This is a genomic window from Streptomyces sp. NPDC033221, assembly GCF_055577005.1.
This window is the reverse complement of record NZ_JBVIQN010000006.1, coordinates 57,369-101,190: the sequence shown is the minus strand read 5'-3', so window position 1 is coordinate 101,190 and position 43,822 is coordinate 57,369. Positions and strand designations below refer to the sequence as shown.

45 protein-coding genes, 1 pseudogene and 1 riboswitch (1 of these 47 running past the window's edge) are annotated in these 43,822 nt (G+C 72.5%); of the genes and pseudogenes, 14 read left to right on the top strand and 32 right to left on the bottom strand.

The window, feature by feature from the left end; all coding sequences use genetic code 11:
• Window positions 1-107: 107 nt before the first annotated feature.
• A complete protein-coding gene (locus tag ACZ53K_RS09990) occupies window positions 108-641 on the bottom strand; it encodes a GNAT family N-acetyltransferase (RefSeq protein WP_468833576.1) in 534 nt (177 codons plus the stop codon).
• Window positions 642-767: 126 nt separating this feature from the next.
• On the opposite strand from ACZ53K_RS09990, the gene ACZ53K_RS09985 reads away from it, so the two are divergent.
• The 5 genes from ACZ53K_RS09985 (at window position 768) to ACZ53K_RS09965 (ending at window position 4,498) form a co-directional block, all read left to right on the top strand.
• Window positions 768-1,160 carry a VOC family protein gene (locus ACZ53K_RS09985; RefSeq protein WP_468833575.1) on the top strand — a complete coding sequence of 131 codons (393 nt, stop codon included), beginning with the start codon at window positions 768-770 and terminating at the stop codon, window positions 1,158-1,160.
• A gap of 217 nt (window positions 1,161-1,377) precedes the next feature.
• Complete coding sequence (locus tag ACZ53K_RS09980) at window positions 1,378-1,968, top strand: DUF5134 domain-containing protein (protein ID WP_468833573.1); 591 nt, start codon at window positions 1,378-1,380, stop codon at window positions 1,966-1,968.
• A gap of 118 nt (window positions 1,969-2,086) precedes the next feature.
• Complete coding sequence (locus ACZ53K_RS09975) at window positions 2,087-3,025, top strand: M56 family metallopeptidase (protein ID WP_468833570.1); 939 nt, start codon at window positions 2,087-2,089, stop codon at window positions 3,023-3,025.
• A gap of 85 nt (window positions 3,026-3,110) precedes the next feature.
• On the top strand, window positions 3,111-3,770 hold the full coding sequence (locus ACZ53K_RS09970; RefSeq protein ID WP_468833568.1) for a phosphatase PAP2 family protein: 660 nt from the start codon (window positions 3,111-3,113) through the stop codon (window positions 3,768-3,770).
• A 32-nt stretch (window positions 3,771-3,802) separates the two neighbouring features.
• The gene (locus tag ACZ53K_RS09965; protein WP_468833567.1) at window positions 3,803-4,498 is read left to right on the top strand and encodes an HAD family hydrolase; all 696 of its coding nucleotides are present in this window, start codon (window positions 3,803-3,805) and stop codon (window positions 4,496-4,498) included.
• 12 nt (window positions 4,499-4,510) lie between these two features.
• On the opposite strand, the gene ACZ53K_RS09960 is transcribed toward ACZ53K_RS09965, so the two are convergent.
• Window positions 4,511-5,029: a hypothetical protein gene (locus ACZ53K_RS09960; RefSeq protein ID WP_468833564.1), complete on the bottom strand. Its 519-nt coding sequence runs from the start codon at window positions 5,027-5,029 to the stop codon at window positions 4,511-4,513.
• A gap of 143 nt (window positions 5,030-5,172) precedes the next feature.
• Complete coding sequence (locus tag ACZ53K_RS09955) at window positions 5,173-6,531, bottom strand: peptidase C39 family protein (protein ID WP_468833562.1); 1,359 nt, start codon at window positions 6,529-6,531, stop codon at window positions 5,173-5,175.
• Window positions 6,532-6,813: 282 nt separating this feature from the next.
• Between ACZ53K_RS09955 and ACZ53K_RS09950 the strand changes: the two genes are divergently transcribed.
• Together ACZ53K_RS09950 and ACZ53K_RS09945 are read left to right on the top strand one after the other, a co-directional pair.
• Window positions 6,814-7,422, top strand: coding sequence for a uridine kinase family protein (locus ACZ53K_RS09950; RefSeq protein ID WP_468833561.1), 609 nt, complete (start codon window positions 6,814-6,816; stop codon window positions 7,420-7,422).
• Window positions 7,423-7,881: 459 nt separating this feature from the next.
• Window positions 7,882-9,783, top strand: a complete 1,902-nt coding sequence (locus ACZ53K_RS09945) for an AAA family ATPase (protein ID WP_468833559.1) — start codon at window positions 7,882-7,884, stop codon at window positions 9,781-9,783.
• A 47-nt stretch (window positions 9,784-9,830) separates the two neighbouring features.
• Here the strand turns inward: ACZ53K_RS09945 and ACZ53K_RS09940 are convergent, their stop codons facing one another.
• On the bottom strand, window positions 9,831-10,124 hold the full coding sequence (locus tag ACZ53K_RS09940; RefSeq protein WP_468833557.1) for a TetR/AcrR family transcriptional regulator C-terminal domain-containing protein: 294 nt from the start codon (window positions 10,122-10,124) through the stop codon (window positions 9,831-9,833).
• Between the two features lie 11 nt (window positions 10,125-10,135).
• Between ACZ53K_RS09940 and ACZ53K_RS09935 the strand changes: the two genes are divergently transcribed.
• Complete coding sequence (locus ACZ53K_RS09935) at window positions 10,136-10,603, top strand: ester cyclase (protein WP_468833555.1); 468 nt, start codon at window positions 10,136-10,138, stop codon at window positions 10,601-10,603.
• Window positions 10,604-10,714: 111 nt separating this feature from the next.
• Here ACZ53K_RS09935 and ACZ53K_RS09930 read toward each other — a convergent pair whose 3' ends face one another.
• The 10 genes from ACZ53K_RS09930 to ribD form a co-directional block, all read right to left on the bottom strand.
• Window positions 10,715-11,872 (bottom strand): hemolysin family protein, encoded by a 1,158-nt coding sequence (locus ACZ53K_RS09930; RefSeq protein WP_468833553.1) that lies wholly within the window; start codon window positions 11,870-11,872, stop codon window positions 10,715-10,717.
• Window positions 11,869-13,215 carry a hemolysin family protein gene (locus tag ACZ53K_RS09925; protein ID WP_468833551.1) on the bottom strand — a complete coding sequence of 449 codons (1,347 nt, stop codon included), beginning with the start codon at window positions 13,213-13,215 and terminating at the stop codon, window positions 11,869-11,871. The genes ACZ53K_RS09930 and ACZ53K_RS09925 overlap by 4 nt, the downstream gene beginning before the upstream one ends.
• A gap of 192 nt (window positions 13,216-13,407) precedes the next feature.
• Complete coding sequence (locus ACZ53K_RS09920; RefSeq protein ID WP_468833550.1) at window positions 13,408-13,872, bottom strand: PH domain-containing protein; 465 nt, start codon at window positions 13,870-13,872, stop codon at window positions 13,408-13,410.
• An 85-nt stretch (window positions 13,873-13,957) separates the two neighbouring features.
• Window positions 13,958-14,806 (bottom strand): ATP phosphoribosyltransferase, encoded by an 849-nt coding sequence (gene hisG / locus ACZ53K_RS09915; protein WP_468833548.1) that lies wholly within the window; start codon window positions 14,804-14,806, stop codon window positions 13,958-13,960.
• 80 nt (window positions 14,807-14,886) lie between these two features.
• The gene (locus ACZ53K_RS09910) at window positions 14,887-15,159 is read right to left on the bottom strand and encodes a phosphoribosyl-ATP diphosphatase (protein ID WP_398347178.1); all 273 of its coding nucleotides are present in this window, start codon (window positions 15,157-15,159) and stop codon (window positions 14,887-14,889) included.
• Between the two features lie 35 nt (window positions 15,160-15,194).
• Window positions 15,195-15,680: a 6,7-dimethyl-8-ribityllumazine synthase gene (gene ribH, locus ACZ53K_RS09905; protein ID WP_003986918.1), complete on the bottom strand. Its 486-nt coding sequence runs from the start codon at window positions 15,678-15,680 to the stop codon at window positions 15,195-15,197.
• A 72-nt stretch (window positions 15,681-15,752) separates the two neighbouring features.
• A complete protein-coding gene (locus tag ACZ53K_RS09900) occupies window positions 15,753-17,054 on the bottom strand; it encodes a bifunctional 3,4-dihydroxy-2-butanone-4-phosphate synthase/GTP cyclohydrolase II (protein WP_468833545.1) in 1,302 nt (433 codons plus the stop codon).
• Window positions 17,051-17,704 (bottom strand): nicotinamide mononucleotide transporter family protein, encoded by a 654-nt coding sequence (locus ACZ53K_RS09895; RefSeq protein WP_468833543.1) that lies wholly within the window; start codon window positions 17,702-17,704, stop codon window positions 17,051-17,053. Before ACZ53K_RS09895 ends, ACZ53K_RS09900 begins: the two co-directional genes overlap by 4 nt.
• On the bottom strand, window positions 17,701-18,336 hold the full coding sequence (locus ACZ53K_RS09890) for a riboflavin synthase (protein WP_468833540.1): 636 nt from the start codon (window positions 18,334-18,336) through the stop codon (window positions 17,701-17,703). Before ACZ53K_RS09890 ends, ACZ53K_RS09895 begins: the two co-directional genes overlap by 4 nt.
• Window position 18,337: 1 nt before the next feature.
• Entirely contained in the window at window positions 18,338-19,474 is a 1,137-nt protein-coding gene (gene ribD / locus ACZ53K_RS09885) for a bifunctional diaminohydroxyphosphoribosylaminopyrimidine deaminase/5-amino-6-(5-phosphoribosylamino)uracil reductase RibD (RefSeq protein WP_468833538.1), read from the bottom strand.
• 154 nt (window positions 19,475-19,628) lie between these two features.
• Window positions 19,629-19,759, bottom strand: a riboswitch (FMN riboswitch).
• 144 nt (window positions 19,760-19,903) lie between these two features.
• On the opposite strand from ribD, the gene ACZ53K_RS09880 reads away from it, so the two are divergent.
• Complete coding sequence (locus ACZ53K_RS09880) at window positions 19,904-20,698, top strand: SDR family oxidoreductase (protein WP_468833535.1); 795 nt, start codon at window positions 19,904-19,906, stop codon at window positions 20,696-20,698.
• A 39-nt stretch (window positions 20,699-20,737) separates the two neighbouring features.
• Here ACZ53K_RS09880 and ACZ53K_RS09875 read toward each other — a convergent pair whose 3' ends face one another.
• Complete coding sequence (locus ACZ53K_RS09875; protein ID WP_468833533.1) at window positions 20,738-22,012, bottom strand: ROK family transcriptional regulator; 1,275 nt, start codon at window positions 22,010-22,012, stop codon at window positions 20,738-20,740.
• Window positions 22,013-22,111: 99 nt separating this feature from the next.
• Here ACZ53K_RS09875 and ACZ53K_RS09870 point away from each other — a divergent pair, with 99 nt between their 5' ends.
• Window positions 22,112-23,374, top strand: coding sequence for an MFS transporter (locus tag ACZ53K_RS09870; protein WP_468833531.1), 1,263 nt, complete (start codon window positions 22,112-22,114; stop codon window positions 23,372-23,374).
• A 10-nt stretch (window positions 23,375-23,384) separates the two neighbouring features.
• Here ACZ53K_RS09870 and ACZ53K_RS09865 read toward each other — a convergent pair whose 3' ends face one another.
• Complete coding sequence (locus ACZ53K_RS09865) at window positions 23,385-23,855, bottom strand: acyl-CoA thioesterase (protein ID WP_468833528.1); 471 nt, start codon at window positions 23,853-23,855, stop codon at window positions 23,385-23,387.
• Between the two features lie 236 nt (window positions 23,856-24,091).
• Between ACZ53K_RS09865 and ACZ53K_RS09860 the strand changes: the two genes are divergently transcribed.
• Window positions 24,092-25,531, top strand: a complete 1,440-nt coding sequence (locus tag ACZ53K_RS09860; protein ID WP_468833527.1) for a uracil-xanthine permease family protein — start codon at window positions 24,092-24,094, stop codon at window positions 25,529-25,531.
• A 9-nt stretch (window positions 25,532-25,540) separates the two neighbouring features.
• On the opposite strand, the gene ACZ53K_RS09855 is transcribed toward ACZ53K_RS09860, so the two are convergent.
• Window positions 25,541-25,993, bottom strand: a complete 453-nt coding sequence (locus ACZ53K_RS09855; protein ID WP_468833525.1) for a phospholipase — start codon at window positions 25,991-25,993, stop codon at window positions 25,541-25,543.
• Between the two features lie 214 nt (window positions 25,994-26,207).
• Here ACZ53K_RS09855 and ACZ53K_RS09850 point away from each other — a divergent pair, with 214 nt between their 5' ends.
• Window positions 26,208-26,966 carry a DUF5995 family protein gene (locus ACZ53K_RS09850; RefSeq protein ID WP_468833522.1) on the top strand — a complete coding sequence of 253 codons (759 nt, stop codon included), beginning with the start codon at window positions 26,208-26,210 and terminating at the stop codon, window positions 26,964-26,966.
• Window positions 26,967-27,042: 76 nt separating this feature from the next.
• Here the strand turns inward: ACZ53K_RS09850 and ACZ53K_RS09845 are convergent, their stop codons facing one another.
• From ACZ53K_RS09845 to ACZ53K_RS09825, 5 genes are all read right to left on the bottom strand, one after another.
• Window positions 27,043-28,728: a flavin monoamine oxidase family protein gene (locus tag ACZ53K_RS09845; protein WP_468833520.1), complete on the bottom strand. Its 1,686-nt coding sequence runs from the start codon at window positions 28,726-28,728 to the stop codon at window positions 27,043-27,045.
• A gap of 109 nt (window positions 28,729-28,837) precedes the next feature.
• On the bottom strand, window positions 28,838-29,635 hold the full coding sequence (locus ACZ53K_RS09840; RefSeq protein ID WP_468833517.1) for a carbon-nitrogen hydrolase family protein: 798 nt from the start codon (window positions 29,633-29,635) through the stop codon (window positions 28,838-28,840).
• A gap of 457 nt (window positions 29,636-30,092) precedes the next feature.
• Window positions 30,093-31,328 carry a serine hydrolase domain-containing protein gene (locus ACZ53K_RS09835; RefSeq protein WP_468833994.1) on the bottom strand — a complete coding sequence of 412 codons (1,236 nt, stop codon included), beginning with the start codon at window positions 31,326-31,328 and terminating at the stop codon, window positions 30,093-30,095.
• A 152-nt stretch (window positions 31,329-31,480) separates the two neighbouring features.
• Window positions 31,481-31,870 carry a DUF1048 domain-containing protein gene (locus tag ACZ53K_RS09830; protein WP_468833515.1) on the bottom strand — a complete coding sequence of 130 codons (390 nt, stop codon included), beginning with the start codon at window positions 31,868-31,870 and terminating at the stop codon, window positions 31,481-31,483.
• 2 nt (window positions 31,871-31,872) lie between these two features.
• Complete coding sequence (locus tag ACZ53K_RS09825) at window positions 31,873-32,202, bottom strand: PadR family transcriptional regulator (RefSeq protein ID WP_468833513.1); 330 nt, start codon at window positions 32,200-32,202, stop codon at window positions 31,873-31,875.
• 291 nt (window positions 32,203-32,493) lie between these two features.
• Between ACZ53K_RS09825 and ACZ53K_RS09820 the strand changes: the two genes are divergently transcribed.
• The gene (locus tag ACZ53K_RS09820; RefSeq protein WP_468833511.1) at window positions 32,494-33,498 is read left to right on the top strand and encodes a YdcF family protein; all 1,005 of its coding nucleotides are present in this window, start codon (window positions 32,494-32,496) and stop codon (window positions 33,496-33,498) included.
• Between the two features lie 241 nt (window positions 33,499-33,739).
• On the opposite strand, the pseudogene ACZ53K_RS09815 reads toward ACZ53K_RS09820, so the two are convergent.
• The 4 genes and pseudogenes from ACZ53K_RS09815 to ACZ53K_RS09800 form a co-directional block, all read right to left on the bottom strand.
• A pseudogene (locus ACZ53K_RS09815) lies at window positions 33,740-34,429 on the bottom strand (NF041680 family putative transposase); the annotation flags it as partial.
• A gap of 103 nt (window positions 34,430-34,532) precedes the next feature.
• Window positions 34,533-34,982 (bottom strand): Lrp/AsnC family transcriptional regulator, encoded by a 450-nt coding sequence (locus tag ACZ53K_RS09810; RefSeq protein ID WP_030017398.1) that lies wholly within the window; start codon window positions 34,980-34,982, stop codon window positions 34,533-34,535.
• Between the two features lie 19 nt (window positions 34,983-35,001).
• Window positions 35,002-36,477, bottom strand: coding sequence for an amino acid permease (locus tag ACZ53K_RS09805; RefSeq protein ID WP_468833508.1), 1,476 nt, complete (start codon window positions 36,475-36,477; stop codon window positions 35,002-35,004).
• Window positions 36,478-36,834: 357 nt separating this feature from the next.
• The gene (locus ACZ53K_RS09800; RefSeq protein WP_468833506.1) at window positions 36,835-38,274 is read right to left on the bottom strand and encodes a GuaB1 family IMP dehydrogenase-related protein; all 1,440 of its coding nucleotides are present in this window, start codon (window positions 38,272-38,274) and stop codon (window positions 36,835-36,837) included.
• A 473-nt stretch (window positions 38,275-38,747) separates the two neighbouring features.
• Here ACZ53K_RS09800 and ACZ53K_RS09795 point away from each other — a divergent pair, with 473 nt between their 5' ends.
• On the top strand, window positions 38,748-39,890 hold the full coding sequence (locus ACZ53K_RS09795; protein ID WP_468833504.1) for a PP2C family protein-serine/threonine phosphatase: 1,143 nt from the start codon (window positions 38,748-38,750) through the stop codon (window positions 39,888-39,890).
• Window positions 39,891-39,910: 20 nt separating this feature from the next.
• Here the strand turns inward: ACZ53K_RS09795 and ACZ53K_RS09790 are convergent, their stop codons facing one another.
• From ACZ53K_RS09790 to ACZ53K_RS09765, 6 genes are all read right to left on the bottom strand, one after another.
• Entirely contained in the window at window positions 39,911-40,957 is a 1,047-nt protein-coding gene (locus ACZ53K_RS09790; RefSeq protein ID WP_468833501.1) for a hemolysin family protein, read from the bottom strand.
• On the bottom strand, window positions 40,954-42,297 hold the full coding sequence (locus tag ACZ53K_RS09785; protein WP_468833499.1) for a hemolysin family protein: 1,344 nt from the start codon (window positions 42,295-42,297) through the stop codon (window positions 40,954-40,956). The genes ACZ53K_RS09790 and ACZ53K_RS09785 overlap by 4 nt, the downstream gene beginning before the upstream one ends.
• A 94-nt stretch (window positions 42,298-42,391) precedes the next feature.
• A complete protein-coding gene (locus ACZ53K_RS09780; protein WP_468833497.1) occupies window positions 42,392-42,775 on the bottom strand; it encodes a ribosomal maturation YjgA family protein in 384 nt (127 codons plus the stop codon).
• A gap of 59 nt (window positions 42,776-42,834) precedes the next feature.
• Window positions 42,835-43,284 (bottom strand): barstar family protein, encoded by a 450-nt coding sequence (locus ACZ53K_RS09775; protein WP_468833494.1) that lies wholly within the window; start codon window positions 43,282-43,284, stop codon window positions 42,835-42,837.
• Complete coding sequence (locus ACZ53K_RS09770) at window positions 43,281-43,733, bottom strand: guanyl-specific ribonuclease (RefSeq protein WP_468833493.1); 453 nt, start codon at window positions 43,731-43,733, stop codon at window positions 43,281-43,283. The genes ACZ53K_RS09775 and ACZ53K_RS09770 overlap by 4 nt, the downstream gene beginning before the upstream one ends.
• Window positions 43,734-43,810: 77 nt before the next feature.
• Window positions 43,811-43,822, bottom strand: the final stretch of a protein-coding gene (locus ACZ53K_RS09765) for a sugar-binding transcriptional regulator (RefSeq protein WP_468833991.1). It continues 978 nt past the right edge of the window; the window shows 12 of its 990 coding nt (coding positions 979-990); the start codon falls outside the window, past its right edge — the gene reads right to left on this strand; it ends in the stop codon at window positions 43,811-43,813.

Below are 43,822 nucleotides of genomic sequence, written 5' to 3'. Positions count from 1 at the left end.
TCGCTCTCCGCCCCCTTCCCCCCCCCCCCCCCCCCCCGCCCCCCCCCCCCCCCCCCCCCACCTCCCCCCCCCCCCCCCCCCCCCCCCCCCCCCCGCCGCCGGACGTCCTAGTCGAGCGCCTTGACCAGCAGCTCGAATTCCAGATCAGCGCGCTGCGGGATGCCGAACCGCTCGTCGCCGTACGGGAACGGGAGCATCTGGCCGGTACGCCGGTAGCCGCGCCGCTCGTACCAGGCGATCAGGTCGTCGCGCTGCCGGATGACGGTCATCCGCATCTCGGCCGCGTCCCACTCGGCGCGTGCGGTGCGCTCCGCCTCGGCCATGATGACCTTGCCGAAACCGCCGCCCTGGAGCTTCGGGCGGACCGCGAACATCCCGAAGTACACGTGGTCGCCGCGGTGTTCGAGCTGGCAGCAGGCGACGGTCTCCCCCGCCTGCTCGGCGAGCAGCAGCCGGCTGTTCGCGTCGCGTACGACGGCCACGACGCCCTCCGGGTCGGTGCGCTGCCCCTCCAGCAGGTCCGCCTCGGTGGTCCAGCCCACCCGGCTCGCGTCGCCGCGGTAGGCGGACTCGATCAGCTCGACGATCGCCGGGACGTCGGCTTCGGTGGCGGCTCTGTAGGTCAGCTCGACGGTCGTCATGAGCGGGGCGTCCTCTCGGTGGCGTGCGGCGCGGCGGTACGGGCGCGGGCGCCGGGGCGCGGTGCAGTACGGCCGTACCGGAGGCTAACAAGAGCGGCCGGACGGCGGAGGCGTAAGGTCCGCGGCATGGTGCATGTACTGAGCAGCAGAGTGCTGGTGCGGCCGTCCGACCCCGAGCGGTCGCGAGAGTTCTACGGCAGCGCGCTGGGCCTGGAGGTCTACCGTGAATTCGGTACGGGTCCGGAGCGCGGGACGGTCTTCTTCCTCGGCGGCGGCTTCCTGGAAGTTTCCGGCCGCTCTCCGGAGCCCCCTACGGCCACGCTCCAACTGTGGCTTCAGGTGGCCGACGCGGCCGCCGCGCACGAGGAACTGGCGGGCCGCGGCGTGGAGATCCTGCGGCCCCCTGTGCAGGAGCCGTGGGGCCTGATCGAGATGTGGATCGCCGACCCCGACGGCCACCGGATCGTGCTGACCGAGGTTCCGGCGGACCATCCGCTGCGGTACCGGCCCGGCATCTGAGCGTTCCCTCCCCGGGCTGTCCCGCGCCCGGTCGCCCCGTGCGGCCGGGTGCGGCGCCCATGCTCCCCGTTTGCGCCCGTGCGCTCCCGATTCCGGGTTTCCGTCGGGCGTCCGCGGCCGTTCCGCGGGGCACGATGCCGCTGTACCGGGCTGCACGACGCCGCGCCGCGCGCGTCGCCCGCGTGCGACCGCCGTACGGGCTCTCGGGGAGGACGCCGTGCACGGACCGCCATGGGTCGGATGGCTGCTGGTGCTGCTGTGTGCCGGAGCAGGCGCGTACTGCCTGTCGAGCGTGTGGCGCGGTACGGCCGAGCAGCGGCGCGAGGCGCGCGGCGAGGCGCTGATGGGGCTGGGCATGGCGGCGATGGCGCTGCCCGCCTCCGCCGTGGCCCAGCCCGCCTGGACGCCCTGGGTGTTCGCGGCCGTGTTCGGCGCCGCGGGCCTGTGGGCGCTGCTGCGGCGGCATCCGCACCACGCGGTGGGCGCGGCGGCGATGGTCTACATGGCGCTCGCGATGGTGTCCGTACCCGGAGGCGGGCCCGGCGGTGGTGGACACGGGGCACACGGAGGGGCCGTGGAGCGGATGGGGGCGATGGGGCCGGGCGGTCTGCCGGTGTTCACGGTGCTGCTGATGGCGTACTACGCCGTGTACGTCGTCGCCGCCGGTGTGCGGCTGGCACCGCCGGCCGTTCCCCGTACGGCGGACGGCGATACGCCCGGGCCGGTGCGGGCCGCCTGGCCGGAGGTGGTGGGCGCGTGCCGGGTCGCGATGGGCATCGGTATGTTCGCGATGCTGCTGGCCCTGTGAGCGGACGCCGCGGAGGAGGACGCCCCCTGCGCACCACCCGCCTCGGATGTCGGTGGTATACGTCACTTCCGACGCGGGAACGTACCTCTCGGTAGCCGCGCGCTCATAGGCTGACGCCATGATGGTCCCTCTCGCGCTGATGATGCTCGGCGCGCTGGCTGCGGCGATGGCGCCGCGCCTGATGGCCCGCGCCGACTGGCCCGACCGCGAACCGGTGCTCGCCCTGTGGGTGTGGCAGTGCGTGGTCGCCGCCGTCCTGCTGTGCTGTGTCCTCGCGATGTCGCTCTGCGGCGCCGCCGCGTGGGAGGCCGTGCGCAGCCACCTCTTCGGCCATGCGCCGCGCGTCGTCGTCGAGGCGTACGCGCTCAAGGCGTACGGCCCGTGGTCCGGCGTGCTGGCCGGGCTCCTGGCGGGCGGCGGCGCGTGGACGGCCGTCATGCTCACCCGCGAGGTGCGCGACGTCCGTGCCCGGCGCCGGCGACGTCGCTCCGACCTGCTGCGGCGCTCCCCGCTGCTGCCGGGCGAGGAACCGTCGGGCGACCGGCTCGTGGTCCTCGAAGGCGACCGCCCGGAGGCGTGGTGGCTGCACGCCGCGACGCCCCAACTGGTGATCACCACCTCCGCCTTGCGCCGCCTGAAGGGCCGTCAGCTCGACGCGCTGATCGCCCATGAGCAGGGGCACGCGCGGGCCCGGCACGACGTCCTGCTGTACTGCGCCTCGGCGCTGGCGTCCGGCTTTCCGCAGGTCCCGGTCTTCGCCGCGTTCCGCGACCAGGTGCACCGGCTGGTCGAACTGGCCGCCGACGACGTGGCCTCGCGCCGCTTCGGGCGGCTGACCATCGCCCTGGCCCTGGTCGAACTGAACGAGGACCGCGGGGTGTTCGGGCCGTGCCCGGCCCAGTGCTCCCAGGTCCCGCACCGGGTGCACCGGCTGCTGGCCCCGGCCCCGCGCTTCACGCCCGGCCGCCGGCTGCGGATGACGGCGGTCGCCGCGCTGGTCCCCGCGGTTCCTCTGCTGGTGACGTTCATGCCGGGCCTCAGCGCGCTGACGTACTGAGGGACGCGGGCCGGCACGGCCGTACACGTACGGACGTACGGACACTCCCTGGCCCTGCCACGCCCTCCTCCGCGAGGATTCCCCCATGTCCCCCGGTCCGGTCCCCTCGCCCCGCCGCTCCGCGCGCCTCGCTCTCCTCCTGTTCGTCCCCTTCGCCGTCCTCCTCACCCTCGTGGCCGCACGCTGGAGCCCACTGCTCGCCCTCGACCGGGACATCGCCACGGCCCTGCACCGCACGGCCGTCTCGGCGCCCCGCCTGACGCAGCTCAACAGGGTCTTCTCGGACTGGGTGTGGGACCCGTGGACCCTGCGCGCCCTGCTGGCCGTCGCGTTCGTCGCACTACTGAGCCGCGGACAGTGGGTGCTCGGCTGCTGGGTGGCGGTCACGGCAGCCGTGGGCACGGCGCTCCAGCAGGCGCTGAAGGCCCTGGTCGGGCGCCACCGCCCGGAGTGGCCGGATCCCGTCGACTCCGCGCACTACGCTGCCTTCCCGTCCGGCCACGCGATGACGGCGGCCGTCGCGGGCGGCCTGGCGCTGTGGCTGCTGCGGCTGTACGGAGCGCGCCGGCGGTGGCTGCGGGCCGCCGCGGTGCTGGTCGCCGGGTCTGTGACGGGCGTCGGCCTCACCCGCCTCCACCTGGGGGTCCACTGGGCGACGGATGTGCTCGGCGGCTGGCTGCTGGGGGCGGCACTGGTGGCCGCCGCGGCCTCCGCGTACGGCCGCCGGCACGGCACGCGGCGATGACGGCGGAGCACCCCGCACGACAGGATGGCCCCATGACGATCAAGGGTGTGCTTTTCGACTTCTCCGGGACGCTGCTGCGCATCGAATCGCCGGAGAACTGGCTGCGGGCGGTACTGGCCGGGACGGGGACGGGCATCGCGGAGGAGGAGATCGTCCGCCTCGCGGCGGAGCTGGGCCGCGCCGGCGCCCTGCCCGGCGGCCCCTCGCCGGTACACATGCCGCCTGACCTGGCCGCTCTCTGGGAGGTCAGGGACCGCAGCGCCGACCGGCACCGCGAGCTGTACACCGGGCTGGCCCGGCAGGTGCCACTGCCCGGCGAAGCGTTGTACGACGCGCTGTACGACCGCCACATGACGCCCGCCGCGTGGGCACCGTACCCGGACGCCGCCGAGGTCCTGGGCGAACTGCGGCGGCGTGGTCTGCGCACCGGCGTGGTCAGCAACATCGGCTGGGACCTGCGGCCGGTGCTCCGCGCACATGGCCTCGACCGCTTTGTCGACAGTTATGTCCTGTCGTACGAGCACGGCATCCAGAAGCCGGACCCGAGGCTGTTCGAGATCGCGTGCGAGGAGCTGGGGCTGGCGCCCACGGACGTCCTGATGGTGGGCGACGACCGGACGGCGGACGGCGGCGCGACGGCACTGGGCTGCGGCTACCTGCCCGTGGACCACCTGCCGGTGACCGAGCGCCCGGACGGCCTCCGCGCCGCCCTGGCGCTGGTCGGCTGACCCGCCCCCTCGCTACGGCCGCAGCACGTCCGTGTGGATCGCCAGCTTGAACTGGGCGTGCGTGATCGCGGTCGGCACCTTGGCGTCACCGGCACCACGGGCGGAGATCTTCAGCCCGACCGGCGTCCCGGGGTGGACGAAGAACTGCCACATGTACGTCTTGTACTGGCCGCCGCCGGTCTTCCACGTGTCCGTGGTGGCCGTCGAGTCGTAACCGGACCCGAGCGGATCGCGTACGAACCGCGCCCGGTACTCGTTCGGCTGATCGTCGGCGGCCCAGAACACCATCGCGGAGAGCACGCCCCAGCCCTCGTGGCTGGGCCAGATCAGCCCGGACCGCGCGTCGGGGAACGTCGACGGGGTGCCGCCGCCGTTGGCCGGGTCATGCATCTTCCACGGGTCGTACGACTCGTCACCGGTCCCGTAGGGGAAGCGCACCAGGTGGTACCCGTCACTGTCGTACGAGATCTTCTGCGACCCGGCCCCGTGCTTCGCCGCGTCCCAGAGCAACGAACACACCGCAACGGACATAGGTGCCCTCCCCCAACTCCCGACAGCGGGAGCCCCGTCGGCCCCGCCCGGTCCATTGCGCCACAGGTGCCGCCCGGCCGGTAGACGGCGGACGGACTCCGGATCGGCGCCCGGTATCCGGACGGGGGGGCGGAGGGGCGGGTTCAGCAGATGCCGACCGTGGCCAGGGCGTGCCGCTGGACGGCGGTGACCTCGGTGGGGAAGTAGACGTAGCAGATGCCGCCGGTGCCGCTGACGACCTTGCCCTCGGCGTTCTTGCGCTTCGTCCGGAACAAGATATTTTCGAACTGCCGGCGCTTATAGACGCGGCGGACGGCGGCGTTGGTCGGCGAGTTGGGGTCGTTGGCGACGACGTCGCCGGCGCGGGTGAAGCCGATGACCGTCATCAGGTGGCCGGCCGTGCCGTAGCCCGCGCCGGTCAGTTCGGAGGCCAGGAAGGACTGCGAGGTGATCACCGGGATGCCCGCCGCGACGAGGGTCTCGGCGTCGGAGAGGGTGCGCAGCCGGGTGACGGCGGCCTCCATGTCCCGGTAGGTGGCCGCGTAGGCGGTGTTGAAGGGCCAGTTGCCGCAGCCTTCGTACTGGTAGTCGAAGGTGAAGCGGGCGGCGTGGCAGACCTGGGGGTCGGCGTAGGCGGGGTTGACCCAGGCCAGGTCGGCGGCGGTGGGTTTGCGGCCCCAGTACTCGATGATCATCTGGGAGGAGGTGGGGCTGCACCACGCCTCGCCCCCGTTGTCGTACTCCGGGTACTGGCCCTTGTGGATCTCCTGCGAATACCGCGGCACGACCAGTTCACGGCCGGTCGCGACGCCCGGCTTGGAGGCCGGCACGTCGAAGCGGTCGGGGATGTCGGAGCCCATCAGGCCCAGGCGCCGCACCGTGGGCGTCACGGTGGTGCCGGGCTTCCGGTAGAGCGTGACGCGCAGTTCGTACGAGACCAGCCGTACCCCGCCGGCCGGGTTGTCGATGGCGAAGGTGTCGGTGGAAATGCTGCTCCGGCCGTCCTTCTGGCCGTCGACGGAGGTACGGCGGATGTCGCCGTCCCCGGCGGCCCAGCGGCCCATCACGTACCACGGGGTCCGCACCCCGTCGCCGTAGGTGCCGCGCAGCTCGACGGCGATCCAGGTACCGGCCGGGGTCTCGGCGTTCCAGGAGGCCACGGCTTCCGTGGACGGCACCTTGAGCGTGCGGGACGGGGACGTCCAGACCGCGTACTCCCAGGTGGCGGTGGTACCGGTGTGCGGATCGCGGTACTCGGCGGTGCCGGCCGGGCGGTCGATCAGCACGCCCGGGCGGCGCCCGTTGACGACGCGGGTGCCGTTCGCGACGCCCTGGTTCCAGTCGGCTGCGGTGTGCCAGGCTCGGTAGTCCACGAGACGCTTCGCCTTCGGTGCGGCGGACGGTGCGGAAGGGGAGGCGGCGTGCGCCAGGGGGGTGGCGGCGCCCGCCGCGACGGCGAGGGCGGCGGCCAGGACGGTACGCCGGGGCGTGGGTCTGCTCATGGTGGAGTCCCCCATCTGATGCGAAGGATTGAGCCAGGAGAACAGTGGAGCTCAACTATTGCCCCCGCGCACGCGCTTCGGCCAGCCGTTCGTCGCGCGTCGCGACAGGGATCAGCTATTTGCGGCAGCCGGGGCACGCGCGCGGGCGCGGGCGCCCCGGGGACCGGCGGTCCGCGAGCTCTGGGGACCGGCGGCCCGCGGGCCCCGGGGACCCACCGGGCGCATATGCCCCGTACCGGTAATCTTGCCGCGTCCCACCGGTCACGTCAGACAGGCAGCAGCGTGCGTCAAGAGCCGATTCCGCCGTTCCCGCCCGGGCTCGCCAGCCGGCTGCGCGCACTCCCCCCGTCCTGCGGCCCGGTCCGGCTGATCGCGGTGGACGGCCACGCCGGGTCCGGCAAGAGCACCTTCGCGCGGCACCTGGCGGCGGCGCTCGGCGGCGCCCCCGTCGTCCGTCTGGACGACATCGCGACACACGATGAACTGTTCGACTGGACGGAGCGTTTCCGTACCGAAGTCCTGGAGCCGCTGTCCCGCGGGGAGCGCGCGCGGTACGGGGTGTACGACTGGGAGCGCAGGGAGTTCGCCGTGCGCCAGGAGCTGGCACCGGCGCACGCCGTCATCGTGGAGGGCGTGGGCGCGGGCCGCCGCGCCCTGCGCCCGTTCCTGGCGTGCCTGCTGTGGATGGACCTGACGGCGGGTCACTCCTGGGAACGGGGACGGCTGCGGGACGGACCGGCCCTCGCGGCGTTCTGGGATGACTGGATTCCGGCGGAGCGCGCCCATTTCGCGGCGGACCCCTCACGTCCGCACGCCGGTCTGCTGGTACGGGCGCGCACCGAGGGGTACGAGGTGCTGCGGGGGCCTGGTGAGGCGAGCGGTACCCCCTGAACCATCACCGTACGTGACGGACCACAGGCGGTACGCAGATCGTCGCCCTACGCGTACCGCCGACTGCCTCAACTCGGCTTGACCTGGGGGGCGTACAGGACTTACGTTCTCAATGTGCGGTTCTGACGGACCGCCCGCAGACGCGAAGCCCCCGGTTGTTCCCCCGTGATCGGGGGCTTCGTTCTGTGCCGGACGCTCTTCGCGCGCCGTGCACCGTCCGCCCCCTCACCCTATGTCACCGCTCCCTTCGCGCCGCGGAGCCTCGCCTTCCCCCGTACCGCCCCCTTCGGCCTGCACCGATACCGCAGGTACGATGCGAGTCCGTGCCACCGAAGGACGCAGTGGAAGAGCCGGGGGCGACCTGCAACTGCCGCTCCGAGCACGCCGGTTCGTTCGAACACGCTGTGGCCTGGCACTCGCCCGGCGGCACACCACGGGGGACGCTTTATGGGGGACGTGATGGAATTCGGCACCCAGGGCACACACGCCCCGGCCGAACTCGCCTGGCTGCGCGCGGTGGACGCCTACACGGTAGGCGCGTACCCGCAGGCCGAGGAGGAGTTCCGGGCCGCGGTGCACATGGATCCGACGATGGCCGACGGCTGGCTCGGCCTGCACGCACTGCGTGCGGACACCTCGACCGCGCTGCTGCACATGCACCGGCACCGCGACCGCTTCGGGGAACAGCGCGCCCGGCACCGGCGCACACTCAATTCCTGGTACTGGCTGGGCTGGTGGGTGCAGCCGGTGCTTGAGACCGGCCGCGACCTGCTGCTGGCGCACGCCTCGCACTGGCTCGACGGCCGTCATGTCGCCGAGCTGGACCAGGCCTTGGCCGGCTGCCCGCCGGTGGACACCGACCCGCAGGTGCGCTTCCTGCACGCCTGCCGCGCCTACCTGGTCAAGGACTGGGACCAGCTCGTACGGCACACCGAACCGCTGCTCGACGATCCGCTGCTGGGCATCGAGGCCGGTCTCTTCGGCGGCATGGCGCGGGTGCGCCAGGAAATGTACGGGCAGGCCGAGCCGCTGCTGTCGGCCGCCCTGATGCGCTGCCGCAGCGAGCAGCCGCAGCGCAAGGAGCTGCGGTACTGGCTCGCCCGCGCCCATGAGGGCACCGGCCGCAGCGCCGCCGCGCTGCCGCTGTACCGCTCGGTGCACCGGGTCGACCCGGCGTTCATGGACACCTCGGCCCGGCTCGCGGCCATCGCCGAGGGGGACGGCCTGGAAGAGGGCACGGACCTCGCGGCCGTCACCGCCGCCTTCGGCCAGGAGGCGGGCGGCGACCTCGACCCGCTCTCCCCGCTCGACCCGGTGGACGGGCGGGAACTGCTGGCCACGACCGAGCCGGAGGGCCCGGACGGTGAGCTGGCGGGCGGTTCGCCGGGGGACGCCGGCCCGGCCGTACGGGAGAAGGCCGCGACCGGCGGTCCACGCGGCTCCGACCAGCTCCCCGCCGGCCCGTCCGACCCGGTGCTGCTGGACAAGGCGCTCGCCGAGCTGGAGCGGATGGTCGGACTGGAGCCGGTGAAGCGTCAGGTCATGGCGCTGTCGGCGCAGTTGCGCATGGCGCGGCTGCGGGCGGGCCAGGGCCTTCCGGTGCAGCCGCCGAAACGACACTTCGTCTTCTCCGGCCCCTCCGGCACCGGCAAGACCACCGTGGCCCGGATACTCGGCCGGGTGTTCTACGCCCTCGGCCTGCTCGGCGGCGACCATCTCGTCGAGGCGCAACGGGCCGACCTGGTCGGCGAGTTCCTGGGCCAGACCGCCGTCAAGGCGAACGAGCTGATCGACTCGGCGCTGGGCGGGGTGCTGTTCGTGGACGAGGCGTACAGCCTGTCGAACTCGGCGTACAGCAAGGGCGACGCGTACGGCGACGAGGCCCTGCAGGTCCTCCTCAAACGGGCCGAGGACAACCGCGACCGCCTCGTCGTCATCCTGGCCGGCTACCCGGAGGGCATGGACCGCCTGCTGGCCGCCAACCCCGGCCTGTCCTCCCGCTTCACCTCACGCGTCGACTTCCCGAGCTACCGGCCACCGGAGCTGACCGCCATCGGCGAGGTACTGGCCGCCGAGAACGGCGACCACTGGGACGAGGAGTCCCTGGAGGAACTGCGCAGCATCAGCGCCCACGTCGTCGACCAGGGCTGGATCGACGAACTCGGCAACGGCCGCTTCCTGCGCACCCTGTACGAGAAGAGCTGCGCCTACCGCGACCTGCGGCTGTCCACCTGGCCCGGCATACCGTCCCGCGACGACCTGGCCACGCTGCGGCTGCCCGACCTGATGCAGGCATACGGCGAAGTCCTCTCCGGCCGCGGCCCGGCCACCGGCCCGGGGCCGGAGGCACCGCCGCTCTGATGTACGGGAGGGGCGCCCGGCTGGGCGGGCGCCCCGTCGCGGCGTGGTCAGCGCGGCACGGCGTCGAACCCCGCCAGCATGGCCTGGACGGCGTAGTGGAAGCGCGCCGCGTCATCGGCCCCGTGGCCGTCCCGCCCGGCCTCCGCCAGCAGGGGGAGGCGGTCGGCGTCCAACTGCGCAAGGTACGCCGTTGAACCGGGCGCGCCCGCTTCGTTCACGCGGGCGGTGGCCGCCTCCACGGCGGTGTGCCCGACGACGAAGACGGTGAGCGCGTTCAGTACGTCCAGCGCCCGGCCGAGGGGGAAGCCCGCGTCCCGCAGCAGACGCAGGCCGTGTTCCACTTCGGGACGTAGTGATAGAGCGTCATGGCCTCGACGCCGAGTTCGGCGCCCAGGCGGCGCATCGAGAGGGCGGCGTCGTCACCGGCCTCTTCGCGGCGGTCAACGCCCGGCGGACGGGCGACTTCCCCGCATTCCCGGCCCCGGACGTCATCGACCACAACAAGATCATCCACGGCGAACCGGACGAGCCGGGCGCGGCCTTCGACGGCTTCCGGCAGCAGCTCGACGCCTTCTCCGAGGCGCGCATGGAACCCCGTGAACTGATCGCCGAAGGCAACCGCGTGGTGGCCCGACTGCTCGTCAGCGGGGTGCACACCGGCGCGCACCCACGGATGCCCCGGCCCACGCACCGGCGCTTCGCGGTGGAACAGATATGGATCTTCACCGTCCGGGACGGAAGAATCACGGAGATCCGGGCAGTCAGCGACCGGCTCGGCATGTTCGCGCAACTCGGCTGGGACTGGCCCGAAACGGCCTGAGAGCCTGTCTTTGAACCCCCGCCTGCGCCCTTCGGGCGGACGACGGGGGTTCAAAGACAGGCTCTGAGCCCGCGGACACCACCGCGGGCTCACACCTCCATCAGGTCAGGATCACCTCGCCAGCGCCCGGTCCTCCCGGGACGGTCCCGGTTCGGCGCGTGGGCCGGAGAGGCGGTCGGCCGGTACCTCGGGGACGCGGGTGCCCGGTGCGCCGCCGAGCTGCGGAACGGCGGGCAGGTCCTGCCGGTGTGCCGGGTCGCGCACCTCCCCCACCAGCTTCTCCAGTACGTCCTCCAGGGCGACCAGTCCCAGCACCCGCCCGGTCGCGTCGGCGACGGCGGCCAGGTGGGAGGCGGAGCGGCGCATGGCGGTCAGGGCGTCGTCCAGGGGGAGTTCGGCGCGCAGTGTCGTCATCGGGTGCCAGATGTGCTGCGGCACCGCGCGGTCGCCCTCCTCCAGGTCCAGTACGTCCTTGACGTGCAGGTAGCCCATGTAGGCGCCGCCGGGCGCGGACACCGGGAAGCGGGAGTAACCGGTCTTGACGGTCAGTTCCTGGACCCGGCGCGGGGTGACGGCAGGATCGACCGTCACCAGCCCGGCCGGGTCGAGGAGGACGTCGGTGACGGGCCGGCTGCCCAGTTCCAGCGCGTCGGAGAGGCGTTCCTGCTCGGCGGGGGCCAGCAGGCCGGCCTGCTTGGAGTCCTCGACGAGGTCGGTGAGCTGCTGGCTGGTGAAGACCGCCTCGACCTCGTCCTTCGGCTCGACGCGGAACAGCCGCAGCACACCGCGCGCGCACGCGCCGAGCAGAGCGGTGACCGGGCGGCACAGCCGGGCGAAGGCGACCAGGCCGGGGCTGAACCACAGCGCGGTCTTCTCCGGGGCGGCCATCGCCAGGTTCTTCGGGACCATCTCGCCGATGACGAGGTGCAGGAAGACCACCACGGCCAGGGCTATGACGTAACCGAGGGGGTGGATCAGCGGCTCGGGCAGCCGGGCCGCGTGGAAGAGGGGCTCCAGGAGGCGGGCGACGGTCGGTTCGGCGACCGCGCCGAGCGTCAGGGAGCAGACGGTGATGCCGAACTGGGCCGCCGCCATCATCTGCGGCAGGTTCTCCAGGCCGTGCAGCACCTTGCGGGCCCGTTTGGAGCCCGCGGTGGCCAGCGGTTCGATCTGGCTGCGGCGTACCGAGACGAGGGCGAACTCGGCGCCCACGAAGAAGCCGTTGACCAGGACCAGGAAGACGGCGAAGAGGAGTTGCAGAAAGCTCACCGGGCCACCTCCGCCGGCAGCGGGGCGGGCGTCGCGGCGCCCGCGGTCCGTATGATCCGGACGCGCTCGGCGCGGTGGTGGGACACCAGCCGCACCCGCAGCCGCCAGCCGTCCAGCTCGGCGGTGTCGCCGGGGGCGGGCACCCGCCCGAGTATGTGGGCCACCAGGCCCGCCACGGTCTCGTACGGGCCGTCGGGGGTGTCCAGGCCGATCCGCCGCAGCGTGTCGGTCCGGCAGCCGCCGTCCGCGTCCCAGGCGGGGCGGCCCTCCTCGGGCGGCGCCTGGGCCAGTTCGGGCAGGTCGATCCGGTCGTGCTCGTCGCGGACCTCGCCGACCAGTTCCTCGACGATGTCCTCCAGGGTGACGACGCCCGCCGTGCCGCCGTACTCGTCGACCACGACGGCTATCGGCTGCTCGCTGCGCAGCCGCTCCAGCAGCGGCTGCACCGGCAGTGTGGCCGGGACCAGGAGCGGCGGTACGGCGATCCGGGCGGCCGGGGTGCGCAGCCGGTCGTGTTCGGGCACCGCGAGGGCGTCCTTGAGGTGCACCATGCCCACCACCTCGTCGAGCCGGGTGTGGTAGACGGGGAAGCGGGACAGGCCGGTGGCGCGGGTGAGGTTGAGGACGTCCTCGGCGGTCGCGGACGCCTGCAGGGCACTGACCCGTACCCGCGGGGTCATCACGTTCTCGGCGGTCAGCCCGCCGAGGGAGAGGGTGCGCACGAACAGGTCGGCGGTGTCCTGCTCGATCACCCCGGCGCGGGCCGAGTGGTGGGCGAGCGAGACCAGTTCGCCGGGGGTGCGGGCGGAGGCCAGCTCGTCGGTCGGCTCCACGCCCAGGGCCCGTACGAGCCGGTTGGCGACGGTGTTGAGCAGGGAGATCACCGGGCGGAAGAACCGCGAGAAGGCGCCCTGCGGGCCCGCGACGAAGCGGGCGACCTGGAGCGGCTTGGAGACCGCCCAGTTCTTGGGCACCAGCTCGCCGAGGACCATCTGCACGGCGGAGGCCAGCAGCATCCCGATGACGACGGCGATACCGGGTACGGCGCCGGCCGGCAGCCCGGTGGCGGTCAGCGGCGCGGACAGCAGGCGGGCCAGGGCGGGCTCGGCGAGCATGCCGACCACCAGGGAGGTGATGGTGATGCCGAGCTGGGTGCCGGAGAGCTGGAAGGAGAGTTCGCGCAGTGCGCCGACGACGGTGCGGGCCCGCCGGTCCCCTTCGGCGGCGGCCCGTTCGGCCTCCGCCTTCTCCACGGTGACCAGGCCGAACTCGGCGGCGACGAAGAAGCCGTTGGCGAGGATCAGGACGAGTGCCGCCGCGAGCAGCAGCAGTGTGGCGGTCATGCCGCCGCCTCCGTGCGGGGGAATTCCCGCGGCCGCGGGGGTTCCGGTGGAGGGGCGGCGCAGGTACTACCGGACGATCCGTCCATTGCTGGAGGGAGTCACTCCTCATGTTGCAGGGGCCCGCTGGCGGGGCGGGGCGCGGGGCGCGCCCTGGGCACCAGGGTAATCAGCAGGGCCGGGATGCGGGCAGGGTCACCGGGCCGGCTGGTTTCCGGTGCCGTGGTTCTCGGCGAGCGCCCGCAGGGTGCGGGCGTCCCGGATGGCCTGGTCGCGGGCGATGCCGGGCTGGATGCCCATCGCGGGCAGGCTGGTGCCGTCGGCCAGGTCGAGGTGCACCCAGGCGTCGCCCTGGCGCAGGTTGACCCGCAGCACCTGGGCCCAGGCCAGCTCGCGCTTGGTGGTCAGGTTGACGACGGTGATGCCTTCCGCGTGGGCGACCACCTTGGGGCGGGCGAGCAGCAGGAGCACGCCGAGCACGAGCAGGCCGGTGAACACGAAGCTGATCCGCTCGCCGCCGCCCAGCTTCGGCAGCAGGAAGGCGATCACCGTCAGCACGGCGAGCTGGGCGATGCCCACGCCGTACAGGACGGCACGGGTGCGGCCCGGCCGGAAGGTCACCGGGAGGGCGGGCAGGGGCGCGGATGCGGGCGCGGACACGTCGCTGGGCTCTTTCGTACGGGCCGCCGGCGCGAACCGGCGGCGGCTGTGGCCGCCGCCCGTCGGCGGCGGCCGGATCGCCGGGTCAGAGGCGGCAGGCGTGGATGCCGGTGGTCAGGATGGCGCGGGCGCCCAGTTCGTACAGCTCGTCCATGATGCGCTGGGCGTCCTTGGAGGGGACCATCGAGCGGACCGCGACCCAGCCTTCGTGGTGCAGCGGGGAGACGGTCGGCGACTCCAGGCCGGGGGTGAGGGCGACGGCCTTCTCGACGTGCTCGACGCGGATGTCGTAGTCCATCATCACGTAGCGCCGGGCGACCAGGACGCCCTGCATGCGGCGGAGGAACTGGCGGACCTTCGGGTCGTCCTCGGGGGCGCCCTTGCCGCGGATGACGACCGCCTCGGACTTCAGGATCGGCTCGCCGATGATCTCCAGCCCGGCGTTGCGCAGGGTGGTGCCGGTCTCCACGACATCGGCGATGATCTCGGCGACGCCCAGCTGGATGGCGGTCTCCACGGCGCCGTCCAGGTGGACGACGGAGGCGTTGACGCCGTTGTCGGCGAGGTGCTGCTTGACGAGGCCGGAGAAGGACGTGGCGACCGTCATGCCGCCGAAGTCGGTGACCTCCCGGGCCGTGCCCGGGCGGGTGGCGTAGCGGAAGGTCGAGCCGGCGAAGCCGAGCTGCATGATCTCCTCGGCCTGGGCGCCGGAGTCGAGCAGCAGGTCGCGGCCGGTGATGCCGATGTCCAGCTTGCCGGAGCCGACGTACACCGCGATGTCGCGCGGGCGCAGGAAGAAGAACTCGACCTCGTTCTCCGCGTCGACCAGGACCAGTTCCCTGCGGTCCTTGCGCTGGCGGTAGCCGGCCTCATGCAGCATCGCCGACGCAGGCTCGGACAGTGAACCCTTGTTCGGGACGGCGATGCGCAGCATGAGAACGACTTCCTTCGTGCGGGAGGGGGGATGACAGGAAAAACAGGAGAAGAGCGGTGGTGCGGGGGCCGGGCGACGGCTCAGAGATGGGCGTACACGTCGTCGAGGGAGATGCCCTTGGCGACCATCATCACCTGAAGGTGGTACAGGAGCTGGGAGATCTCCTCGGCGGCGGCCTCGTCGGACTCGTACTCCGCGGCCATCCAGACCTCGGCGGCCTCCTCGACGACCTTCTTGCCGATCGCATGGACGCCGGACTGGACCAGCTCGGCGGTGCGGGAGGTGGCGGGGTCGCCGGTGGCGGCCTTCTGCTGGAGCTCGGTGAAGAGCTCCTCGAACGTCTTCTTGGACATGATGTGACCCACCCTACGCGGTCGCCCGGGCCCGCTCAGCGCCAGGGCTCGGCGACGGTGCGCAGCGTCGCGGCGGTGGCGACGGCCGCGGTCACCGCCTCGTGGCCCTTGTCCTCGGTGGAGCCGAAGATTCCGGCGCGGTCCAGGGCCTGCTCCTCGGTGTCGCAGGTCAGCACGCCGAATCCGATCGGTACGCCGGTGTCGACGCTGACCTGTGTCAGGCCCTGGGTGACGCCCTGGCACACGTAGTCGAAGTGCGGGGTGCCGCCGCGGATGACGACGCCGAGCGCCACGATCGCGTCGTAGCCGCGGCCCGCCAGGACCTTGGCGACCACCGGCAGCTCGAAGCTGCCGGGCACGCGCAGCAGCGTCGGCTCGTCGATGCCCAGCTCGGACAGGGCGCGCAGGGCGCCGTCCACCAGGCCGTCCATCACCTTCTCGTGCCACTGCGCGGCGATGACGGCCACCCGCAGGTCGCCACAGTTCTTCACGGACAGTTCGGGTGCGCCCTTGCCGCTCACGGTTCTGGTTCTCCTCGTGGTCCGGTGCTCGTGTACGTACGTGGTGGGGCGGCCGGGGCTCCGGCCGCGGTGCTACTGGTTGCCGCAGGCCGACGCGCGGTCCGCGTCGAGCCAGGGCAGGTCGTGCCCCATCCGGTCCCGCTTGGTGCGCAGGTACCGCAGGTTGTGTTCGCCCGCCTGTACAGGCATCGGTTCCCGGCCGGTGACCTTGAGCCCGTGCCGGACCAGTGCTTCGGTCTTCTCCGGGTTGTTGGTCATCAGGCGCAGCGACCGTACGCCGAGGTCGGCGAGCACCTGGGCCCCGGCGCCGTAGTCGCGGGCGTCGGCGGGCAGGCCCAGTTCCAGGTTGGCGTCGAGGGTGTCGCGGCCGCGTTCCTGGAGCTCGTACGCGCGCAGCTTGGACAGCAGTCCGATGCCGCGTCCCTCATGGCCGCGCAGGTAGATCACCACACCGCGGCCCGCCTCGGAGATGCGCCGCAGCGACTCCTCCAGCTGGGGGCCGCAGTCGCAGCGCAGCGAGTGGAAGATGTCGCCGGTCAGGCACTCGGAGTGGACGCGGACGAGGAGGTCCTCGCCGTCGCCGATCTCGCCGGCGACCAGCGCGATGTGCTCGACGCCGTCGACGGTGGAGCGGTAGCCGTACGCGGTGAACTCGCCGTAGCGGGTGGGCAGCCGGGTCGTCGCCTCGCGGCGGACGGTCGGTTCGGAGCTCTTGCGGTAGGCGATCAGGTCCTCGATGGAGATGATCGACAGGCCGTGCTTGCGGGCGAACGGCACCAGCTCCGGCAGCCGGAGCATCGTGCCGTCCTCGCCGGCGATCTCGACGATGGCGGCGGCGGGCCGCAGTCCGGCCAGCCGGGCGAGGTCCACGCCGGCCTCGGTGTGGCCGTTGCGGACCAGTACGCCGCCCTCGCGGGCGCGCAGCGGGAAGATGTGCCCCGGCCGTACGAAGGCGCCGGGCGCGGCCTCGCCGGAGGCGAGCAGGCGCAGGGTGGTGGCGCGGTCCGCCGCGGAGATGCCGGTGCTGACGCCGTGCGCGGCGGTGGCGTCGACGGAGACGGTGAACGCGGTGCGCATCGACTCGGTGTTGTGCTCGACCATCTGCGGCAGCGCGAGGCGGTCCAGTTCGGCGCCCTCCATGGGGGCGCAGATCAGGCCGCGGCACTCGCTCATCATGAAGGCGAGGATCTCGGGGGTGACCCGTTCGGCGGCGACGACGAGGTCGCCCTCGTTCTCGCGGTTCTCGTCGTCCACGACCACGACCGGACGGCCGGCGGCGATGTCGCCGATGGCCTGCTCGACGGGGTCCAGGGCCAGGAGGGCGTCGGATGCGGCGGCCTCCTCGGGGTCGTACCAGCTCTGCAGTGCGGTCATGCCGCCGCTCCTTCCAGGACGGGCTGCGGATTCGTACGGGAACGCAGCCACCAGTCGCGCAGGCCCCACAGGACCAGGCCGAGGTAGACGACGTAGACCAGGCCGGAGAAGGCCAGGCCGCTGCTGAAGGCGAGGGGGACGCCCACGATGTCGACGAGCAGCCAGGCGAACCAGAACTCGACCAGGCCGCGAGCCTGGGCGACCATCGCCGCCAGGGTGCCGACGAAGATGTACGCGTCGGGCCAGGGGTTCCAGGACAGCTGCGGCGCCAGGGCGAACAGCGAGCCGACGGCGGCGGTGCCGACCGCCGTGCCGGCGATCAGGAAGCCGCGCTCGCGCCAGGTGGCGAAGCGGACGGCGATGGAGCCGTCCTGGGCCTGCTGCCGGCCGCGCTGCCACTGCCGCCAGCCCCACAGTGCCACGCCGATGACCAGCAGCTGCTTGCCGATGCCGCCGCTGAGGTGGGCGTAGGCGTACGCGGAGACCAGGATCAGGCCGGACAGGAACTGGGCGGGCCAGGTCCATATGGAGCGCCGCCAGCCGAAGGCGAGGGCGGCCAGGCCGATGCTGTTGCCGATCATGTCGGACCAGATGACCTGCTGCCCGAAGGCGGTGAACGCCGGCCCGTTCAGCCAGCCGAGGGCGTTCACCGCAGGCTCTCTTCCACGGCCGCGACGGCCGTCGTGGTGCCCTGCCCCCGGCCGAGGAGCCGTTCCACGTACTTGGCCAGGACGTCGACCTCCAGGTTGACCGGGTCGCCGGGCTGCTTGCTGCCGAGGGTGGTCAGGGCGAGGGTGGTGGGGATGAGGCTGATGGTGAAGAAGTCGTCGGCCGCCTCGACCACGGTGAGGCTGACGCCGTCGACGGTGATGGAGCCTTTCTCCACGACGTAGCGGGCGAGCCCGGCGGGCAGCGCGACCTTGACGATCTCCCAGTTCTCACCGGGGGTGCGCGCGACGATCGTGCCGGTGCCGTCCACGTGCCCCTGGACGAGATGGCCGCCGAGGCGTCCGCCGAGGGCCATCGGGCGTTCGAGGTTGACGGGCGAGCCGGGGGCCAGCGCGCCCAGGCCGGAGCGGTTCAGCGTCTCGGCCATCACATCGGCGGTGAAGGTGCCCTCGCCGGTCTCCACGACGGTCAGGCAGACGCCGTTGACGGCGATCGAGTCGCCGTGCTTCGCGTCCTCGGTGACGAGCGGGCCGCGCAGGGTGAACCGGGAGCCGTCCCCGAGGTTCTCGACGGCGGTGACCTCACCCAGTTCTTCGACGATTCCGGTGAACACGTCAGTTCTCCTCGTTCAAGGGGGGCAGGGTGTGGCGGGCTGGGGTGGCGGTGATGCGCAGGTCGGGGCCGAGCCGGACGGTGTCGGTCACCTCCAGGCGCAACGCCTGGTCGATCGTGGCGATTCCGGCGTCGCCGAGGGCGGCGGGACCGGCGCCGAGCAGGACGGGCGCGAGGTAGCCGACGACCTTGTCGACGGCGCGCGCGGCGAGGAAGGCCCCGGCCAGGGTCGGGCCGCCCTCCAGGAGCACCGACCGGACGTCACGCTCGTACAGGGCGTCGAGCAGGGCGGGCAGGTGCACCCCGGTGCCGCCCGCGCCGCGCGGCAGCCGGACGATCGGGGCGAGGCCTTCGAGGTGGCCGGCGTCGGCGTCCTCGGCGACCGCGATCAGGGTGGGCGCGGTGCCGTCCAGGACGCGGGCGCCGGGCTTGACGACGGCGGCGCCGGTGTCGACGACGACCCGCAGCGGCTGGCTGATCTCGGTGTCGGCCAGGCCCGCGACGCGCGCCCCGAGGTGCGGGTCGTCGGCGCGGGCGGTACCGGACCCAACGATCACCGCGTCGGCCTGGGCGCGCAGCCGGTGCACGTCGGCGCGGGACTCGGCCGAGGTGATCCAGCGGCTGGAGCCGTCGGCGGCGGCGATCCGGCCGTCGAGCGTGGCGGCGTACTTCCACAGGACGAAGGGGCGGCGGCGCAGTACGGCGGTCAGCCACGCCTCGTTGCCGGCGGCGGCCTCGTCGGCGAGCAGGCCGCCCTCGACCTCGACGCCGGCCGCCGCGAGGGTGGTGGAGCCGCCGGTGGCGTCGGGGGTCGGGTCCGGGACGGCGTAGTACACCCGGGCGACGCCCGCCTCGATGAGGGCCTGGGCACAGGGGCCGGTGCGACCGGTGTGGTTACAGGGCTCCAGTGTGACGAAGGCAGTACCGCCTCTGGCCCGCTCACCCGCCTCCCGCAGCGCGTTGACCTCGGCGTGCGGACCGCCGGCCCGCTCGTGCCAGCCCTCCCCCACGACACGGCCCGCGGCGTCCAGGACGACGCAGCCGACGACGGGATTGGGGCTGGTGTGCCCGAGTCCGCGGGCGGCAAGCTGGATGGCTCGGCGCATCGCCGCGGTCTGCGCGGGGGCTGGGATGGCCACCGGGTCCTCCTGCCACTCAGGGCACGGACTCCGGGGCTGTCACCAGGGACAGGAAAAACGGGAACGGGACAACGGGGACACCGAGGCCGGAGAGGAGATCGCCTTTCGTGAATACGAGGACGACCGCCGGCGGCGGTGTACCGCTGCTCGCCCGCCGCGCACTGCCTCCCATCCGGACTTTAACCGTCGGTGCAGGAATTCCACCTGCTCAACCGGCCGCTGGAGGCGGCCGGGTCGCGGACTATTACCGCCGGTTCGGACTTTCACCGACCCCGGAGTGCGCTGCGTATGTCAATTCAGTACGGCTTCAGTCTGCCACGTCTGATCGTCGGCCATGCGGGCGGCGAGCTGTGGAGTGGCTCACAAGGGGCGGCGCCGGTGTCACACTCCGGCCCGCCGCCCCGTCCCCTACCCCGAGGACTGATCGCGATGACAACGATTTTGGTGACCGGCGGCACCGGCACGCTCGGCCGGGCCCTGGTCGACCGGCTGCTCACCGCCGGCCACGACGTACGCAGCCTCAGCCGCCACCCGCACACCGGCACCGAACGGCCCCGGCTGCGCTCCTACGCGGTCGACCTGCGCGACGGCACGGGCCTGGCCGCGGCGGTGGCGGGCGTGGAGACCGTGGTGCACTGCGCCTCCGCGCCGACCGGTGACACCGAGGCGGCCGGCCGGCTCGTCGAGGCGGCGCGGACGGCCGGGGTACGGCATCTGGTCTACATCTCCATCGTCGGTGTGGACCGTATCCCGCTGGGCTACTACCGGACGAAGCTCGATGTGGAACGGCTGGTCGCGGACTCCGGGATCGGCTGGACCGTGCTGCGCACCACGCAGTTCCACGACCTGGTGCTGCGGCTGGTCAAGGCCGGGGCGCGGCTGCCGGTGCTGCCGGTGCCGGCCGGTGTCCGGATTCAGCCGGTGGATGTGCGCGAGGTCGCCGACCGGCTGGCCGAGCTGGCGTCCGGCGAGCCGGCGGGCCGGGTGGCGGACCTGGGCGGCCCCGAGGCCCGCAGCGCCCTTGATCTCGTACGGGACACCCTGCGGGCCGGCGGGCGGCGGCGGGTGGTGGTACCGCTGTGGCTGCCGGGCGGGATGTTCGGCGCGCTGCGGCGGGGCGAGAACCTGACACTGCGGCACGCGGACGGCACGGTGGGGTACGCGGACTTCCTGGCGGAGCGGAGCGGTGCCGCGGCCGGACGGCAGACCGCGGACGCCCGGTAGCCCGGTAGCCCGGTAGCCCGGTAGCCCCGAGAGCGTCTTTCAGGCCGCGGGTCCGAACAGGTCGTCCTGGGCCGCGTCCATCGCCGCGAGCACCGCGCCGCGCAGCACCGCTCGCCCGCCGACCGTCCCCGCCCGTACCTCGGTACGCAGCGGGGACATCCGCGCGAGGCGCTCCGCTACCCGGGCGGCCAGCGCGTCACCGCCCGCGCGGCCGGTCTCGCCGCCGAGCACGACACAGCCGGGGTCCAGCACGGCGCAGACGGCGGCGGCGCCGATGGCGACCCGGGCGGCCAGCGCGTCGAGGAAGGCGGCACCGGCCTCGCCCGCCTCGACGGCGGCGCGCACCAGCGCTTCGGCCGCCGGGGCGCCGGCCCCGTCCGCGTTACCGGTGCCGGTCCCGCCCTCCCCCGGACCCGCCTCGATCCCGCACTCGGCGGCCAGTCGGCACACCGCCGCCGACCCCGCCAGCGAGTGGAAGCCGCCGTCGCACCCCGCGGCCGTGGGCAGCGTGCCCGTGCCCGGTACGGGCAGGAAGCCGATCTCGCCGGTGCCGCCCGAGGCGCCGCGGCGCAGCCGGCCGTCCAGGACGACGGCGGCGCCGGTGCCGTGGCCCAGCCAGAGCAGGACGAAGGTGTCGCGGTCGCGCGCGGCGCCGTCCCGCTGCTCGGCGATGGCGGCGAGGTTGACCTCGTTCTCCAGCAGGACCGGTGCGGCGGGCCGGTCGCCGAACGCCGTGACGAGCGCGGCGTGCCAGGCGGGCACCCATTCCGTACCGCCGAACCGCCCGGTGGCCGGGTCGACCAGGCCGGGCGCGCCGACCGCGACGACGTGCGGCCGGGCGGCTCCGGCCTCGCCGAGCAGCTTCTCCAGGGTGGCCACGCCGTGCCCCGCGGCCTGTCCGGGGTCGGCGTCCGGGCCGACCGGGACGGCCGCCTCGGCCAGTACCCGGCCGAGCAGGTCGGCGACCGCGAGGGTGGCGCTGTGGGTGCGCAGGTCCACCGCGGCGAGGTGGGCGCGGCCGGCGACGATGCCGTACAGCCGCGCGTTGGGCCCGCGCCGCCGGGCGCCCGACTCGCCGACCACCGCGATCAGCCCGGCGCTCTGGAGGCGTTCGACGAGGTCGGCGACGGTGGGCCGGGACAGGCCGGTGCCCGCCTTCAGTTCACCGGCGGTCAGTGGCCCTTCGGCCTGGAGGAGCCGGAGGGCCAGGCGGTCGTTGATGGCGCGCGCGGTGCTCGGTGAGGCGGTACGCGGGGTGGTGCGGGTGGCGGCCGGGGCGGTACGGCCGGGGGCGGCTCCGCGCGTCTCATCCATGCCCGGATCCTTCCAGACCCCCTGGTGTGGAGGTCGCTGCGTGGGGGGGCCGAGGTAATTCCCTTATTATCAGGCAGGCTCCCTGATAGTTTGCCGCCCATGGATGGCACAGGCGTTCCCGACGCGGCTCCCCCACCCGCACCAACCCCCGAGCAGCCCCGAGAACAGCGCTTCTCCCCGGCCCGGCTGCGCCGCGCCCGCTGGTCCGTCGCGCTGGTCTTCCTCGTCCACGGCTCGGTGACCGGCGGCTTCGCCACCCGCGTCCCCTGGATCCAGGAGCACGTCCAGATCGGCGCGGGACAGCTGGGCCTCGCACTCGCCTTCCCCGCGATCGGCGCGTCCCTCGCGATGCCGCTGGCCGGCCGGATCAGCCATCGCCTCGGCGCCCGCGCCGCGCTGCGCGCGCTGCTCGCCCTGTGGACGCTCTCGCTCGCGCTGCCCGCCCTCTCCCCCAACCTGTACGGGCTGTGCGGCGCCCTGCTGGTGTACGGCGCCACCGCGGGGATGGCGGACGTGGCGATGAACGCGCTGGGGGTGGAGACCGAGGACCGGCTCGGCAAACCGATCATGTCGGGACTGCACGGCATGTGGAGCGTGGGCGCCCTGCTCGGCTCGGCAGCCGGCACCGCGGCGGCGCACGCCGGCACCGACGCCCGGCTCCACCTGGCGGTCGCCGCCGCCGTGTCGACCGTCCTGGGCGCCCTCGCCTGCCGGGGCGTGCTGGATCTGCGCAGCACACCCGACGAGCACCCGCCGCCGCGCTTCGCGCTGCCCCCGAAGTCCGCGCTGATCATCGGCGCGGTCGGGTTCTGCGCGGTCTTCGCGGAGGGCGCCAGCCTGGACTGGTCGGCGGTCTATCTGCGCGATGTGCTGGGCACCGACGCGGGCCTGGCGGCCGCCTCGACCACTGCCTTCTCGTGCACCATGGCGGTCGCCCGGCTGGCGGGCGACCGGGTGGTGGCCCGCTTCGGGCCGGTGCGCACCGTGCGGGCCGGCGGGGTGCTGGCGACGGCGGGCGGCGTGCTGATCGTGCTGGCCCGGCATCCGGCCATGGCGCTGGCGGGCTTCGCGCTGATCGGCCTGGGCATCGCCGTGGTGGTGCCGCTGGCGTTCGCGGCGGCGGGGCGCAGCGGCCCGGCGCCCAGCCAGGCCATCGCGGGCGTCGCCACCATCACGTACACCTCGGGGCTGATCGCCCCGTCCGCCATCGGCTCGATCGCCCAGGCGACCTCACTGACCGGCTCGTTCCTGCTGGTCACGGCGCTGGCCTGCGGGCTGGTCCTGGGCGCCGGGGTGCTGCGGGTACGGGGCCGCGGCGCCGCGGGACGCGAGGCGGTACCGGCCGGCGGCCTGGAACGGTGAGCGGAAGGGCTCAGGCGGCCTGCGCCTCCGGGTGCAGCAGCTCGGTCGCTATCTCCCGCGCGTGGTCCGACCAGGGGGTGGGCCGCAGCGCCTGCGGGTCGACGCGCACCAGGACGCGGTGGCCGCGCGCGTAGGTCCGCTCGCCGTCGGCGGAGCAGAGCCGGAAGCCGTACGTCAGGCCGGTGCGGCCCAGGCGCTCGACCCACAGGTGGGCGGCGTAGTAGCCGGGCCGGGTGACCGGCTGCTCGTAGGAGACCTTCATCTCCTTGATGACGTTGCACATGTCGCCGGCCGCCGCCCAGTCGCCGTCGAAGCCGTAGCCGCGGCCGTGCCAGAACTCGGCCCAGGCGCGCTCGACGAGCAGCGGATAGCGCGAGTTGTGGAGCATGCCGAGCGCGTCGAGGTCGTCGAAGTGCACGGTGACGGGGACCAGCTGTCCGTACGGGACGGCGGGGGCGGCCTCAAGGGCTTCGACGCTCACGGGTTGGTGCTCCTGGTTCTGCTGCGGGCGCTGCCCGATGCTGTTGACTGTTCAAGAAGTGAACACGGCCATCGTAAGCGGCTGCTTAAAATGCTCCGGCCGCCGGGGCGGGGAGCACCACACCACGGGCCGCCCGGTCCGGCCGCCCGAGCCGGCCTTATGCCGTCTTAACATGGCCCGGCCGGCGCCCCGCCCGGCCGACCCCCCTGTGACATATGTGGAGAAGTGGAGCACTCATGGGCCTCGGTGTGCGCTGGACCGTGCACGGCGACGGGCGCACCCCCGCCCCCGGAGCCGTCGTCAGACCGGACGAACGGCTGTCCTGGCCGCGTACCGCCGGTCTCGGCGCGCAGCACGTGGTCGCCATGTTCGGCGCCAGTTTCGTCTCGCCGGTCCTCATGGGGCTGGACCCCAACCTCGCCATCATGATGTCGGGTGTCGCGACCGTCATCTTCCTGCTGGCGACGCGCGGCCGGGTGCCGTCCTACCTCGGCTGCTCGCTCTCCTTCGTCGGTGTCGCCGCCGTGATCCGCGCGCAGGGCGGCACCAGCGCCACCGTGACCGGCGCGGTCCTCGTCGTCGGCGTCGTGCTCTTCCTGGTCGGCGTGGCGGTGCAGCGGTTCGGCGCGCGCATCATCCACGCGGCGATGCCGCCGGTGGTCACCGGCGCGGTCGTCATGCTCATCGGCTTCAACCTGGCGCCGGTGACGGCGAGCACGTACTGGCCGCAGGACCAGTGGGCGGCGCTGCTGACCATGCTCTTCACCGGGCTGGCCGTGGTCTGTCTGCGCGGCTTCTGGTCGCGCGTCGCGATCTTCCTCGGTCTGGTTTTCGGGTACGGCCTCTCCTGGCTCCTCGACCTGGTCTTCGGCAAGATCCACTCGGTGAACGGCGCCGGGCAGCTCACCGACCACTGGCGGCTGGACCTGTCGGGCGTCGGCAAGGCCGAGTGGATCGGCCTGCCGTCCTTCCACGCGCCGTCCTTCCAGTGGTCCGCGATCCTGGTCGCGCTGCCGGTGGTGATCGCGCTGGTCGCCGAGAACGCCGGGCACGTCAAGGCGGTCGGCGAGATGACCGGCGACCCGCTCGACGACAAGCTGGGCACCGCGATCTCCGCCGACGGCGTCGGCTCGGTGCTCTCCACCGCGCTCGGCGGCCCGCCCAACACCACGTACTCGGAGAACATCGGCGTGATGGCGGCGACCCGCGTCTACTCCACGGCGGCCTACTGGGCGGCGGCCGGTTTCGCGCTGCTCTTCGGCCTGTGCCCGAAGTTCGGCGCGGTGGTGGCCGCCATCCCCGGCGGTGTGCTGGGCGGCATCACCGTCATCCTGTACGGCATGATCGGCCTGCTCGGCGCGCAGATCTGGGTGCACAACAAGGTGGACCTGCGCAATCCGCTGAACCTGGTGCCGGTCGCCGCGGGCGTCATCATCGGCATCGGCGGTGTCAGCCTGAAGGTCAGCGAGAACTTCGAGCTGGGCGGCATCGCGCTCGGCACGATCGTGGTGCTCTCCGGCTACCACGTGCTGCGCGCGCTGGCCCCCGCCCACCTGAAGGAGCAGGGACCGCTGCTCGACGAGGGGACCAGCGCGTACGACGCGGACACGGAGCCCCGAGAGCCGTCGGCCCCGGAGAATCCGCAGAGCCTGGAGAAGCCGAAGCCGACGGAGTGAGGCCCCGGATCAGCCGAGCTTCTTGACCGCCTCGTAGTACGTCCACGCGAGCGCGCTGCACGAAGCCTTCTTCGCACCGCCGTACCCGGCGCAGACCCGCTTGAGGTCCTCGTACAGCGCGCTGTCCAGGCGCGGCTTGTTCGCCGGGAAGGTGCCGGCCTTCTTGTAGTTGCGGTAGCCGAAGTCATGGCGCGCGCAGGAGGTTTCGAAGGGGAAGCCGAACGGGTTGTCGGGCGACTTGGAACAGTAATCGGTGCTCCAGTCGAACGCGTACGCCGCCCACTTCCCCTGCTGGCCGCGGGCCGCGACCCAGCTGCCGTAGCTGCCCGCGCCGGCCTGGGTCCAGCCGGCCAGCACCTTGGACTTGTCGGCGGGCACGGCCTGCGCCGGGGCGGCGGCGGCCAGCAGCGCGGTCACGGTCAGGGCCGAGGCGGACAGGGCTGCGGCGAGTCTTCGGGACATCTTCAACCTCCGGGGTGTGGCCGCCCCTTGGCAGGCGGACCACTTCGTTGAAGGCCGAAAATAATCAGTCCGGACGAGCGCCGGTGGGGTTTTGGCTGAACAGTGATCGTCGGACCGGCGCCGTACGGGCAAGAGGACGCCGCGGATTACCCCGATCCGGTCATGGACCACCGGGCCGCCTCTGCGGTACGTGCCCGGCTGTCACGCTGTGCGCATGACGACGACTCAGCGGGCCCCCGGCGGCCCTGCGGCGAAGACGGCCGCGCCCCCGGCCCGGCCGGTCACGCCGGTCCCGCACGCCTGCGCGCCCCCGTCCTCGGTGACCGCAGCCCTCGCGCGGATGCGCGTGCTGGAGGCCACCCTCCCGCCCGCCGACGGCATCGCGGTCTTCAACCGGGTGTACCTGTCCGTCACCGAGGAGATCGCTCGGCGCCTCGGCACCGGCGGCTTCCAGGACCCGATGGCGGCGGGCGAGCTGGACGCGGTCTTCGCCCGGCGCTACCTCGCCGCAGTGGACGCGGCCGGCGCCGGCCTGACCGTGCCGGCTTGCTGGCGCCCGGTGTTCCAGCTGCGCCGGCACCCCGGCGTGCGGCCGCTGCAGTTCGCGCTGGCGGGGATCAACGCCCACATCGGGCACGACCTGGCGCTGGCCGTCGTGGACACCTGCCGCGCCCTGGACTGCGAACCGGCCGCGCTGGCGGCGGATTTCGACCGCGTCGGCGATCTCCTCGCGGGCCTGGAGGAACGCATCCGGGAGAGCCTGATGCCCGGCCCCGACCTGCTGGACGTCGCCGATCCGCTCACCCACCTCGCCGGTTCCTGGAGCCTGGAGATGGCCCGGGACGGCGCGTGGGCGGCGGCGCGGGTGCTGTGGAGCCTGCGCGGGCTGCCCGAGACGGCGCAGGAGTTCGCCGAGCGGCTCGGGTCGGGCGTGGGCCTGGTGGGCCGCTGCCTGCTGACGCCGCTGGGCTGACGGGGGCCGCGTACGGGCCGGGACCGCGTACGAAACGCCGTACGCGGCCCCTTGCCGCAAGCGGCTCCGCCGGTTCTCAGTCCTCCGGCAGCTCGACCGGCGCGATCTCGTCGTACAGGTCGCCCGGGCCCGGGTTGGCCGCGTCCGTGCTGCCGCCGAACTGCGTCATCACGCCCCAGACCGCGTTCAGCGCGGTCTGTACGGCGCCCTCGGCCCAGCCCGCCGTCCAGGAGATGTCGTCACCGGCGAGGAAGAGACCGCGCTTGTCCTCGGGCAGCCGGTCCTGCATGAAGTGGGTGAACAGACGCCGCTGGTAGCGGTAGTGGCCCGGCAGGTTGGCCTTGAACGCGCCCATGAAGTACGGCTCGTTCTCCCAGGAGACGGTCACCGGGTTGCCGATGATGTGCTTCCGGATATCGACCTTCGGGTAGATCTCCGAGAGCGACTTGAGCATGACCTCCATACGGTCGTTGGCGTTCAGCGGCAGCCACTTCAGGCTGTCGTCGCACCAGGTGTAGGAGAGGCAGATGACGGCCGGCTTGTCCGGGCCGTCATCGAGCAGGTAGGTGCCGCGGGTCATCCGGTCGGTGAGCGTCATGCTCATCACGTCCCGCCCCGTGTCCTCATCCTTGTCCAGCCAGAACGGCCGGTCCACCGGCACGAACAGCTTGGAGGACTCCATGTAGTGGGTGCGCTCCATCGCCGTCCAGTGGTCGATGGGGAACAGCGCGTCGTCACAGGCGATCTTCGACAGCAGCATCCACGACTGCGCGGTGAACACGGCCGCCTCGTACGTACGGATGTCGCCGCTCGCGTCGGTGACGGTGATCCGGTTGCCCGCCGTGCGGTGCAGCCGGGTGACCGCCGGGCGCGGCGTGCCGTCGTGCAGGGCGGACAGCGAGGTGCCCGGCGCCCAGTGGATGATCTTCTCCGGCTCGCGCTCCCACAGGCGCAGCGGGAGCTGCTGGCTGCCGCCGACGATGCCGCGGTGGTGGTCGTCGGCCTCGGTGTAGACGACGCGCAGGATCTCCAGGATGGAGTTGGGGAAGTCGGTGTCCCAGCCGCCGGTGCCGAAGCCGACCTGGCCGAAGATCTCGCGGTGCCGGAAGGACGTGAAGGCGCTGGAGTCGCAGAGGTAACCGTAGAAGGTCTGGTTGTCGAGCTTCTCGACGAGCCGTCCCCAGATCTCCCGGATGCGCGGCACGTCGCGCTCGCGGATGGCGCGGTTCATGTCGGAGAAGTCCGCGCCCTCCTCCAGGCAGGCGTTCCAGGCGTCCATGACCTGGTGGTAGACCTCGGGCAGGTCCTCGACGGTGCGCGCGTAGTGCGACTCGCCCTTGAGGTCGACGACGGTCGACGGGGTGTCGGGCGCGAGCGGGTTGGGGAACGGCTTGGTCTCCAGGCCCACCAGGTCGATGTAGTGCTGGAGGGCGGTGGAGGACGGCGGAAAGCGCATCGCGCCCATCTCCGCGGTCAGCCCGGGGTCGCAGCCCTCGAAGCCGACGGTGCGCAGCCGGCCGCCTATCTGGTCCGCCTCGTAGACAACGGGCTTGAGGCCCATCTTCATCAGCTCGTAGGCCGTGATGATGCCGGACAGGCCACCGCCGATGACGGCGACCTCCTTGCCGTGCTCGGTGGCGGGCACCTGGCCGAGCCCCGCCGGGTGGGCGAGGAAGTCGTCGTACGCGTACGGGAAGTCCGGCCCGAACATGGTGATGGGCGGCTGGGCGTCCGCGTGCTGTGCGGCGGTGGGCACGGTCATCGGTTCGGGCTCCTTGCAGGCAGGTACGTGAGGGGGGTGGGTGCGCGCGGGCAGGCGTGCGAGCGGCGCGGGGGCGCCGCTGTGGGGGTGGTTCAGGCGGGTGGCGGGGTCAGGTGAGCGAGCCGTAGAGGCCGGGGCGCCGGTCGGCGAGGTACGGGTTGTCCTCGCGCGAGCGCTTGAGGAGACCGGCGTCGACCTCGCCGAACACCATTTCCTCGCCCCGTCCGGCGCGGGCGCGTACGGTGCCGTCCGGCCCGGCCAGGCAGCTCTGGCCGACGAACTCGAAGTCGCCCTCCGGGCCGGTCCGGTTGACGTAGGCGATGTAGAGCTGGCTCTCGAAGGCCCGTACCGGCACGAGCGTCTCGGCGACGAACTGGAAGGGGTGCAGCTGGGCGGTGGGCACCAGCAGCAGGTCGGTGCCGGCCAGCGCGTGGGCGCGGACGTTCTCCGGGAACTCCACGTCATAGCAGATCATCAGGCCGACGCGCAGGCCGTCCAGATCCGCCTGGACGACCGGGGCGTCCCCCGGGGTGAACCAGTCGCGCTCGAAGCAGCCGAAGAGGTGGGTCTTGCGGTAGTTCGCCAGCGGCTGCCCGGCGGGGCCGATCAGCCGGGCCGAGATGTACACGGCCGCACCATCCCGCTCCGGATAACCGTAGAGCACTGCGATGCCGTGCTCGGCGGCTATTCGGGCCACCGTCCGGGCGGCCGGGCCGTCGACGGCCTCGGCAAGCCGGTGCAAATCCTCACCAATAGCGTAGCCGGTCAGGAACAACTCCGGGCAGACCAGCAGCCCGGCGCCACCCGCCGCCGCCTCGCGCGCCGCGTCCTCGACGGCCCGCAGGTTGTACGCGACGTCGCCGGGCCGTCCCGAACTTTGGAGCAGGGCGGTGCGCAGCGACGACATGGGACCCCTCGGAGGACACGTACGGGCGGACCGGGGCGGCCGGCGCGGGCACTGCGGCGGCCCGGCGATCGGCGGGACGCCTAGACGGTACGGTCCGCCGAACCGCCGGTACAAGGCGTCACCATTGCGTTCAGCCGGATGTTTCGTTGCGTCTTGGCCCGCCGAAACGGCGATTCATTGCGTGGTGTGGTGCGGCAGGTGACGCAGGGGCCTGTGAGGCCACGGCCGTACGCCGTGCGGGCCGGCTCCGCGCCGAAGCGGCCACGAGGTCAAGAAGGAGGACGACGACGGCGCCGTACGGGAGGGAGAAGGTGTGCGCCCTTGCCCCTGGGCCGTATGGAAGCGGGCACCAGGAGCCGGGGCACACACGGACTCGTCCGGACGTACACGGCCATGCCGGCGGCCGAGCACCTCACATGACCCGGTTTGCCGGGCCGGCCTTGACCAGGCAGGCAGATCAGTCGTCGATTGCCTGGTAGAGGGTGGTCCAGAAATCATGCATGGCCCGTGCCGAGTCCGGGGTGGACATGCCGGTCTGGGTGAGCAGGATGCCGACGAGCTGGTTCTGCGGGTCGGCATAGGTGCTGGTGCCCGCTCCGCCGTCCCAGCCGAACTGGCCGATGGGCGCGTAGTCGCCGCGGTAGGTGCGTACCGCCATTCCGAAGCCCCAGCCACCGTGTTGCCCGGTGCCGTGTGCCAGGTGGACCACGTTGCGGGCCCAGGTTTCCCGGGCTGCCATCTGCTCGGCGGTGAGGCGGTTGGTGGTCATCAGCTCGACGGCGGGCCGGGACAGGATGCGCCGGCTGCCGTGCATCCCATGGTTGAGCAGCATGCGGAAGTAGGCGTGGTAGTCATCGGCCGTCGAGTCGAGTCCGCCACCGCTGGAGGGGAATGCCGGAGGCGTGCTGTGGTGCCCGCCTTCGGCCGGGTCCTGCACGGTGAACTCGCCGGTCTGCGGGTCGGGGGCGTACAGCGGCGGCAGCCGGTGGATCTTGTCGGCGGGCACGTGGAAGGCGGTGTCCTTCATGCCCAGCGGCTCGAAGATGCGCTCGCGCAGGAACGTCTCGAAGGGCTGGCCGGTGACCCTGGCCACCAGCACCCCGAGCAGGTCGTCGCTGACGTTGTACAGCCACCGCTCTCCGGGCTGGTACATCAGCGGGAGCGTGCTCAGGCGGCGCATCCACTCATCCGGCTCCACCGCCGGCAGCAGCCATCCGTTCTCGCCGTAGACCTTCCGCTCGAAATACGCGCCCATCATCGGGGAGTCCATGGCCGTCGTGTCCAGCCCGAGCCCGCAGGTGCAGGTGAGCAGGTCCCGTACGGTGATCGGGCGTCGCGCCGGGACGGTGTCGTCCAGCGGGCTGTCGGGCTGTCTGAGGACCTTCCGGTCGGCCAGTTCCGGCAGCCACTGGTCTATCGGCTCGTCAAGCCGCAGTCGGCATTCGTCCAGCAGGACCATCGTCGCGGCAACGGCGACCGGCTTGGTGGTCGAGGCCATACGGAAGATGGTGTCGCGGCGCATCGGTGAGCCGCCGTCGTGGCGCATGGTCCCGATCGCTTCGACATGGGTTTCCTCGCCCCGGCCGACCAGGGCGACGAGGCCGGGGATCTTCTTGGACTCCACATGGGCTTCCAGTACCTCGCGCAGGCGGCGCAGCCCTGCTGCGGAGAAGCCGTTGTTGCCGTTTGCCATCATGAATTTCCTTGTACGCAGTGGTCGGTCCCGACTGCGCCGCGGGCATGCGGCGAGAGGCGGTCACGAGGGAGAACCCCGCGGCCGCGTGGCGCAGCCAGGCTGGAATTGGCGCTTGGCCCCTTTGGGGAGGGGTCCGTGCCGAGACGCGATCAGACCGTCTCGTCTTCTGCTCCGGCCGCGATACCGGCGGCGTGTTCGATGCCCTCGGCCAACTGCTTCCGGGCGCGGGCGGGTACGTAGCCGCCCTCCGAATAGTTCTGGACGAACTCGTTGACGAACTCCACCGGGTCGTCACCGACGACGTCGCGGATCGCTGTTCCGTCTGCCGCTGCCTGCTCGAACAGGTCAGCCAGGTCTTCGAACATCGCGGCGCTGCTCTCGCCGTCGGTCGGCACGAAGTGCATCAGGTACCGCTCGATCGCCTCGGTTGCCGTGCGGTGGCCCTCAGGCAGCTCCTTGACGCGGCCCTTGTATGCCCGCCAGCGCTTCTTGGGCCCGATCACCTTCATGAGGAATCCGCTCTTCTCGCCGTCGGACATGGCTACTTGCCCCCTTCGCGGAGCTGTTCCAGTCGCTCCGTGAGGAAGCTCCATGTCCTCCAGAACTCTTCGAGGTACTCCCGCCCCTCGGCGTTCAGGGAGTGCACCTTGCGCGGCGGGCCCTTCTCGGAGGACACCTTCTCCACGTCGACCAGGCCGCGCTTCTCCATCCTCAGAAGCAGCGCGTAGATGGTGCCTTCGGCAATGCCGGAGAAGCCCTGCTCCCGCAGCCGTGCGGTGATCTCGTAGCCGTACGCGGGCCGGCCGGACAGGGTCGCGAGGATGAGGCCGTCCAGCGTGCCCTTGAGCATCTCCGTCAGCAGCTTGGCCATGGGGCATCTCCTTCCCGAGGTATTCAGCGAGACTGAGTACCGGTACACCGTAACGCTGACTACCAGTACTTAGCAAGAAGGAGTAGTGAACCCGGCCGGGAGGAGCCGGGGTTTGACGACAGACAGGATCCGGTCCTCCGCACGGAAGAGGACCCTCGGTGGCGCGCCCACCGCCATCTCCGCCCTCGCCCGCGACCACGGCGTCAGCCGCGGCGCGACCGCACGGCCGTCGCCGGCTTCCTCCACCGCGAACGGCATCGAACACAAGATCGCCCTGGCTACGATGTGTTCATGCTCGCGTACGCCCTACCGGCCCTGTTCTTCGTCCTGTTCGCCTTCGGTGTGCTGCGCGACCGGCGGCGCTTCAGCAACGCCGTCTACCTCGGTCTGACCGTCGTCTTCCTGGTTCCGGCCCTGCTGATACAGGTGCAGCGGATGCCTACGGCGGCGGCCGTGGCGGTCACCGTGCTCATCCTGCTGCTGCCCACGCTCGGCGTCCTGACCCTGGGGGTCTTCCTGATCCTCAACGGCGTGAAGATGGTCCGCAAGGAAGGCCGCAGCCTGGCGAACCTGCTGTCGCTGCTGGCCGGAGTCGGGATCTTCGCGGTCATCGCGCTGCTGATCACGGCGGTCGGCACCGCGTCACGCACCCTGGTGGCGCTCGCCGGCACCACCCTGCTGGTGGTCGGCTACGTCTCCTTCCTCTTCCTGTGCTTCGTCGGCTACGCGTTCCTCTACGGGCGGCTGCGGGTGCGCCGCAATGCCGACTTCGTGGTGGTCCTGGGCTCCGGGCTGATCGGCGGCACGCGTGTACCGCCGCTGCTGGCGAGCCGGCTGGAGCGGGCCCGTGCGGTGTACGAGCGACAGGCGCGGCGCGGCAACCCGCCGATGCTGCTCGCCTCGGGCGGCCAGGGCCCCGACGAGCAGCTTCCGGAGGCGCGGGCGATGGCGGACTACCTGATCGAGCGCGGCTTCCCCGCGGACCGGATCCTGTGCGAGGAGCAGTCCAGGACCACGGAGGAGAACCTGGCGTTCAGCAAGAAGATCATGGAGCAGGCGGTGCCGGACCACCGCTGCGTGATCGTCACGAACAACTACCACGTGCTGCGCGCCGCCCTGCTGGCCCGCCGGGCCGGCGTCAACGGCCAGGTCGTCGGCGCGCCCACCGCCGCGTACTTCTGGCCGAGCGCCACCATCCGGGAGTTCGCCGCGGTCTTCCTCTCCTACAAGCTGGTCAACCTCGGCATCTGCGGGCTGATGATCCTGGGCGGCGTGCTCGCCCTGCTGAGCGGCTGACCGCGGGGCCCGCCGGGGCCGGTTCCGCTCCCCGCGGCTTCAGACCCTGTGTCATACCCCGGTCGGAGCAGCGCACGTCGTCTGGTGCACTTCGCTGCGCTCCGTCTCGGCTCTTTCATCGTTCCTTCGGAAGCCGAGCCGATCGCAAGGCGCCGGAGTGCCCTCGATGGGGGTCCCCCAGCGGTAGCTGGGAGAGGCAGGCGCCCGGCCGGGGTTACGACACAGGCTCTCAGCTTGTGATTTATCCGGTGCGGCGGGGTTTGCTGCCGACCTTGCGGTGAGTCGGTCGGCGGTAGGGCTCGCCGGTGGCCGGGAGCAGGCCCACGTCGTAGCGGTTCGCGGGGCGGCGGTTGTTGGAGCCGGGCGGGCGCCCGGGGCCGGGGCGGGTGGGTTTCGGCACTGCGGCTGGCGTTGAGGTTCTGGCGTGCAGGTGCCGGAACCCGCGTCGGACTCGTGCCGGGGTGAGCTTGTTCGGTTCGGCCGGCTTCTGCCAGGGCCGTCGCAGGTCGGTGGTCAGAGAGCGGGCGAGGCGGAGTTGGGTGCAGGCGGTGACGATCAGCCAGGTCCAGCGGTCCGCCGACTCGGCTTCCCGCAGTCTCGGAGCGGTCCAGCCGAGTGTCTGCTTGATCATCCTGAAGAAGTGCTCGATGCCGAACCTGCGCAGGAATGCCTGCCAGGCCAGGCCGGTCTCCGCGGGGCCGGCCGTCGGCCGTGACCACCACAGCCACAGCGGCTTGGGGGCGCCGCCGCTGGGCAGGTGGTCGACCTGGAGGCGGATGACGGCGCCCTCGATGACCGGGAGCTGGCCGGGGTGGTCCCGCCAGGCGGCGCGCCCTTGCAGCTCTGGGTGGAGCCGGTCCCAGCTCTGGGCGTGGGCGGTGCCGTAGCGGGTGGTCTCTGCCTTCGTCTCCGCGTCCGGGGCGCCCCAGGTGGTCGAGTTCAGGATCACGCGAAGGCCGCTTCGCTGTCCAGGGAACACCCGGACGAGTAATCACCGGGCTTGCTTGTTCGGGGCCGCCGGATAAACCACAAGCTCAGCCCGGTGACCCCGAGCTGAAGCGCCGCAGCAGCGGCGAGAGGACCAGCACCGATTTCGTGCGTTCCACGAACGGCTCCCCCGCGATGCGTTCCAGCACCCGTTCGAAGTGCCGCATGTCGGAGGCGAAGACCTGGACGATGGCATCCGCCTCACCGGTGACGGTGGAGGCGGACGCCACTTCCGGATAGCGCGACAGACCCCGGTGGATGGAGTCCGGCGAGGTGTTGCGGCGGCAGAACAACTCGATGAACCCCTCGGTCTCCCAGCCCAGCGCCGCCGGGTCGACCCGCACCGTGAACCCGGTGATGGCGCCCTCGGCGCGCAGCCGGTCCACCCGGCGTTTGACCGCCGGGGCGGAGAGCCCGACCTCCGCCCCGATGTCGGCGTAGGAGCGGCGGGCGTCCTCCGCCAGGGCATGGACGATGCGCTGGTCGAGTTCGTTCATCTGTCGCACTGCGGGTGGATCACTTCTCTGCGGTGGCCAATCGGGAGCGGCGGATGCCGTAGACGAAGTAGACCACGAGCCCGACGGCCATCCAGACACCGAAGACCACCCAGGTGACCGGGCCGAGGCTGCCCATCATGTACAGGCACAGCAGGAAGCCGATCGCCGGGAAGACCGGCGACAGCGGGGTACGGAAGGTGCGCGGCATGTCCGGCTTGGTGAAGCGCAGCACGATCACCGCGATGTTGACCAGCGCGAAGGCGAAGAGGGTGCCGATGCTGGTGGCGTCGGCGAGCTGGCCGAGCGGGACGGCGGCGGCCAGGATGCCGCAGAACAGCGAGACGATGACGGTGTTGGCGCGCGGGGTGCCGGTCTTGGGGTGGACCTTGGAGAAGACCTTGGGCACCAGGCCGTCGCGGGACATCGCGAACAGGATGCGGGTCTGCCCGTACAGCACGGTCAGCACGACGCTGGCGATGGCGATGACGGCACCGGCGGCCAGCAGCACGGACCAGAAGCTCTGTCCGGTGACCTCCTTCATGATCCCGGCGAGCGCGGCCTCCGAGCCCTCGAAGCCCTTCCAGGACTTGGCGCCCACGGCGACCGCCGCGACCAGGCAGTACAGCGTGGTGACGATGATCAGCGACAGCATGATCGCGCGCGGCAGGTCGCGCTGCGGGTTCTTGGCCTCCTCGCCCGCGGTGGAGGCGGCGTCGAAGCCGATGTAGGAGAAGAAGAGGGTGGCTCCGGCGCCGCTGACGCCGACGATGCCCAGCGGCATGAAGTTGGCGTAGTTGCCGGAGGAGATGCCCTGCACGGCGACGCCGCAGAACAGCAGCAGCGCGATGATCTTGATGGTCACCATGATGGTGTTGGCGCGGGCGCTCTCCTTGGCGCCGCCCAGCAGGAAGACCATGGCGAGCATCACGACGATCAGCGCCGGCAGGTTGAAGATGCCGCCGTCGCCGGGCGGCGCGGACAGCGCGGCGGGGATGGTGACGCCGATCGTGCCGGACAGCAGCTCGTTGAGGTACTCGCCCCAGCCGACGGCGACCGCCGCGACCGAGACGCCGTACTCCAGGATCAGACACCAGCCGCAGATCCAGGCGACCAGCTCGCCGAGGGTCGCGTAGGCGTAGGAGTACGACGAGCCGGAGACCGGGATGGAGCCCGCCAGCTCCGCGTAGGACAGCGCGGAGAACAGGGCGGTGATGCCCGCGATGACGAACGAGATGATGACGGCCGGACCGGCCTTGGGCACCGCTTCGCCGAGGACGACGAAGATGCCAGTGCCCAGCGTCGCGCCGATGCTGATCATGGTCAGCTGCCACATGCCCAGCGAGCGGCGCAGGGTGCCGCCCTCGCCCTGGCCGCCCTCGGCCACCAGCCGCTCGACGGGCTTGCGCCGCATCAGCCGGGTACCGAGGCCCCCGGAGGGAGAGGGGGGCCGGGGATCGCTGCCCGCCGAGGGCGGGGCTGCGCCGTGCTCCAACACTGGGGTGGCTCCTTCATCGCTGCCGGTCAAGGTGGCGGACGACCGACAGCGGTCCCCGTGCGCGGGTAGGCCGAAACAACCCACGGCAACGAAAGGGGGGACCGTTGAGCCGGCGGTCCCCGCCACTCCACGTACAGCGAGGACTGTACGGGTCGTGTGTGAGCTGCCGTAATGCAGGATCCTTGCGCAAGCGTGAATATTTGTTGCGCACATGGTCAAGTGCCGGTCGTTTGTTGCGCACAAACGACAAATCTCACCGCTTGGACGTTACCGACGGGTTCGTCCCGCAAACGCGTGCGGCCCCGTACCGAAACGATTCGGTACGGGGCCGTACGGGTTTGCCCGACAGGCGGCGGATCAGCTCCAGCTGGCGTGCAGCGGCTTGCCCTCCGCGTAGCCCGCGGCGCTCTGCACGCCGACGACGGCCTTCTCCGCGAACTCCTCCAGGGAGGCCGCGCCCGCGTACGTGCAGGAGCTGCGCACGCCCGCGATGATCGAGTCGATCAGGTCCTCGACGCCGGGGCGGGCCGGGTCGACGAACATCCGCGAGGTGGAGATGCCCTCCTCGAACAGGCCCTTGCGCGCCCGGTCGTACGCCGACTCCTCACTCGTACGGTTGCGGACCGCACGCGCCGAGGCCATGCCGAAGCTCTCCTTGTACGGGCGGCCTTCGGCGGTGTGCTGGAGGTCGCCGGGCGACTCGTACGTACCGGCGAACCACGAGCCGATCATGACGTTGGACGCGCCGGCGGCCAGCGCCATCGCCACATCGCGCGGGTGGCGCACGCCGCCGTCCGCCCAGACGTGCTTGCCGAACTTCTTCGCCTCGGCGGCGCACTCCAGGACGGCGGAGAACTGCGGGCGGCCCACGCCGGTCATCATGCGGGTGGTGCACATGGCACCCGGGCCCACACCGACCTTGATGATGTCCGCGCCGGCCTCGATCAGGTCGCGCACGCCCGAGGCGGCGACGATGTTGCCGGCCACGATCGGCACCTGCGGGTCCAGCGCCCGGACGGCCTTGACCGCGCTGATCATCGACTCCTGGTGGCCGTGCGCGGTGTCCACCACGAGGGTGTCCACACCGGCCGCCAGCAGCGCCTTGGCCTTGCCGGCCACGTCACCGTTGATGCCCACGGCGGCGGCGATGCGCAGCTTGCCGTCGGCGTCGGTGGCGGGCGTGTACAGGGTGGCGCGCAGGGCGCCCTTGCGGGTCAGGATGCCGGCCAGCATCCCGTCCGCGTCGACCGCCGGGGCCAGCTTGCGGTTGGCCGCGTCGAGCTGGTTGAACGCCTCGCGGGGGTCGATGTCCGCGTCCAGGACCAGCAGGTCCTTGGACATGACCTCGGAGACCTGGGTGAAGCGGTCCACGCCGGTCAGGTCGTGCTCGGTGACGATGCCGACGGGGCGGCCGCCCTCGACGACGATCCCGGCGCCGTGCGCCCGCTTGGGCAGCAGCGACAGGGCGTCGGCGACGGTGGCGACCGGGGACAGCACGATCGGCGTGTCCAGGACCAGGTGGCGGCGCTTGACCCAGCTGACGACGTCGGTGACGACCTCGATCGGGATGTCCTGCGGGATGACGACGAGACCACCGCGGCGGGCCACGGTCTCGGCCATCCGGCGGCCGGCGATCGCGGTCATGTTGGCGACCACCAGTGGGATGGTCGTGCCGGTGCCGTCCGGCGCGGACAGGTCCACGCCCTGTCGGGAGCCCACCGCGGAGCGGCCGGGCACCATGAAGACATCGTCGTACGTCAGGTCGTACGGCGGCTTGGCATCGTTCAGAAACTTCATACTGGCTCTCTCACCTGCGGGTTCACTGCTAGGGCGGGTGGGGAGTCAGCTCCGAACCGGCACCGGTCAGGATGCGGCTCCTAGGACATCATCCCTGATGAATGCGGCCGGAGGCGAACCGGTGTTCCCCATGCCCCTCCCGCGCGCCCCCGCCGGACACCCGCAGGGGACTTTCCGTGGATCGCCATTCCGTTACTCTGCGTTACCAACGTGGCCGGTCTTCGACGGTCCGGATGGCCGGTCACCTGCGGTTCGACACTGATGTGACCATATGACGGGCCGGGAGGTTCTTGCTGGCCAGCAGGTGGGTAGAACCGTGTACAGGCCGCTTCGGGTGTCGATCCGGCGGGGCCGCCGGGCCACCGAGAGCCTGGGCGATCACTTCGCCATTGGATACGTTCAGTAACCGCGACGCGCGGTGGTGTCCGGCCGGGCCGGGCGAAGCCGCCTCGGCCGTGGGGGAAGGGGAGGACATGCGCGAAGTCCGACAGGGCGCCCTGCTGCTGCTCACGGCCCTGGCCGGAGCCGCCGTCGCGGCCTGCGACCTGGCACTGGGCCCGGACGTGAGCCTGGCCGGGCTGCTGCTGGTGGGCCCGCTCGTGGCGGCGACGAGACTCGAAGGCGCGTGCACGGCCGTGATCTCGTTCGCCGCCCTGATCCTGGGCGTCGCCGTCGCCGCTCATGAACACACCCTGAGCCGTACGGACCAGTTGCTGTCCCTGACCGTGCTCGCCGCCGCCGCGGCCTACGCCACCTGGGCCTCCGACCGGCAGGCCGCCCTGGACAGCCAGCTCGCCGGCGTCGCGGCCGCGGCCCAGCGCGCCATCCTGCGGCCGACCTCGTTCCGGGTCAGCGGCGCCTCGGTCTGCGCCCGCTACCGCTCCGCCGCGCCCCGCGCCGTCATCGGCGGCGATTTGTACGCCTTCGCCGACACACCGAGCGGACTGCGGGTGCTGATCGGCGACGTACGCGGCAAGGGCCTGGAGGCCGTACGGCTGTCCGCGGCGGCCATAGGGCACTTCCGTGACTGCGCCTACACCCGCAGCAACCTCGCCGAGGTGGCCGAGGAGGTCGACCGGCGGCTGCTCGACGACCTCGGCCCCGAAGACTTCATCACCGCCGTGATCGCCGAGATATCCCCCGGCCGGCTCCGGCTGGTCAACTGCGGCCACCACCCGCCCCTGCACCTGCCCGCCGCCGGCCCGCCCGTCCTGCTTACCCCGTCCGAGCCGACCACCCCCATCGGGCTGCTGCCGCTGCCGCGCGTGCAGGAGGTGGAGCTGGCCCCCGGCGACCGGCTGCTGCTCTACACCGACGGCCTCGCCGAGGCCCGCGACCCGCACGGCACGATGCTCGACCTGGCCGGTCTGCTGCCGGCCTGCTCGCTGCCCGATCTCAACGACGCGATCGAGGCGGTGCTGTCGACGATGTGCCGGCACACCCACGGCGCCCAGGACGACGATGTGGCCCTCGTCCTGGTCGAGCTGGAGCCGAGCATGCCCCGGCAGCACCGCGGTCACACCCCGCCCGCCATCACCCGTACGAGCGCCGAACCTCCCGGTGGGCACCGGGACCGGGCCGGCCGCCCTTCGCCGTCCGCCGCGGTGTCCGACTGACGGGGGCCGCGCCGCCCCGCTCACGGCTCCCGGTCCGCGCTCCGGGGACGGGCCGGGTCCGGCGGGCCCACCAGCTCGTCCAGCACATCGGTCATGGTCACGAAACCGAGCACCACGCCCTGCGCACCGCTGACGGCGGCCAGCTGGGTGCCCGCGGCCCGCATCGCGGTCAGCGTGTCGTCCAGCGGGGTGTCGCAGCCGACCCGGGGCATGGGACGCAGCGCGTCCCGGGGAAACGGCCGGTCCCGGTCGGTGACACCGAGGGTGTCCTTGATGTGGAGGTAGCCCAGGACCGTGCCGGCCGGCCCGGTGACCGGCAGCCGGGAGAATCCGGCGCGGGCCGCGGTGCGTTCCAGCTCGTCGGGGGTGACGTCGCGGTCCACGGTGACCATGTCCGTCAGCGGGACGAGCAGTTTGCCGACGGGCCGCCGCCCGAGTTCCAGGGCGTCCCGCAGCCGCTCGCCGCCCGTGTCGGAGAGCAGCCCGGCGTGCCGGGACTCCTGGACGATGCGGGCGAGTTCCTCGTCGGTGAAGGCGGCGGCGACCTCGTTCCTGGGTTCGGTCCTGGCGAGCCGCAGCAGGACGTTGGCGAGGGCGTTGATGCTCACGACGACCGGGCGCAGCGCCCGGGTGAGGGCCACCAGCGGCGGCCCCAGCAGCAGCGCGGCGCGCTCCGGCGCGGCCAGCGCGACGTTCTTGGGGACCATCTCGCCGACGAGCATGTGCAGATAGGTGGCCAGGGTCAAAGCCAGTACGAACGAGAGCGGGTGCACCAGCCCGTGCGGTACGCGCAGCGCCTCGAAGGCCGGTTCGGCGAGGTGCGCGATGGCCGGTTCCGCCATCGCACCGAGAAGCAACGAGGAGGCGGTGACGCCCAGTTGGGCGGTGGCCAGCATCTCGGAGAGGTGTTCCAGGCCCCACAGCACCCGGGCGGCCCGCCGGTCCCCGGCCTTGGCGCGCGGGTCGATCTGGCTGCGCCGTACGGAGATCATCGCGAATTCGCCGCCGACGAAGAAGGCGTTGCTGAACAAGGTCAGCACGGCGACGGCCAGTTGGACGGCGGTCACGGCCGCTCCCCTTCCCCGCCGGCCGGCCGGACGCCCGGCGAGGACGAGCCGGCGGGCGCCGTCACCCGCACCCGCTCCGCCCGGTGCCGGCGCGCCGCCAGCACCGTCAGCCGCCAGCCGTCCGCCACGCCCACCTCGTCGCCGGACTCCGGAATCCGGCCCAGCCGGGTGGCCAGCAGCCCGGCGAGCGTCTCGTACGGCCCTTCGGGTGCCTCCAGGCCGATCCCGGCCAGCCCGTCCAGGCGCACCCCGCCGTCCGCCTCCCAGGTGCGCGTCCCGGTCCGCAGCAGCTCCGGGTCCGGCACCGGGTCGTGCTCGTCCCGTACGTCGCCGACGATCTCCTCGACGATGTCCTCCAGGGTGACGATCCCGGCCGTACCGCCGTACTCGTCGATCACCACGGCCATGGTGCGGACCGTGCGCAGCCGGTCCAGCAGCCGGTCGACGGGCAGTGACTCCGGCACCGGCACGGGCTCGATGGCCAGCTCCGCGACGGTGGTGGCGGTCCGTTCGCCGGGCGCGAGGGCGAGGACGTCGCGGATGTGGACGGTGCCGACGACCTCGTCCAGGCTGCCGCGGTACACGGGGAAGCGGGACAGCCCGGTGGCCAGCGTCAGCGTGGCCGCGTCGGCCGCCGTGGCGCGCGCGTCCAGGGCCCGTACGTACACCCGCGGCGTCATGACGGTCCGCGCGGTCAGCTCGCCCAGGTGCAGGGTCCGTACGAACAGTTCGGCCGAGTCGGCCGGCAGGGCGCCTTCCTGCGCCGAGTAGCGGGCCAGCGAGACCAGTTCGGCCGGGCCGCGGGAGGACGCCAGCTCCTCGGTGGGCTCCAGGCCGAAGCGCCGTACGAGCCGGTTGGCGGACTGGTTCAGATGGCGGATGAACGGCGCGAAGAGGGCGCTGAACGCGCGCAGCGGTCCGGCCACGAGCCGGGCCACGGCCAGCGGCCGGGAGATCGCCCAGTTCTTGGGCACCAGTTCGCCGACGACCATCAGCACCACCGTGGACACGCCGACGCCCAGCGCGGACGCCACACCCGGGGCCACCGTGCCCGGCAGCCCGGCCGCCGCGAGCGGGCCGCGCAGCAGCGCCGCCAGCGACGGTTCCGCGAGCATCCCGATGACCAGCGAGGTCACCGTGATGCCCAGCTGCGCGCCGGACAGCTGGAACGCGAGCGAGCGCACGGCGCTCAGCACCCCTTCGGCCCCCCGCTCCCCCTCCTCCACCGCGCGCTCCACCACACTGCGCTCGACCGTCGTCAGCGAGAACTCCGCCGCGACGAACACCGCGCAGGCCAGTGTGAGCACCAACGCCACCAGTAGGAGCAGCACCTCGGCCACCGCGTCACCTCCCGCCGCACCTCGGTGCCCGGCGGCGGGCGGGTGAAACATCGCGGGGCCGGAGCGGGCGCGTGGCGGCGGGCGGGCGTCAGGCTCAGTACGCCCCGGTACGGCGCCAGGCCCGCAGCCACCCGTGCACCGCCCACGCGCAGGCTGCGCCCACCGCGTACCAGAGCAGGTCCGGCGCGTTGAAGGTCGAGCCGAGCACCAGGCGGGCCACCACGCTGCGCCGGGAGAGCTCCGCCGGGACGTCGCTGAGCTGCGCGAACTCCACCGCCCAGCTGACGGACAGGGCCACCGCGGCCGCGACCGGCGGCCGGACGCGCGGCGCGGCCAGCACGACCAGCGCCTGGACGAGCACGGTGTACAACGCGTCGCCGGCGTACTTGGCGACCTCCGAGGCCAGCCCCGCACGGGCCGCGCCGGCCCGCACACCGAGCCCGGCGGCCACCGTCAGCAGCGCCGCCGCACCCGCCACCAGGCGCGTCCTCGCCCCGCCGCGAAGCTCCCCGCCCCGCCGTCCCCCGCCCCCGTACGTCACGTCGTCCGCGCCCCCGGCTCCCGGCCCCGCGCCATCACGATCGCCAGCCCGGTGTCCGTGTCGCGCCAGAAGCCCACCGCGTCCGCGATGATCTCCTCCGCGACGCTCCAGTCGTCGGGGGCGGCGGCCGCGTACTGCTGCCAGCCGCACACCACCAGCACCCGGCCGCGGTCCGCCGGGCACCACGACAGGTCGGTGAGGCAGTCGGCGAGCGCGTCCCAGTTGCGGCCGAACCAGTCGGGCAGCCGCAGCGCCCGCGCACAGCGGTCCATGAACTCCGTCTTGCCAGTGACCCCTTCGAGGTCGAGCAGCGCACCGTGCCAGCCGGCCGCGCGCGCCGCGTCCAGCGCCTCGCGCGCGGTCCGGTCGTGCGGCCAGGGCACGACCCCGGGAGGCGTACCGCCGTCGAGCACCGCGGCGAGCGGCCGGGGCACGGGAGCCGTCATCGGAGCACCGCCTTAAAGGTCCGGTAATGGTCGTCGGTGTAGAACGTCTCGCGGCTGTCGCCGGTGACGATCCGCCGGGCGCCGCGGTCCTTCGATCCCGGGGTGCGGACCGTGTACTCGTGGTAGTAGCCCCGCTTCTGCCGGGGCAGCACCCGCTCGTGGTTGCCGAAGACGGTGCCGTCCTTCGGGTACGGGAACGGGCCGTGCGCGTCGATCAGCCGCAGCGTCTCACGCGCCTGCTCGGGCAGCCGGCCGGCCGGTACGGTCGCCATGCCCTTGGCCCAGTCCGGCGTGGCCACGCTCGCCGAGGGCGCCGCGTGCGTGGGCTTCGCGCTCCCCTTCCCGCCCCCGCCACCGCCTCCGGAACAGCCGGAAACCAACAGCACAAGGCAGGCCAGCAGCGCAGCGAGTACGCCGACGGCCGCGCGGGGAGCGGAGCGGATCACCATGCGCCGATGCTGTCACAGGGCGGCACGGGGTGCGCGCCCGCACCCGTACAAGATCAGTTGGCTGGCCGGCCCGCGGCTCAGGCCCCGTC

Excerpts from the sequence above, each read along its gene's own strand:
- ACZ53K_RS09990 (WP_468833576.1), bottom strand. The coding sequence starts at position 641 with ATGACGACCGTCGAGCTGACCTACAGAGCCGCCACCGAAGCCGACGTC.
- ACZ53K_RS09985 (WP_468833575.1), top strand. The coding sequence starts at position 768 with ATGGTGCATGTACTGAGCAGCAGAGTGCTGGTGCGGCCGTCCGACCCC.
- ACZ53K_RS09975 (WP_468833570.1), top strand. The coding sequence starts at position 2,087 with ATGATGGTCCCTCTCGCGCTGATGATGCTCGGCGCGCTGGCTGCGGCG.
- ACZ53K_RS09970 (WP_468833568.1), top strand. The coding sequence starts at position 3,111 with ATGTCCCCCGGTCCGGTCCCCTCGCCCCGCCGCTCCGCGCGCCTCGCT.
- ACZ53K_RS09965 (WP_468833567.1), top strand. The coding sequence starts at position 3,803 with ATGACGATCAAGGGTGTGCTTTTCGACTTCTCCGGGACGCTGCTGCGC.
- ACZ53K_RS09960 (WP_468833564.1), bottom strand. The coding sequence starts at position 5,029 with ATGTCCGTTGCGGTGTGTTCGTTGCTCTGGGACGCGGCGAAGCACGGG.
- ACZ53K_RS09955 (WP_468833562.1), bottom strand. The coding sequence starts at position 6,531 with ATGAGCAGACCCACGCCCCGGCGTACCGTCCTGGCCGCCGCCCTCGCC.
- ACZ53K_RS09945 (WP_468833559.1), top strand. The coding sequence starts at position 7,882 with ATGGAATTCGGCACCCAGGGCACACACGCCCCGGCCGAACTCGCCTGG.
- ACZ53K_RS09925 (WP_468833551.1), bottom strand. The coding sequence starts at position 13,215 with ATGACCGCCACACTGCTGCTGCTCGCGGCGGCACTCGTCCTGATCCTC.
- hisG (WP_468833548.1), bottom strand. The coding sequence starts at position 14,806 with ATGCTGCGCATCGCCGTCCCGAACAAGGGTTCACTGTCCGAGCCTGCG.
- ACZ53K_RS09910 (WP_398347178.1), bottom strand. The coding sequence starts at position 15,159 with ATGTCCAAGAAGACGTTCGAGGAGCTCTTCACCGAGCTCCAGCAGAAG.
- ACZ53K_RS09900 (WP_468833545.1), bottom strand. The coding sequence starts at position 17,054 with ATGACCGCACTGCAGAGCTGGTACGACCCCGAGGAGGCCGCCGCATCC.
- ACZ53K_RS09880 (WP_468833535.1), top strand. The coding sequence starts at position 19,904 with ATGACAACGATTTTGGTGACCGGCGGCACCGGCACGCTCGGCCGGGCC.
- ACZ53K_RS09875 (WP_468833533.1), bottom strand. The coding sequence starts at position 22,012 with ATGGATGAGACGCGCGGAGCCGCCCCCGGCCGTACCGCCCCGGCCGCC.
- ACZ53K_RS09870 (WP_468833531.1), top strand. The coding sequence starts at position 22,112 with ATGGATGGCACAGGCGTTCCCGACGCGGCTCCCCCACCCGCACCAACC.
- ACZ53K_RS09860 (WP_468833527.1), top strand. The coding sequence starts at position 24,092 with ATGGGCCTCGGTGTGCGCTGGACCGTGCACGGCGACGGGCGCACCCCC.
- ACZ53K_RS09855 (WP_468833525.1), bottom strand. The coding sequence starts at position 25,993 with ATGTCCCGAAGACTCGCCGCAGCCCTGTCCGCCTCGGCCCTGACCGTG.
- ACZ53K_RS09850 (WP_468833522.1), top strand. The coding sequence starts at position 26,208 with ATGACGACGACTCAGCGGGCCCCCGGCGGCCCTGCGGCGAAGACGGCC.
- ACZ53K_RS09845 (WP_468833520.1), bottom strand. The coding sequence starts at position 28,728 with ATGACCGTGCCCACCGCCGCACAGCACGCGGACGCCCAGCCGCCCATC.
- ACZ53K_RS09840 (WP_468833517.1), bottom strand. The coding sequence starts at position 29,635 with ATGTCGTCGCTGCGCACCGCCCTGCTCCAAAGTTCGGGACGGCCCGGC.
- ACZ53K_RS09835 (WP_468833994.1), bottom strand. The coding sequence starts at position 31,328 with ATGGCAAACGGCAACAACGGCTTCTCCGCAGCAGGGCTGCGCCGCCTG.
- ACZ53K_RS09830 (WP_468833515.1), bottom strand. The coding sequence starts at position 31,870 with ATGTCCGACGGCGAGAAGAGCGGATTCCTCATGAAGGTGATCGGGCCC.
- ACZ53K_RS09825 (WP_468833513.1), bottom strand. The coding sequence starts at position 32,202 with ATGGCCAAGCTGCTGACGGAGATGCTCAAGGGCACGCTGGACGGCCTC.
- ACZ53K_RS09820 (WP_468833511.1), top strand. The coding sequence starts at position 32,494 with ATGCTCGCGTACGCCCTACCGGCCCTGTTCTTCGTCCTGTTCGCCTTC.
- ACZ53K_RS09810 (WP_030017398.1), bottom strand. The coding sequence starts at position 34,982 with ATGAACGAACTCGACCAGCGCATCGTCCATGCCCTGGCGGAGGACGCC.
- ACZ53K_RS09800 (WP_468833506.1), bottom strand. The coding sequence starts at position 38,274 with ATGAAGTTTCTGAACGATGCCAAGCCGCCGTACGACCTGACGTACGAC.
- ACZ53K_RS09795 (WP_468833504.1), top strand. The coding sequence starts at position 38,748 with ATGCGCGAAGTCCGACAGGGCGCCCTGCTGCTGCTCACGGCCCTGGCC.
- ACZ53K_RS09775 (WP_468833494.1), bottom strand. The coding sequence starts at position 43,284 with ATGACGGCTCCCGTGCCCCGGCCGCTCGCCGCGGTGCTCGACGGCGGT.
- ACZ53K_RS09770 (WP_468833493.1), bottom strand. The coding sequence starts at position 43,733 with ATGGTGATCCGCTCCGCTCCCCGCGCGGCCGTCGGCGTACTCGCTGCG.